Origin of the sequence: Streptomyces sp. B1I3, assembly GCF_030816615.1 — a bacterium.
GTDB lineage: Bacteria > Actinomycetota > Actinomycetes > Streptomycetales > Streptomycetaceae > Streptomyces.
On sequence record NZ_JAUSYD010000001.1, the window covers coordinates 7057619 to 7114385 of the forward strand.

Consider the following 56767-nt stretch of genomic DNA (forward strand, 5'->3'; position numbering starts at 1 on the left):
GGCGCGCTACCCGTCCTTCAAGGGCATCATGGCGGCCAAGAAGAAGCCGGTCGAGTCGCTGGACCTCGAGGACCTGGAGATCGAGGCGGACGAGGTCGGTCTCGGGGGCTCCTGGACCGCGGTCGACTCCGCGGCCGAGCGCCCGGCCCGCACGGCGGGCACGATCGTCAAGGACGAGGGCGAGGGCGGCAAGCAGCTGGCCGAGTTCCTTGCGGGCCAGAAGTTCATCTGAGCCCCGGCCGTTCCCTCCACCGCCCCGCACTCCCTCGCACGCAGGAGATTGAAGTCCCATGGCTGAAGTTCTCGTCTATGTCGACCACGTGGACGGTGCCGTCCGCAAGCCCACCCTGGAGCTGCTGACGCTCGCCCGCCGCATCGGCGAGCCCGTCGCCGTCGCCCTCGGCAACGGGGCCGCCGACACCGCCGCCGCGCTCGCCGAGCACGGCGCGGTCAAGGTACTCACCGCCGACGCCCCGGAGTTCGCCGACTACCTCGTCGTACCGAAGGTCGACGCGCTCCAGGCCGCCTACGACGCCGTGTCGCCGGCGGCTGTGCTGCTGCCCTCCTCCGCGGAGGCCAAGGAGATCGCGGCCCGCCTCGCGCTGCGCATCGGCTCCGGCATCATCACCGACGCCGTCGACCTGGAGGCCGGTGAGCAGGGACCGGTCGCCACGCAGTCCGCGTTCGCCGCCTCGTACACCACCAAGTCGCGCGTCTCCAAGGGCACCCCGGTCATCACGGTCAAGCCGAACTCGGTCGCCGTCGAGGCCGCCCCGGCCGCGGGAGCCGTCGAGACCCTCACGGTCTCCTTCTCCGAGCAGGCCACCGGCACGAAGGTCCTCTCCCGCACGCCGCGCGAGTCGACCGGCCGTCCGGAGCTGACCGAGGCCGCGATCGTCGTCTCCGGCGGCCGCGGCGTCAACGGCGCGGAGAACTTCGGACTCATCGAGGCGCTCGCCGACTCCCTCGGCGCGGCCGTCGGCGCCTCCCGCGCCGCGGTCGACGCCGGCTGGTACCCGCACACCAACCAGGTCGGCCAGACCGGCAAGTCGGTCTCCCCGCAGCTGTACATCGCCTCCGGTATCTCGGGCGCGATCCAGCACCGGGCCGGAATGCAGACCTCGAAGACGATCGTCGCGATCAACAAGGACGCCGAGGCGCCCATCTTCGACCTCGTCGACTACGGCGTCGTCGGCGACCTGTTCCAGGTCGTCCCGCAGCTCACCGACGAGGTCAAGACCCGCAAGGGCTGACCTCGAAGAGGCTGTGCCCGTACGACGGCCCGGGGCCGCGCGGTGTTCCCACCGCGCGGCCCCGGGCCGTTCGCGATCACCATTGACGCGTGAGCCGGAGACTTATAACTTCACCATGCGGATGAAAGCTTCCGGGAAGCGGAAATACTGAACACGTGGAGGGTGCGGTCATGGGTCAGCAGGAGAAGGTGGCGACGAGCCTCGCCGGCGCGGTCGGTGAGCAGATCAGCGCCTCCCTCACGGCGGTGGACGCCGAACTCGCCCGCCGTTACCCGGGAGACCCCGGGACCCGTCAGCCCGTCCACACCGTCTACGTCCCCGCCGACACCTTCGGCGCCACCACCGTCCGCTCCTGGGGCGACCGCGCGCTGGAGGCCCTCGACGAGCACGCCCCGGACGCCGCCGCGCTCGCCGGCATCCTCGGCATCCCCGAGGAGCTCGCGGAGCCCGTCCACGACCGGGTGCGCGCCAAGCTGGAGCGCGAGCCCGTGGAGGACCTGCGCATCGACTTCGAGGACGGCTACGGGCCGCGGCCGGACGCCGAGGAGGACGAGGCCGCCGCGCGAGCGGCCCGGCTCGTCTCCCAGGCGTACGCGAACGGCACCGCCGCGCCGTACATGGGCATCCGGACGAAGTGCATGGAAGCCGCCGTCCGGGACCGCGGCATCCGCACCACGGACATCTTCCTCACCGGCCTCATGCGGGCCGGCGGCCTCCCCGACGGGCTCGTACTGACACTGCCGAAGGTGACGTACCCCGAACAGGTCACCGCCTTCGTCCGGCTGCTGGAGGCATTCGAGGAGGCCCACGGCCTGCCGGCCGGGCGGCTCGGCTTCGAGATCCAGATCGAGACCAGTCAGTCCATCCTCGCCGCCGACGGGACAGCGGCGGTGGCCCGCATGATCGACGCCGCACAGGGCCGAGCGACGGGCCTGCACTACGGAACGTTCGACTACAGCGCCTGTGTCGGGGTCAGCCCCGCCTACCAGGCGAGCGACCACCCCGCCGCCGACCACGCCAAGGCCGTCATGCAGGTCGCCGCGGCGGGCACGGGCGTGCGCGTCTGCGACGGCTCCACCAACGTGCTGCCCGTCGGTCCCGCCCAGCAGGTCCACGACGCCTGGCGCCTGCACTACGGGCTCACCCGCCGCGCCCTGGCGCGCGCCTACTACCAGGGCTGGGACATGCACCCCGGCCACCTGCCCACCCGCTACGCGGCCGTCTACACCTTCTACCGCGAGGGCATGGGCGCGGCCGCCTCCCGTCTGGCCGCCTACGTGGCCAAGGCCGGCGGCGACGTGATGGACGAGCCCGCCACCGCGAAGGCGCTGAGCGGCTACCTCCTGCGCGGCATCGACTGCGGCGCCCTGGACACCGCGGAGGTCGTGGAGCTGACCGGCCTGTCCCGCGCGGACCTGGACGGCTTCGCCTCGCCCCGCCGGGGCGGACTGACCGTGACGGCCCCGTAGGCCCTCGGCCCGGCCAGGCGGCTGCCTCAGGCCCCGGCCGGTGGCAGTTCACCCGAGCCCCGCGGGATGAGCCGGGTCGGGAGCTCCACCCTGACCGGGGCGTGGTCGGCCCCGTCCAGGCGGCGGAAGAGGTGCTCCGCCGCCGTACGGCCGACTGCCGCGGCGTCCTGCGAGATGACGGTGATGCCGAGCAGGTCGGCCAGTTCGATGTCGTCGAAGCCGACCAGGGCGATCCTGCGGTCGCACTCCGCGAGGACGCGGACGGCGGTGACCGTCACGCGGTTGTTGCCGGCGAAGAGCGCGGTGACCGGCTCGGGTCCCCGCAGCATGGTCTCGGCGGCCTCCCGGACCCGTGCCGGGTCGGTGGAGCCGAGGGAGACCCAGGAGTCCTCGACCGTGATCCCGGCGTCGGTCAGGGCCGTGTGGTACCCGCGCAGTCGTTCCTTCGCCGTGTGGATGCGCGGCCGGTCGCCGATGAAGCCGATCCTGCGGTGGCCGTGCGCGACCAGGTGGGCGACGCCCTCGCGCGCGCCGCCGAAGCTGTCCGAGAGGACCATGTCGGCCTCGACCCGGCCTGCCGGACGGTCGACGAACACGGTGGCGATGCCCGCCTTTATCTCGGGCTCGAGGTACCGGTGGTCGTCGCCCGCCGGAATCACGATGAGGCCGTCCACACGGCGTGCGCAGAGGGCGAGTACGAGTTCCTGCTCGCGCTCGGGGTCCTCGGCGCTCGATCCGTTGATCAGCAGGGCGCCGTGTGCGCGGGCCACCTCCTCCACGGCCCGGCTCAGCGGCCCGTAGAAGGGATCCGCGAGATCCTCCAGCACCAGACCGATCGAAGCGGTACGCCCCTTGCGCAGCACACGGGCGCTGTCGTTGCGCCGGAAACCCATCGCCTCGATCGCCTCCTGGACGCGGCGCTCGGTGTCGGGTGTGACCCCGGGTTCGCCGTTCACCACCCGGGAGACCGTCTTGAGGCCGACTCCGGCACGGGCCGCCACATCCTTCATGGTCGGCCTGTTGCCGTAACGGGACTCGGAATGACGGGCGGTCATGGCCACGGTGTGCTGTCCTGTCGTCGGATGCGGGCGGTTTCGGCGGCGCTGTCAGGGGTCGGAGGCTGTGGCGTCGAGCATAGGCCCTGGACAACGTTGTCATCTCCAGGGACACTGTGCGGACCATTTGACGGAAGCCGCAGGTCTGGCGCCTCACCCCTCCGGAGAGACAACACCGATGCATACCGACCTCGTCGCCGCGCTCGACATCGGCGGCACCAAGATCGCCGGCGCGCTGGTGGACGGCGGCGGGGCCCTCCTCGTACGGGCGCGGCGGCCGACGCCCGCCCGCGAGGACGAGGAGGCGGTGATGGGGGCGGTGAGCGAGGTCCTGGCCGAACTCATGGCGTCCCCGCTGTGGCACAGGGCCGCCACGGTCGGCATCGGCAGCGCCGGGCCGGTGGACGCCTCGGCGGGCACGGTCAGCCCGGTGAACGTCCCGGGGTGGCGGGACTTCCCGCTGGTGGAGCGGGTCCGCAGGGCAACGGGCGGCCTTCCCGTCGTGCTGGTCGGCGACGGTGTCGCGATGACGGCGGCGGAGCACTGGCTCGGCGCCGCCCGCGGGTACGACAACGCGCTCTGCATGGTGGTCTCCACCGGTGTCGGCGGTGGGCTCGTCCTCGGCGGCAGGCTCCATCCGGGTCCCACGGGCAACGCCGGCCACATCGGCCACATCTGCGTCGACCTGGAGGGTGATCTCTGCCCCTGCGGCGCACGCGGCTGCGTCGAACGCCTCGCCAGCGGCCCGAACATCGCCCGGCGGGCGCTGGAGAACGGCTGGCTCCCCGGCCGGGACGGGGATGTCACCGCGGCGGCGGTGGCCGCCGCCGCCCGGGCCGGCGACCCGGTCGCCATCGCTTCGTACGAGCGGGCCGCCCAGGCGCTCGCGGCCGGTATCGCCGCCACGGCCACGCTGGTCGAGATCGACATCGTGGTGATCGGCGGCGGAGTGGCCGGCGCGGGTGACGTGCTGTTCGCGCCCCTGCGACGGTCGTTGCGCGACTACGCCACGCTGTCCTTCGTCCAGGGCCTCACGGTGGCGCCCGCCGTCATGGGTACCGACGCCGGCCTGGTGGGCGCCGCGGCCGCCGCGACGGCGGTCCCTTCCGGAGCCGGTGACGTGCGGGCCGTGGCCGCGCAGTAGCCGCGCCCCGGCCCGGCGGCCCCGGCCCGGCGGCCCTGGTCGGCCGGCTGCTGCGGCACGACCACCAGGAACGCGTCCCGGTCCAGGTCCATCACGACCTGGGCGGCCACGCCCTCGCCGCGGCGGGCCGCCGCGAACTCCTCCGCGGGCCTGCTGCCCCGCGGCCCTCCCGCGGGGAACTGCTCAAGTACCGTGCGGCGCACCGCACACCTCCTCGTCGCTCCTGTGACTGTCCGCTCCAACGACGTCACACCGGCGTCCGTCACGGCCGGACGGCCGCCGCCCGGACTCGCCGAGCCGGACGTCCCCTGCGGGCGCCGGGGACGGCCGGGTGCCCAAGGGCATCGCCCGGTGGGGTTTCCGCAGCGGGGTGTTGCGGGCAAGCCACAGGGGGCTACGGAAGAGGGGGACGCGTGATCGTCTGGATCAACGGTGCGTTCGGTGCGGGCAAGACCAGCGCCGCGTGCGAACTGATCGACCTGATCCCGAACAGCACCTTCTACGACCCCGAACTGATCGGCGGGGGACTGCGCCACCTGCTGCCCCAGAAGAAGCTCGCCGAGGTGACCGACTTCCAGGACCTGCCGATCTGGCGGCGTCTGGTCGTCGACACGGCCGCCGCCCTCCTCGCCGAGCTGCCGGGAGTCCTCGTGGTGCCCATGACACTGCTGAGGCAGGACTACCGCGACGAGATCTTCGGCGGGCTCGCCTCCCGGCGCATTCCGGTGCGCCACGTGCTGCTCTCACCTGAGGAAACGATCCTGCGCAGGCGGATAGCCCACCGCGAGAAGTCCGCGGACGACCCCGAGCAGGCCGGGCGGACCCGGCAGTGGGCGTACGAGCACATCGAGCACTACCGGGCGGCGCTCGACTGGATCACCGCGGACGCCCACACGGTCGACACCAGCACGCTCACACCGCGCGCGACGGCCGAACGTATCGCCGAGGCCCTGCGCACCGGTGAGGCCCGGGAGTGCGGGATAGTCCAGACGCCCGAGCCGCGTGCGGAGACCGTCGCCTCCGGGGTTCTCCTCTTCGACGAGCAGGACCGCGTCCTGCTCGTCGACCCGACCTACAAACCCGGCTGGGAGTTCCCCGGCGGCGTGGTGGAACCGGGGGAGGCCCCGGCGCGGGCCGGGATGAGGGAGGTCGCCGAGGAGCTCGGCCTCCACCTCGGGACGGCACCGAAGCTCCTGGTGGTCGACTGGGAGGCCCCGAAGCCGCCCGGCTACGGAGGCCTGCGCTTCCTGTTCGACGGCGGCCTCCTGCGGGGCGAGGACGCCGGCCGGATGCTGCTCCCCGGGGCGGAGCTGCGCGGCTGGCGTTTCGTCACCGAGGCCGAGGCGGCCTCGCTGCTGCCGCCCACCCGTTACGAGCGGCTGCGCTGGGCCCTGAGGGCCCGCGAACGGTCCGCCGTACTGAATCTCGAGGCCGGAGTGCCGGTGGGCGGGTAGCGAAGGCTTCGCACCCTGCTCGCCTCGGCCGACGGGCGAGCGTCCGGCTCGCTCGCCGACCGAAGGTGCCCTGGTGATTCAATCCCTCGAACTTCTTGAAGCGGGTCCGCAAGGCGCGCAGCTGTGGGGTCGCGTTGTGCCGGTCCAAGTCTTCTCGGGCGCGCCAGACCTCGGTGACGGTCCCGAACTCGACGCCTGCGTCCAGGAGCACCGGCGGAAGCGACTGCAGGAGCTGGACAGCCGCATGACCGACCTGCAACGTGCCCGCACCTCACTCAGCGACCTCCTCGGCACCTCGACGCGAGCTTCCCGGGCCGCGTCCTCGCCCGCCTGAGTCAACCTCAGGACGCCCCCCTCGCCGGGAGGTCTAAGCTCGGCAGATGACCTTGCAATGGGAACAGGTAGTCGTCCACTCGGTGGACCCGGCGGCTCTGGGACAGTGGTGGGCCGAGGCTCTCGGCTGGGTCGTGGTCCACTCCTCCGACGACGAGTTCGAGATCCGCCCGGAACCGGATCGCCTGCCGGGGCTGGACTTCGTCCGGATCGACGAGGGCAAGAAGGCCAAGAGCCGGCTGCACCTCGACTTCAGGCCTGACGACCAGGACGCCGAGGTGGCTCGTCTGGAGGCCCATGGCGCGCAGCGGGTCGACATCGGCCAGGGTGTTCAGTCGTGGGTCGTGTTGGCGGACCCCGAAGGCAACGAGTTCTGTGTCCTCGGCCGGCGGCGTCAGTGAGGCCCGCGTCCGGGTGGGTCCGCTGGTGTACCGATCGACCGGCGGTTCGGCCCTCGCGCCGAACGCCGGCGGATCGCCCCGGCAGAGCGTGGTTGCGCGAACGCGGAGCAACCGTCGATCCCCCTGAGCTCTCGCTCCCGCACGGGCGAGCCGTCCCTGCGGCCGGCCCGGCAGGGAACCGGCCGGAGTGCCGTGGTGTCAGCTGCCACGGCGCCGAGCCGTGGGAGCACGGCTCCATCAGCGGCTGAACCGGTTTCTCCGCGGTCGTGGGAGCGGGCCGGCCACGTCAGGGGCTCGCACGGACGCGCAGATACTCCGACACGGTAGCCGTGCGCAAGCCTCGCGCATCGATGACACGGATCGGTGCGGCAAACTGCCGCCGCACCACCTGGACACCCGCACGGGCCGCAGCCTTCGAGCCCGTCGGAGCCGTGCGCCGGCCGTCCTCCGCCCGCTCGGTGAGCAGCGTCGGACGGCGGCGACTTCCGCGTCCACTCCAGGGGGCAGCCCCCGGCCGGGCCTCACACCTTCTTGGACTCCGCGTAGTTCCGCAGGAACAGTGCCTCGGCGACCGAGAGCCGCTCGAGCTCCTCGGGCGACACGCTTTCGTTCACCGCGTGGATCTGCGCCTCGGGCTCACTGAGCCCTATCAGGAGGATCTCCGCCTCGGGATACAGCTCGGAGAGGGCGTTGCAGAGCGGGATCGAGCCGCCCATGCCGGAGGCCTGCATCTCCTCACCCGGGTAGGCGACCCGCATGGCGTCCGCCATCGCCGTGTACGCGGGGCTGCTGAGGTCGGCGCGGAACGGCTGCCCCTGACCGACCTGTTCGACCGAGACCCTGGCACCCCACGGTGCGTGCGACTCGAGATGGGAGGTCAGCAGCTTCGTCGCCCGGCCGGCGTCCTGGCCCGGCGGCACCCGGAGGCTGATCTGCGCCCGGGCGCTCGCCTGCAGCGACGGCGTGGCGCCCACCACCGGAGGGCAGTCGACACCGATGACGGTCACCGCGGGGCGCGCCCAGATCCGGTCGGCCACCGTGCCCGTGCCGATCAGCTCCACACCGTCCAGCACCTTGGCGTCCTTGCGGAACTCGTCCTCGGGGTACTGCAGCCCGTCCCACGTGGCGTCCGTCGTGAGTCCGTCGACCGTCGTCGTACCGTCCGCGGCCCGCAGCGTCGACAGCAACTGGATCATCGCGGCCAGCGCGTCCGGGGCGGCACCGCCGAACTGCCCGGAGTGCAGATTTCCCTCGAGGGTGTCCAGTCGCACGCGCAGCATGGTCATGCCCCGCAGCGTCGAGGTGACGGTGGGCAGACCGACGCGGAAGTTGCCGGTGTCCCCGATCACGACGGTGTCGGCGGCGAGCAGTTCCGGGTGCGCCTGCGCGTACTGTTCGAGACCGCCGGTCCCCTGCTCCTCGGAACCCTCCACGATCACCTTGACCGAGACGGGGACGCCGCCGTCCGCCTTGAGGGCGCGCAGCGCGAGCAGGTGCATGATGAAGCCGCCCTTGCAGTCCGCGGCGCCCCGGCCGAACCAGCGGCCGTCGCGCTCGGTCAGCTCGAACGGCGGGGAGATCCAGGCCGACTCGTCCAGCGGCGGCTGCACGTCGTAGTGCGCGTACAGCAGGACCGTCGGCGCGCCGGCCGGTCCGGGCAGGAAGCCGTAGACCGACCGGGTGCCGTCGGGCGTGTCGAGCAGGGCGACGTCCTGGAAGTCCTCGGCGCGCAGCGCGTCGGCGACCCAGTCGGCCGCTGCCTCGCACTCGCTCTTCGGGAACTGCGCGGGGTCCGCCACCGACCGGAAGGCCACCAGCTCGGTCAGCTCCGCCTTCGCGCGGGGCATCAGCGAGGCAACGGTCTCGGTCATCGGACGGGCGGTCATGGGCACGCTCCTCGTGGGTGCGACGTCAGGTCTGTGGGGCGCTGTGTGCGCGTCCGGGGGCGAGGCCGTCGGTGCGGCGTTGCCTGTACGACGAAATCATGGCTGATCCTCCCACAGCGATGCCGGGCCACCGCGCGCCGTAGGATGCCGGGAGCAGCTGGGGCCACTGGTCGGGATCGGGAGCAGAAGCACATCGTGAGCAGCGAGAACGCAGACGCCGGACGTGAGCCGGAAGAGTCGTCGGTACCGCAGGAGTTGTCGGTGTGGGACGTCGTGGTGGTCGGCGCCGGCCCGGCCGGCGCTTCCGCGGCGTACGCGGCGGCCGTTGCAGGCCGGCGGGTGCTGCTGCTGGAGAAGGCGGAGCTGCCGCGGTACAAGACGTGCGGCGGCGGAATCATCGGATTCTCCCGGGACTCCCTGCCCCCGGGGTTCGAACTCCCCCTGAAGGACCGGATCCACGCGGTCACGTTCTCGCTCAACGGGAAGCTGTCCCGTACCCGCAGGTCCAAGCGCATGCTCTTCGGGCTGATCAACCGGCCGGAGTTCGACGCCGGCCTGGTGGAGGAGGCGCAGAAGGCGGGTACCGAACTGCGCACCGGTGTGACGGTGACGCGTGTCGAGCAGCACGGGCCGGCCGTTCCGGACCGGCGCACGGTCGCCGTGGTGCTGGCCGGCGGTGAGACGGTGCTCGCCCGGGCGGTCGTCGGCGCCGACGGCAGTGCAGGCCGCATAGGAGCCCACGTCGGGGTGAAGCTCGACCAGGTGGACCTCGGTCTCGAGGCCGAGATCCCCGTGCCCGCGACGGTCGCGGAGGACTGGGCGGGGCGGGTTCTGATCGACTGGGGGCCGATGCCCGGGAGTTACGGCTGGGTCTTCCCCAAGGGCGACACGCTGACCGTCGGGGTGATCGCGGCGCGTGGTGACGGTGCGGGGACCAAGCGCTATCTGGAGGACTTCATCGGCCGGCTGGGCCTCGCCGGTTTCGAGCCGACGATCTCCTCGGGCCATCTGACGCGGTGCCGCAGCGAGGACTCGCCGCTCTCCCGTGGCCGGGTGGTGGTCTGCGGTGACGCGGCCGGACTCCTCGAGCCGTGGACGAGGGAAGGCATCTCCTTCGCCTTGAGGTCCGGACGGCTCGCGGGCGAGTGGGCGGTACGCATCGCGGAGGCGCACGATGCCGTCGACGCCCGGCGCCAGGCACTCAACTACGCCTTCGCGATCAAGGCGGGGCTGGGCGTCGAGATGGGTGTCGGCCGGCGCATGCTCAAGCTGTTCGAGCGGCGCCCCGGAATCCTGCACGCGGTGCTGACCGGTTTCCGTCCCGCCTGGAAGGCGTTCGCCGGGGTCACCCGGGGGACCACCTCGCTGGCCGAGCTGGTCCGTACGCACCCGCTGGCGCAGCGGGCCATGTCGGCGATGGACCGCTGAGGGCGGGCTGCCCCGGGCCTGCCCCGCGCCTCGCCGGGCGTGTCAGCCGTCGACGGTGATGCGGAAGACCGGGTGGTCGGGGCAGGCGGCGAGGAGCTCCGCGTCCGTGGACCGCGCGGTGACGCCCTGGAAGTACTGGTCGACCTCCCAGCCCCATCGCTGGAGGTAGGCGCGTACGACGCGCGCCTTCTGCTCGTCGTCCGCGATCTCCACGGCCGTGAAGCTGCGGATCTTCCGGCCCACCCGCAGCTCCCCGCCGCCAGCCACCCGCATGTTGCGCACCCACTGGGAGTGGCCGCGGGCGGAGACCAGGTACTGGGCGCCCTCGTAGGTGTGGGGGTTCACGGGGATGCGCTGCATCTGTCCGCTCCTGCGGCCGCGGACCGACATCTCTGCGGTGCCGAGGAGGCTGATGCCGCGGCGTGCGAGCCGGCCGATGATGCTGTTCATCCGGACGGTGAAGGGGCCGCCCTGAAGGTAGTACGGCTGCTGAGACATGGTGCTGACTCCCGTTTTGGCTGTAGTCCGGCGCTCTCATTCGAGAGCACTGCTCTCGCTCGAGATCAGTGTGCACGCGGGCCCGCCCTGAAGCAAGAGCAGTGCTCTCGTTTTAGGTCGCTGCTCCGTATCCGTGGCAGACTGACAGCATGAGCACCATCCGAGGAGCCAGGGAGCGCGCCCGCGTCGAAGTCACCGCGGCCATCAAGGACGAAGCCAGGAGGCAACTCGCGGCGGACGGCGCCGCGAAACTCTCCTTGCGCGCCGTGGCCCGTGAGCTGGGCATGGTCTCCTCCGCGCTCTACCGCTACTTCCCGAGCCGCGACGACCTCCTCACGGCCCTCATCGTCGACGCCTACGACGCGGTCGGCGAAGCCGCCGAGGCCGCCCGGGCGACGGCGGGCGGCTCCACCGGCCCGCATACCGCACGCTGGGCGGTGGTCGCCTGCGCGGTGAGGGACTGGGCGCTCCGCCACCCGCACGAGTACGCCCTGATCTACGGCTCGCCCGTCCCCGGCTACACCGCCCCGCAGGAGACCGTCGGCCCCGCGTCCCGGGTGGGCCTCGTCCTCGTCGGACTCGCGCGCGACGCCCACCGCACGGACGGCCTGGCCGTCCCCCGGCTGAGCGCGGAGCTGCGCCCCGAGGTCGAACGCATGGGGTCGGACCTGGCCCCCGACCTCCCGCCCGCCGCGGTGGCCGCCCTCGTCGCAGCGTGGGCGCAGCTCTTCGGGCTGATCTCCTTCGAGTTGTTCGGCCAGTTCACCCGGGTCGTCGAGGACCGGGAACCGTTCTTCCGCCACGCCGCCCTGGAGCTCGCCCGTTCGGCCGGACTCATGGACGGCCCGCACGGCGGCGCCGCCTGAGCCGGGAGCGGATGCGGTACGGGTCCCGCGTGCGGCCCTCTCCCGCCCCGTGACGCTCCCGGGGCTCCCCGTGTGAAGCTCAGGCTCCCCGCGCTCCCCGGGCTGCCGGGCGTAAGGCTTCCGGCCTCCAAGGCCGCAGGGTCCGAGGCCTGCCGCAGCCGCAGGGTCCCCGAGCCGCCGTGGGCCCCGGACGCCCCGCTCCACCCGGTTCCGGCGCCGGGCGCCGGGCGGAGGGGTACTACGCGGGGAGTACCCGGGACCACCACGCCCGGCTGACGCCCCGGGCGGTTGCGCACGTCTAGCGTTGCCGTATGGACGAGCAGCGAGCGCACGGAAGCACGGGCCCCCGCCGCGGCCCCGGCGGCTACGGGCCTCCGGGGCGGCTGCGCGGGCTGCGGCTGCGGGACGGCGACCGGCTGCCCTGGCTGTCGACGGTGGTGCTCGGTGTGGTCGTGATGGCCGGGACGACCGTCGCGGCGCACGGGCAGGGCCGTGAGCCGCTCGGTGCCGTCGCCCGGTTGCTGCTGACCGTCGCGGTCGCGGTCCTGCTGGTGCGTCACCGCCATCCGGTGGCGGCCGTCGCCGGGACGTCTGCCGCGACCCTGGCCTATCTGGCGCTGGGCTATCCGTACGGCCCCGTGCTCCTCGCCGTCGCCGTCGGATGCGTCAGCGCCATCGTGTCGGGGCACCGAAAGGCGGCCTGGTGGTCGCTGGGTGCGCTCTGGGCGGGGCACGTCCTGGTGTCCCACTGGCTGTACCGGTGGCTGCCGCCGGAGGGTGACGGTCCGGCGCCGTGGGGCCAGGAGGCGTTCATCACGGCCTGGGTCGTGGCGATCGTCGCCGCGGCGGAACTCCTGCGGGTACGCCGTGAGCAGTGGGCGGCGGCGCGGGCGGAGCGGGAGGCCGCGGAGCGGCGACGGGCCGACGAGGAGCGACTGCGCATGGCCCGTGAGCTCCATGACGTGCTGGCGCACAGCATCTCCGTCATCAACGTCCAGGCCGGGGTGGGGCTGGCCCTGCTAGACGCGGATCCGGAGCAGGCCCGCACCGCCCTCACCACCATCAAGTCGGCGAGCAAGGAGGCGCTCGGCGAGGTACGCCAGGTCCTCGAGAACCTCCGTACCCCGGGTGACGCCCCCCGGGCCCCGGCCCCGGGGCTGGACCGGCTCCCCGAACTGGTCGATCAGGCGGCGGACGCGGGTCTGACCGTGACCGTGGAGCCGGAGGACGGCACGCGGAGAGCGGTTCCGCCCGGCACCGACCTCGCGGCCTTCCGCATCGTGCAGGAGGCTCTGACGAACGTCGTGCGGCATTCGGGTTCGCGTACCGCGGAGGTCCGCATCGCCTACGGCGACGGGCGCATCCGGCTCCGCGTCGACGACGAGGGCCCTGCGACGGGCCGCGACGCCGGAGGCAGCGGAAACGGGCTCATCGGCATGCGGGAGCGGGCCGCCGCGCTGGGTGGCACGATCGACGCGGGCCCTCGCCCCGGCGGCGGTTTCCGGGTCACGGCGGAGCTCCCGCTGCGACCCGGTCCGGGCGGTCCGGACGCGCCCCCGGACGGAGCGGGACCTGAAGCGAAGGAGACACCGTGATCCGCGTCGTGCTCGCCGACGACCAACTGCTGGTCCGGGCGGGTTTCCGCGCCCTCCTGGACGCCCAGCCGGACATCGAGGTGGCGGGGGAGGCCGCCGACGGCGCGGAAGCCGTGCGTCTCGTGCGCCGGCTCCGGCCCGACACGGTGCTCATGGACATCCGGATGCCACGACTGGACGGGCTGGCCGCGACCCGCGCGATCACCTGTGACCCCGCGCTGCACGAGGTGAAGGTGGTCATGCTCACCACCTTCGAACTCGACGAGTACGTGTTCGAGGCCATCCGCTCCGGGGCTTCCGGCTTCCTGGTCAAGGACACCGAGCCGGAGGAACTGCTGCGGGCGGTACGGGCCGTGGTGGCAGGGGACGCCCTGCTGTCACCGGGGGTGACGCGCCGGTTGATCGCCGAGTTCGCCGCCCGGTCCAAGGAGCCGGCGACGGCCACGGTCCTGGACGCACTGACCGAACGCGAGCGCGAGGTGATGGCGCTCGCCGGCATGGGGCTCTCCAACGAGGAGATCGCCCGCAGACTGGTCGTCAGCCCGCTGACCGCCAAGACCCACGTGAGTCGTGCCATGGTGAAGCTCGGCGCCAGGGACCGGGCGCAACTCGTCGTACTCGCCTACGAGTCGGGGCTCGTACGGCCCGGCTGGCTGGGCTGAACGGCTGGTCCGGGCCGGCCTTCCCCGGCATGCGGGAAACGCCACAGCACATGGACCACGCGCACCGCGAACGCCAGCGTGCCCAGCACCGCTCCGGCCCGGAGCAGGAGGCGGTCACCGGCACCGGGCAGATCGAGGAGCAGGGCGGGCAGGAGGACGCCGAAGAACGTGGCCGCGGCCACCAGGGCGCCGCTCGCCACGGCGTAGCCGGTCTCGATGGTCATCGCGTCCCGTTCCGCCTGTGTGCGTCGTCCCATGTCCGAAGTGTCACAGGGGCGGTGTCAGGCGGCAAGGGCCGCGGCGCCTCCCGCGAGGCCCCCCGCCCGGTCACCAGGCCCCGGGCACCCTGCCCCGGCTCCGCGCCGTCACGACCAGGTGATCGCGGAGTTCTCGGTGAAGAGCCCGGCGACCTCCCGGTCGCCCGTGAGCGCGACCGACGTGAGGGGCAGGCGGTTCCACAGGACCAGGTACAGCTCTTCGGCGGTCCCGCTGACCTCGCAGTCGGCGGGGGCCTCCGGCACGGCTTCGTCGCGTACCGTCCGCGGCGGGTCGGCCGAAAGCCGCACGGTCCACGCCGCGTCCGCGTCCACGGCCCGCACCCGCAGGGTGCGCGGCCGGGCGGTCCGCACGCGGCTCTTGGGCCGGGCGTGGAATCCGGCCAGCAGTTCGTCGATGCCGTCCACGGCATGCGGAGCGTCGACCGGAGTGAGCGGTCCGCCGCGCGCCGTCTCCGCGTCCACCCGGTGGATCCTCGTCTCATGCGCCTGCCGTCGGGCCCAGAAGGCGAGGGGGGACGGCGCCGGGAGGAAGGCCCAGCACTCCAGCCCAGGCGGGGCGGTCCGGAGCGCGTCGACCAGCAGGCCGTGGCCCTCGGCGAACCAGCCGACCAACTCGTCACCGTCCAGGTCCGGTTCGCCGCCGGCGGGCCGGTGGGTCCTGTGGCCTTCGGCCACGAACGCGGTCGCCCAGCGGTGCACCGTGCCGGTGTGCCGGAGGAGGTCACGCACACGCCAGCCCGGACAGGTCGGTACCGGTGCGTCCGGTCCCGCCGCCCGGGCGGCCGCGACAAGTGCCCGGCCCTCCGTGGACAAGGCGGTCACATGCTCCGTTGTCTCCACGGACGCGATCTTGCCAGGCGCGTCAAGCCCCCTGCGGGCGGGCGGAGCGGCCCCGGCCGGTGCCGCGCAGCAGCTGCGAGAACCAGCCCAGCGCGCAGGCCTGGACGAGCACCGACACGACCAGGCCGAGGTACAGGAACCACGCGGGGCCGCCCGCGTCCGCACCGGCCACGGAGCCGCCGACGAGGAAGACGAAGACGGTCGGCGCCGCCAGGAAGAACAGCCATACACCGGCGAACGAGGCATCGTCGTGCGCCACGAACAGCGTGTCCACGGCGACGAACACCGCAGCCGCCGCCACCAGGGCGAGGTAGACGCGCGAGGCCGCGTTGCCGAAGGTCAGCCGCGCCGACTTCCTCAGCCGCGCGTTGTTCATCCGGAGCCGTGCGTTGTGTATCCGGTCGGTCATGTCCAGCTCCCCGTGATCGTCGATGCCTCCAGCGTGCCTCCGGGGAGCCGGAGACGCCTGAGTACGGCTACTCAATCGCTCATGTGTGCGGCGTTCCGGGCCCCGTGCCCCGGCGCGGCGTACAGGGTCGCCGTCGGGGCGACGGGGCAGAGGCGGTCCGAGGCGGTGTCTCCGTCAGGCCCCCGGCAGCGCCGTCCTCGTTTTGTTCAGCAGCGGCACAAAGTGGGCGTAGGATGGCGCCGACGACCCGCGCAGGGCCTTCGGCACCCGTGACCGGCCGGTGAACGGTGCGGGGCGCCGGAGCGTCGGCAGTGGCTCCGGATCATGGGAGACTCGCCCCCATGAACGGCAAGTCGACCACCACGCGGACGAAGTTGGAGAGGGGCCGCAGCGCGCTCGGGCCTGCCCTGGAGCTGGTGCACACCGGCCGGGCGCCCACTCGTGCCGTCCTGACCTCCGAACTCGGGGTCACCCGTGCCACCGCGGGCGCCGTGGCCGCCGAGCTGGAGGCGCTCGGCCTCATCAGGGTCGACTCGAGCCCCGGCTCCGCGGCAGGTTCGCAAGGTCGCCCCTCGCACCGGCTGTCCGTGAGGGACAGCGGCCCCGTCGCCCTTGCCGCCCAGGTGCACTCCGACGGCTTCCGCGCCGCGCTCGTGGGGCTCGGGGGCAGGATCATGGCCACCGCGCCGGGCTGCGTGACCGTCATGGCCGACCCCGCCCAGGTGCTGGGCGAGGTCGTCGAAGCGGGTGCCCGGCTGCTGCGCGAGAGCGGGCTGCGCTGCGTGGGCGCCGGGCTCGCCGTGCCCTCCGCGGTCGCCGAACCGGAGGGCACCGCCCTCAACCCCATGCACCTGGCCTGGCCGGCGGGCGCCCCCGTCCGGGAGATCTTCTCCGCCCGCGTGCGTGCGGCCGGGATCACCGGCCCGGCGTTCACCGGCAACGACGTCAATCTCGCCGCCCTCGCCGAGCACCGGCACGGCGCCGGCCGCGGCGCCCAGCACCTGCTCTGCGTGGCCACCGGCCACCGGGGCGTGGGTGGCGCCCTCGTCCTGGACGGCCGTCTGCACACAGGGAGTTCAGGGCTCGCCCTGGAAGTGGGACACCTCACGGTGAACCCCGAGGGGCGCCCCTGCCACTGCGGTGGACGCGGCTGCCTGGACGTGGAGACCGACCCGCTCGCCTTCCTCACCGCCGCGCGCAGGGACCCCGGCCCCGAGGAGTCGCTCCTCAAGCAGGCCGGCGACCTGCTGCGCACGGAGTACGGCGACCCCTGCGTGCGGGCCGCCGCGCAGGAGCTGATCGACCGGCTCGGCCTCGGCCTGGCCGGCCTGGTCAACATCCTGAACCCGGACCGCATCATCCTTGGCGGGCTGCACCGCGATCTCCTGGAGGCCGATCCCGAACGGCTGCGGGCGGTCGTGGCCGACCGCAGCCTGTGGGGCCGCAGCGGCAGCGTGCCGATCCTGTCCTGCACCCTGGCCCACAACAGCCTGGTGGGCGCCGCGGAACTCGCCTGGCAGCCCGTGCTCGACGACCCGCTGGCCGCCCTGGCCTGATCAGGCTCCGGCCACGGCGAACGCCAGGGCGCGCGCTGGGCCGGTCACGCGGACCTCACCACTGCCCGGTCCGGGCCAGCCGTGCACGCTCCGGGGCGGAGAGGTGCAGTACTTCGTAGCGGTCGCCGGGCACCGGCCCGGGGGGCTCGTGTTCCCACAGCGTGAAGTGGAGCAGTTCCCAGAGGCGCGGATCGAGGGCGAGCGCCGCGGCGACGGCCCCCGGCGAGGCGGCCGTCCCGCGGTGCTCCGCCAGCGCCGCCTCCACCGCCTCGGCCGGTCGCACCGAGTCCTCGATCCGCACACGGTGGCGGAGCGCCGTTCGGGGGACCGCGTCCGCCGAGGGGCCCTCGAGGTAGGAGAGCCCCGACCAGTGCTGCACCTGCGGGCGCCCGAAGTCGTCGACGATGCCCTGGAAACCGGGACAGCGCAGGAAGGCGTTCATGCCCTCGGGCGCCGACCACAGATACAGCGGGGCGTACTGATCGACCGGTGACGTCTCGCCGCGTTCCCGGATCAGGAACGCCTTGAGGCCGAGACCCGGGAAGTCGTCCAGGAGGTGGCCCCTCGTCGCGATGCGCCTGCGGATGATCTCCATGTCGTAGTCGGCGGGCAGGGTGATCTCGTACTGCATGGCGTGCAACGCGTGCTCCTCAGGCAGTCGGTGTGCGGGGGGCGAGCAGGGCCAGCAGGCCCGTGACCGCCGCGTCGAACGCGACGGGTGAGCCGGACGCGCGGGCCAGGACGTATCCGCCCTGGACGGTGGCGACGACGGCCGCCGCTGTCTCCGCGGGAACGAGGTCCGGCGAGAACTCGCCCGCGTCCAGGCCCTCCTGGACGATCTCGGTGAGCCGGCCCCGCAACCAGCCGATCGTCTCCTCCACCGGTGCGCGCAGTCCGTCGTCGGCCACGATCTCCGGATCCATCGTCAGACGCCCCACCGGGCATCCCCGCAGGACCTCGCGCTCCCGCAGCAGGTATGCGGAGATCCGCCCGTACGCCGTGCCCGGGGTGTCCAGCAGGCGCCCGGCAGCCTCCCGCACCTGCGCGCACGTGCGGAGGACGGCGGCGAGGGCCAGATCCGGCTTGCCCCCGAAGTGGTGGTACATGCTGCCCTGGCCGACGCCCGCCCGCCGCTGGATCGCCTTGGGGCTGGTGCCCACGTAACCGCGCTCCCACAGGAGCTCCCTGGTCGCCTCGACCAAGCGGTCCGGAGTGTTCATGCATCCACTGTACATACCAGTAGGTACAGATTCCTGGCGGCAGTGCGCGTCCGCCCGGAAGCAGTGCCCGGCGGGCGCGGTACTCCCTGCGGGGTAGGCGGAGTGCCGCCGGCGGTACGACGCCCCGGACCCCCCTGACGGGACAGGCTCGGACGTGACAGGAACACATGGACGACGTACCGACCGAGGAGCTGACCGAGATGAACACCCTGGCGTACGGCGGACCCGGGCCCTGGGTCCTTCTCTTCCCGATCATCTGGGCGGCCGTCGTCATCGGCGTCGTCACACTGCTGCGCCGCACCGTACGGTGCGGGCGCCACGCCTCGTGGCAGCAGTACGGTGGCCGCCGGGGCGAGCGCGCAGAGCACTCGCCGATCGACCTCCTGGGCAGGCGGTTCGCCGCCGGGGAGATCGACGAGGACGAGTACTGGCGCAGGCTCTCCGTCCTGGACGAGCCCTACGGGCGCTTCGGCAAGGACGGTCCGGCATGACCGTCCGGAACATGGGTCCGGGCGGGGGGAGCGCGTCGATCACACGTGATCGACGCGCTCCGTCGTGCTCCGCGTGGTGGCAGGCCGCAGGGCGGCCGTGACGGTCAGCCGACGACGGTCGACCGGGACCGTGTTCGGGCCGCCACCGGCTCCGTGAGGATCCCGGGGCCGGAGCCGAAAGGCCCGTCGGTCGTCGACCCGTACACCGGAAGGGGCGGTAGGGCGGTGGCGAAGGAAGGGGCGGGGAGGGTGAACCAGACGACCTTCCCCGCGTCGTCGCTCGGTCGTACGCCCCAGCTCTCGCTGACAGCGGCGACGAGTGCCAGCCCGCGCCCGGAGGTGGCGGAGGCGTCGGCATCGTTCACCGTCGGCAGCCGGGGGTCGTGGTCGTGGACGGAGACCGTCAGGCGGTCGAGCAGCAGCTCGATCTCGACGGTGCACGATTTGTCCGGCTGTGCATGCCGGTGAACGTTGGTCAGCAGTTCTGTGACGCCGAGCGCGGCATGGTCGATCAGGGGATCGAGATGCCAGTAGCGCAATTGCGCCGAGATGATTCTGCGGACCTGACCGATCCGCGACGGCAGGGCCTGGAGCTCCACCGCGCAGTGCCTGCTTGGCTCGCTGATCACGGCTGCGACTCCCCGAAATAGGTCCGGAAGAAGACGAAGGGACGGATCCAGCAGATGGCTTACTGCTGTTTCTGGTCTGGTCATGCGTGGTCCGCCCTGCGTGGGCCCCGGCGAAGTGGTGCTCGCTGTCACCGCCGGTACACCTTCAGTGACGTGGGACCAGCGTGACTCAGGGGGTTGAGCTCCGCAACTCGCGGTGTTCGTACGGCACCGCTGCGTCGGACCCGTTGCCGTGCCCGCCCCGCAGCACCGCCAGGAACCGGCGGACCGGGGCGGCGCCGCCCGGCCTGCGGTTGCGCTGGCCCATCGTCAGCCGGTAGCGCACCCCGTTGATCCTCGCCACCGCCGAGTCGGCCGCGAGGAACCACCGCTTTCTGGCCCTCACCGCGCTCACCGGTGCGCTGACGATCTCCCGGCCGTCGCTGGTCAGCAGCGCCACCCGGCCGTCCTTGACGATCACCTGACCCGCCCTGGTGAGGGAACGGGCCCACCGCTCGATCCGGACGTCGCTCGCGCGGAACTCTGCTTCGGCCATGACGGCTCAGCCCCCCTCGTACCGGTTTCTCCTGAGAAGTGTGCCCCTTGCCGGGCCCGTCCCACCAGGGGCCGTCAGACATGGCCGCCCCCGATGGTGCCGCCCGCCTCGCGCGCCCGGGGCTCAGGTGCCAAGGAAGAGGCCATGGGGTATCAAAGTGAAGGTTTGTGCAGGTGGGGGGAATATCGTGAGCGGTACCGGAGTACCGCCGTCACGACAAGGAGCCCCCTGATGGACGCCAGCGAGCACAGAGGTGACGGAGGGGTCGAGGCGACCGTGGACGTCGACCGCAGCGACCCCGAGTACCGGGCCTGGCTCAAGGAGGCGGTGCGCAAGGTCCAGGCGGACGCCAACCGTTCCGCGGACACCCACCTCCTGCGCTTCCCGCTGCCCGAGGGGTGGGGCATCGATCTCTACCTCAAGGACGAGTCCACGCACCCCACGGGCAGCCTCAAGCACCGGCTGGCGCGTTCGCTCTTCCTCTACGGGCTGTGCAACGGCTGGATCCGCCCCGGCAAGCCGGTCATCGAGGCGTCCAGCGGCTCGACCGCGGTGTCGGAGGCGTACTTCGCCAAACTGATCGGTGTTCCGTTCATCGCGGTCATGCCCCGCACCACCAGCCCCGAGAAGTGCCGGCTGATCGAATTCCACGGCGGACAGGGCCACTTCGTCGACGACGCCCGCAGGATCTACGAGGAGTCCGCACTCCTGGCGGCGGAGACCGGCGGACACTTCATGGACCAGTTCACCTACGCGGAGCGAGCCACGGACTGGCGGGGCAACAACAACATCGCGGAGTCCATCTACCAGCAACTCAGGATGGAGCGGTACCCCGAACCCGCCTGGATCGTCGCCACGGCCGGCACCGGCGGCACCTCCGCGACCATCGGGCGCTACGTCCGCTACATGCAGCACGACACGCGGATCTGCGTACCCGACCCGGAGAACTCCTGTTTCTTCGACGGCTGGACCCGCCAGGACCCGCTGGCCACCAGCGACTGCGGCTCACGCATCGAGGGCATCGGACGGCCCCGGATGGAGCCGAGCTTCGTGCCCGGCGCCATCGACCGGATGATGAAGGTACCGGACGCCGCCACCGTCGCCGCCGTTCGCGTACTCGAGCGCGCCATCGGCCGCAGGGCGGGCGGTTCGACCGGCACGGGCCTGTGGAGCGCCCTGAGACTCGTGGCCGAGATGGTGGAGCAGGGCAGCACCGGCAGCGTCGTCACGCTCTTCTGCGATCCGGGCGACCGGTACCTCGACAAGTACTACTCCGACGCCTGGCTGAGCGAGCAGAACCTGGACATCCGGCCGTACACGGAGACGATCGAGCGCTTCCTGGCCACCGGGGCCTGGAGCGGCTGAACCCGGCCCCCGGGACGGATCCCGGCCGCATCCGGATGCACGTCCGCGGGATGTGCGGGGCGGCGCTCAGTCCGCGAGGAGAGTGTCGAGCACACGGCCGAAAGCCCGTCGCCCCGCCGTCCTGAGAAGTGGGTCGCCCCACCGGGGCAGCAGCCGCACCCGCACCTCCTCGACCCAGATGACATGCGCTCCCGAGCCGGTCGGCCGGACGTCGATCGACGCCCGGCCCAGCACCACGGACCCGCGCTTCTCCAGTTCGCACAGGCCCGCCCGGCCGGCTGCGGGCGGCAACCACCGCACCACTTCCATCGGGTCGTCGAACCCCAGCGGCCCCAGTCCCGTGCGGGCCACGAAGACCGTGCCCGTCCTGGTGGGCGGACCCGTCGGGACGGTGACCGAGGTGAGCGGGACGGTCCCCGCGTGCCGTTCCCAGTCGGTCACCCGGCGCCACGCCTCGGCGGCGGGGAGGGGAGTGAAGCGCTCGATCCGGAAGACGGCCACCCTCCGATAGTAGGACGTCCGGCGCCTGTCGGCCGGGGAGCGGAACGCCCGGCCGGGCTATTCGTCCGCGGCGCCGCCCGCCACGACCAGGCCGGGCAGGTGCTCCTCGATCTCCTGGCGCGGACCGGCCGGCAGGCCCGCGTCCGTGACGAACGTGTCCACCTCGTCGAGCGAGGCGAACGAACTCAGCCCGACCGTGCCCCACTTGGTGTGGTCGGCGACCACCACGACCCGCCGTGCGGCGCGCACCAGGCGGCGGTTCGTCTCGGCCTCCGCGAGGTTCGGGGTCGAGAGTCCGGCCTCGACCGAGATCCCGTGCACCCCGATGAACAGCACGTCGAAATGGAGGGAACCGATCGCGCGGTCCGCGACCGGGCCGACGAGCGAGTCCGACGGCGTACGGACCCCGCCGGTCAGCACCACCGTCGCCGCCCCCGACCGCGTGCCACCGGCCGCCGTCGGACGCTGCGCGTCGTGGAAGACGTCGGCGACCCGGACCGAGTTCGTCACCACCGTCAGCCCCGGTACGTCCAGGAGGTGACGGGCCAGCGCGAACGTGGTCGTGCCGCCGGACAACGCGATCGCACTGCCGGGCACGGCCATCGCGGCCGCAGCCTGGGCGATCTCCTCCTTGGCGCTGAGCTCCAGCGTGGACTTCGCCTCGAAACCCGGCTCGTGCGTGCTCGCCTCGACGACCGGGACGGCGCCGCCGTGCACCTTCTCGATGACCCCCTGGCGGGCCAGCGCGTCCAGGTCCCGGCGGATGGTCATGTCGGAGACGTTCAGCTTGCGGGTCAACTCGTTGACCCGGACCCCGCCGCGCTTGCGCACGTCGTCGAGGATGAGGGCACGCCGCTGCTCAGCGAGCAGGTTCTGGTTCTCGCTCAACGCCGGCCCCGGCCCTTCCCTCTGTCCGCACGGTCCGGCAGCGGCCTGCAGGACGGTCTCATCCTCGCACGCACTTCCGCCGGCGGTGCCACTGGGGAGATTCGGTGAGAGCGGTGCGCCGGGGGCCCCGCGTCCGCGACAGTGGTGACTGAGCATCAGCCCGGAGCCCGGCCCGGCACCGACCGGTCCCGCCGTTCCCCCAGGCCGCGAAGCCGGACGGACCAGAGAGCGAGACACCTCAATTGCCTCCTGTCACCCAGCCCCCGCAGAGCACCGGGGCCGCACTGGAACTCCTCGTGCACGGTGTCGGCGGAACCACCCCGCAGGAGATGCTCGGCGACTGCCGTACGACCAGGGTCAGCGGTGACGCCACGGCCGCCATCCACCGGCGCACCGAGGACATCGAGGCCGAGCAGCAGCCGGACCGCCACCGGGACGGGCCCGTCGCCGAGGCCTACTGCTGGTCCAACCTCACCTCCGGCAACGGCTCCCGCGCCCTGTGGCTCCTGCTGCTCCCCTTCATGGTCGTCAACCTCGCCCACTGGATGCGGCCCACCGCCCAGGGGCACACCGCGGCGGTCCGGCTGTACGGGACGGTCGTACGGCTCGCCGCCCTCAGCCTCACCGTGCTGCTGACCGCCGCGGTCTGCGAGGTGGCCCTGGACCTGGTGGCCTGGCAGTGCGCGGGTGTGGCCCGGTGCTCCGGCCGGCGCTCCTGGCTGGGCTTCCTGTCCGCCCAGCAGGACGGCTGGTGGTCCCAGCCCGGACGCCGGCTCGCGCTCGCCTCACTCGTGCCCTCCGCGTTGGTGGGGCTGCTGTGGTACCTCTCCAACCGCACCTGGAGCGCCTACGAGTCGCAGCGCCCGCTGAGCTGGGACGAGTCCGAGGAGGACCCGGCGCCGCACCCCGCCCCGTCCGGCGCCCCCGTCGTCCGCCCCGCCCTCGGCCGGCCCGGATTCTGGTACGGCCGGCGGCTCGTGGCCCGACTGCGCGCCGCGCACACCGCTGCGGGGTTCCTGACGATCGCGGCCGCCGTCGGGGGCGCCGCCGCCCGGTACGACCGAGCCGCCGACGGGCCCGTACCCACGGTGGCCGGCGGACTGTTCCTGGCGGCCCTGGTCGTGTGCGGACTCGTCGTCGTCGCGGTGGTGTGCCGCCGTGGACGCAGCGAGCGGCGCCTGGACAACCGGCTCGACCGCACCGCCACCACGTTCCTGCCCGCCGCCGCGCTGGCCCTGCTGGTCGTCACCGCGGTGTACGCCGCCTGGTCGCGTCCCGGTTGGGTCTCCTCGGGCAGCCTGCCCGGAGAGGCGGCCTTCGGACTCCTCGCGCTGGGCCAGGGCGTCCTCGTCGTCGTACTCGCCGTGGTGGCGCTGACCCTGTACCGCAGCGCCCCCGAGCCGCGCACCATCCTCCACGGTCTCGGCGGCCCCGCCGTGGCGATGCTCGCCTGCGCCCTCGGCGGAGTGATGACCGGCGGGGTCGCCCAGCGCGTGGCGGACTGGCTCGACGGCCCCGGCACCCCCGGCATGGGCAGCGGTTCCGCCATACCGGGCCCGCCCGTACTCCTCAGCTGGCAGGCGTCCGTCATCCCCGTCCTGCTGCTGCTCCTGCTCGTCCCCGTCACCTGGCTCGCGGTCCGCACCGCGCGGCGCGCCCGCCGGATGGGGCCACGGATCGAGGCGGAGTACGAGGAATCACGCCCCGACCACGGCCGCACCCGCCACATCGCGCGCACCCGGGCCACGGCCGCACTCACCGACTCCGCGCCCCGGATCGTGGGTCTGCTCTCCGGCGCCACCCTGCTGCTCGGTGCCGGAGCCGCGGCCGGCGCATGGCTCAGCGACGAGGTCCCGGGCCTGGCGATGGACGGGGCGGGCCCTCTGGCCGAATCCCTCGCCGACGCGGCCCAGGCGACCGGATCGTGGATGATCGGCTTCGGCTTCGTACTGTTCGTCACCTGGGGGCGCAGGGCCTACCGCGACGTGTCCGCCCGGCGCACCATCGGCATCCTCTGGGACGTGGGGACGTTCTGGCCGCGCGCCGCACACCCCTTCGCGCCACCCTGCTACGCCGAGCGTGCCGTCCCCGACCTCTCGTCCCGGATGTGCGCCTGGACGGCCCGTACCCGCGGCAGGCTCGTCATCTCGGGCCACTCGCAGGGCAGTGTGCTCGCCGCCGCCGCCGTCTGGCAGTTGCCCGACGCGGCGCGCAGCCGGGTCGCGCTGCTCACCTACGGCTCGCCGATCGAGCGGCTGTACGGGCGCTGGTTCCCGGCCTACTTCGGCCCCGGCCCCCTGGACGGATTGCACCGCTCCGTGCACTGCTGGCGCAACCTGTGGCGTGCGACGGACCCGATAGGCGGCCCGGTCCGGATCGACGAGGGCCAGGGACCCGAGGTGGACCTGGGCCCGCTCAAGGACCCGCTGGTCTACGGCCGCACCGCGGAACACCCGCTTCCCGCGCCGGTCCTGGGACACTCGGACTACCAGGCCGACCCCGTCTTCGCCGTGGCGCGAGCGGCACTCCTGGAACGCCTCGGTCCGCCCGTACTGCCGCAGCAGGCGGGCGCCGGCTCCCTGCACCCCGGCCCGGGCACCGGCACCGAACGGGCCGGTGAGGGAGGCCAGGAGGCCGACGGGGGGCCTCAGGGGAGTACGGGGAGATCCTCCGGATAGAGCATGGTGAGGTCGTCCGTACTCGGCTCCGGGAGCTGGGCGACCCGGCCCGCGTGCCGCTCGACCATCGACTCGAAGGTCTGCCGGGCCGTTCGGCCGTTGCCGAAGGCGGGACCCTTGGGAAGCGCCGTGAAGTACGCGAGCAGCGCTTCCCCGGTCCCGTCCGCCAGGCTGTACTCGTGCTCCTCGGACTGCTGCTCGACGATCCGCAGCAGTTCCTCGGGCAGGTAGTCGCTGAACGTGATCGTGCGCGAGAAGCGGGAGGCCACCCCGGGGTTGACGGTGAGGAAACGCTCCATCTCGTGTGTGTACCCGGCCACGATCACCACGACCGCTTCGCGGTGGTCCTCCATGAGCTTGACCAGCGTGTCGATGGCCTCCCGGCCGAAGTCGCGGCCGGAGTCCTCCGGTGACAGCGCGTACGCCTCGTCGACGAACAGCACCCCGCCGCGGGCCCGTTCGAACGCCTCCTGGGTGCGGATGGCGGTGGAACCGATGTGCTCACCGACCAGGTCCACCCGGGACACCTCGACGAGATGGCCGCGCTCCAGCACACCGAGCGAGGCCAGGATCTCCCCGTACAGCCGGGCCACCGTCGTCTTTCCCGTGCCGGGGGAGCCGGTGAAGACCAGATGCCGGCGCACCGACGCCGCCTTCAGGCCTGCCAGCCGCCGGCGGCGGCCCACCTCGATCATGTCGGTGAGGGCCCGCACTTCGCGTTTCACGCTCTCCAGGCCGACCAGTGCGTCCAGCTCGCCGAGGACGGCGTTCGAGTCACGGACCGGCTCGGCCGGAGGCGCGGGCACGGGGGCAGGGGCCGGGGCGGCGGCCCGCTGCTCCGGCATCGCGCCGAGAAGGCCGGGTGTCGCCTGCGTCGCCGTCAGGACCGCCGGGGCCGGAGGGGCGGTGCGGAGCCCGCTCTCGTCGCTGGTGCACTCCTCCACCACGGGGCCACCGGGGCGTCCTTCGCCGTGCAGGGAGGTGCCGTCGGCGAACTCGTAACCACCGCGGGCACACCGCTCGGTACGGCAGCGGGTGAGGGTGGAACGGCATCCGTCCATCACATGGAAGCCGTAGCCCTCGCTCCCCGTGACACGGCAGCTGTGGAAGGTCCCACGCCCCTCGGCCGAGACGTAGAAGCCGGCCTCGGCGGGTGAGGTGACCGTGCACCGCTCGATCGTCGGGTCGGCGCCCTTGGTGACGATGACGCCTGTCTGTGCCGCGTCGATGGTGCAGTTGTTCAGCGTGCCGCCGCTTCCGTGGTCGCGGAACCACGCTCCGGTGGACGCCTCACGGATCCGGCAGTCGTCGAGCTGGGCGGTGGCCCCGTCGCTCACGGAGACCGCGGTGTTGCGGATCTGGAAGAGATCGCTGTCCACGACGTCGGCGCGCGAACCCCGGTCGAGGACGAAGAGGGCGTCGGGGACGTCGTGGACGCGGCAGGAATCGAGTATCACCGTGGCGCCGTCGCTGACCCAGACCGCCGGGTAGTCGCCCGTACTGTCGTGGATCTCGCACTGGTTGGCATCGACACGGGTGCCCGGGTCCCAGATCGAGAGCCCGTTGCGGCCGAACCTGCGGACCGTGGACCGGGTCAGGGTGAGGACGGAACGCGAGCGCAGATCGATCGCGTTCTCCGGGATGTCGTGGATGTCGCAGTCGGCGAGGGTGAGGACCGCGTCGGTGTCCAGCGTGACCCCGTCCGCGGACGTGCGGTGCACGGTGCACTCGGTGAGGTGCGCGGCACCGCGGGCGGTCACCTGCACCCCGCTGCCCTTGATCTCGTAGATCTCGCAGCCGACGGCCTCCAGGCCGCTGCCCTCGCCGGTCACGCTGAGGCCCGCCCCCGACGCATGGTGGACGCGGCAGCGATCCAGCCTCGGGTGTGCGCCGTCGCGCACCGAGACGCCCGACTGCCCGGCCGAGACGATCTCGCACTCCTCGAACACACCTCCGGCGCCGTCGAGTACGGCGATGCCCACCCCGGCCGGATTGTCGACGGTGCAGCGGCGCACGGTGGGCCTGGACGCGCCCCGCACCTCCAGGCCCACGGCCGACCGCGTCACGATGCGCAGATCCGACAGCTCGGGCGCGCCCCCCTCGACGAGGAGGGCGGGGGCGGCGGAGTCCTGACCCTCCACGTGGAGGTCCTGGATGACGGCGGAGGCCCGGACGGTGAGGGGGACGCCGTCGACCGGCGCGATCCGGACCGAACCGACGGAGCCCTCGGGGCCGCGCAGGGTCACCGCGCGATGGACGACGAGGTTCTCCCGGTAGGTGCCGGGGGCGACGGTGAGGACGTCACCGTCCGCTGCGGCCTCCAGAGCTGCGGCGAGGGAGGCGTATTCGCCCGTGCGGCGCCGCCATCGCGATGTGCCGGTGTGCGTCACCTGGACCGTGCCCTGTGCCATGGTGCTGCTGTGCCCCCGCCTCGTGCCGTGTGCGCTGCCTCGTGCCCGCCCGCATGCCGGCGCCGCCGTGTACCGGGCGGTTCCGGGTCCGCCTGCCGAGGAGTCGGGCGGGCCGGTCCACCGTAGCGCGCGTGACGGGCACGGGTTGACGGGGCGGCTGTGTCCCCGCCCCGGCCCCGGACGGCCCGTGAGGACGCCGGGGAACGGCCGGTGCGCACGGAGGTGTCAGTTGCCCGTGCCCGTCCTGCCCCAGTCGGGTCCCGCTGCGGCCCAGGCCCTGTCGAGTCGGACGTACCGCTGTTGCATCATGCGCCATACGGCCAGCCTGCGGGCGGTTTCCACCAGACCTGCTGCGAGCAGCGTCGCACCGATGCCCGCCAGCACCGCGTGGGTCCGGGCGGTGGAGGTGTCCATGGGGCGCAGCGCGGGGCTGCCCCGGTCGTCGGTCCAGACGCGTATCCGGTCGCCGGGAGCGGTGGCCGGGGAGGCCGTCGACACCCTGCCCTGGCGGGCGGAGCCGTCGGGAGCCTTCCAGGCCGCCACCACGGAGGTGCGCGTGGTGTCTCCCGCGACCGCGGACTCGGGGTCCTGGGCGAAGCGCGACGCCCCCGAGGGCTCCCGCACCACGACGGCCTCGGTGACGTGCCGATGCGCGCGCTGCGCGCGTGCCACCTTGTGGAGGGCGTCGTCGGTGAGTGATCCGCACAGCCACCCGAGCGCCGGGGCCGCCAGCAGCATCAGGAGGAGGGCGGCCAGCGCCGCCCCTGCCTCGTGACGGTCGGTGGGCCGGCACAGGGGATTGTGCCGCCAACGCCGGATTCCCAGAAGCGCTCGCACCGTCATGCACCCCCTTCCGTGTCCGTCATAGCCCGATACGGCACCGGTATACGCGCGGGAGCGGCAAAGAGAGAGCAACCTCACGCCGCCGATGCCCCCTACGCGTCCCAACGCGCGTCCACGGCCCATGAGTTCCCCGGCCCTCGGGACCCCGGGATCCGGGCATACGGGACCGGGGTCCTCGGGCAGCGGCGTCCAGAACCGGGGCGGTCAGGCCAGGACCCGCACCGGGTCCCCCACCCGGATCACGCCCGGGCCGTCAGGGATCAGGTTCTGCCCGAACAGCAGGTGCTTCCCGGACCGCCGGTGGCGGGCGAGCGTGTGCAACGGCTCCTTGCCCCGCTCCGCCGTCCGCTGGTCGGTCGTGGTGACGACGCAGCGGCCGGACGGCTTCACCACACGGAAGACGACCTCCCCGATCGCTATCCGCCGCCATGCGTCCTCGGCCCAGGGCGCCGTGCCGTCCACGACCACGTTCGGCCGGAAGCGGTTCATCGGCAGCGGGCCCTCGTCCGGGTGCCCGCCCTGCTCGATCAGCGAGTTGAGGGCGTCCAGCGAGGCGCACGTGGTGAGGAGCAGGGGGAAACCGTCGGCGAAGGAGACGGTCTCGCCGGGGCGGGCGAACACCGGGTCGATGTGCCTGCGGTGCGACGGCGCGTCGAGATGGACGAGCCGGACCTCCGCCCCGAGGCGGGCACCGAACCAGGCGTGGGCGGTCTCGGCGGCCTCCACGACCTCGACCTCGCGCCTGAAGAGATCCGCGACCAGGGTGCGGACCGGATCGGGCACCTCCACGGTCAGCGGTGTGCTTCCGGGCGCGGACAGGGTCACCCCGCCGCCCGGCAGGGGCTGGGCGGACAGCCGTGCCAGTCGCGGCTCCTGACGCTGTGTGACGGCCCTGGCCTCGCTGTCGATCAGCATCCAGCGACGGTCGCCGCCGAGTCCCCATGGCTCGACGGCGGCCTCCTCGACCGGGTACGCGGCCAGCGCTTTGACCGGATGGACGCGGACGTCCCTGAGTACGGGGGAGTTCATGCGTCCATACTGTCAGCCACCGCTCACGACGAGCTCTCGCGTCGGCTCAGTACCCCCGGCCCTGGTACGGGCGGTTGTACGGGTCCTCGTACGGCGACTGCGCGGGCGTGGGCCTCGGCGCGGCCGGACGCATCGCCTCGTACCCCGTGCCGGGCCGCTGCTGCTGCTGGGGCTGCGGCTGGTAGCCGCGGGGCGCGGCCGGCTGCTGGGGGATGTACGGCGCCGGCGCGTGCTGCAGCTGTGCGGGCTGCATCATCGGTGCCTGCTGCATTCCCGCGTTCTGGTACTGCGGCTGCTGCGCCATCTGCTGCGGGTAGCCGTAGGACCCGGTGGGCTGGGACGGGGCGGCGGGCAGCGCCGGGAGCGCCGACTGCAGGGCCGGCAGGTAGCTGTTGCCGGTGTCGTAGGCGGCCGGGACCCGGATCGGTGCGATCTGAGGGGTACCCCGCTCGGCGACCAGGGAGTCGTAGATCGGGGTGTCGGGGAACGACGGCGCGGCGTAGTAGCCGCTGCCGTAGGTGGAGCGGGGGGAGGTCATGACACATAAGTTAAGCCCACGATGTGCTGGTTGGGGAGCCCGATAAGAGGGTTGTTTCACGTGTTGTGTGCGAACCTCGTTCCCCAATGCGAGCGAACTTGGCAAAAAGGGGCACCGAACGCCCCTGTGATCGTGTAAAGACCGAGTTCACAGGGGGTTACCGGCGGATCGCCGACAGCTGTCCCGTCAGGACTGTGGGCTTCCCGGCGGAGCGGGGATTAGGTTGGCGGGAAACTCTCCGGCCGGCCGGACTCGAGATGGGGGCGAGCATGACCATGCAAAAGGGAACCAATGTCGCGGTGCCGGCTCCGGCCGTGCGGGTCGAATTGGGCTGGCGCACCACTCCGGGGGCGCCGGACGTGGATGCCTCCGCGCTCCTCCTCGTGTCGGGAAAGGTGCGCAGCGACGCGGACTTCGTCTTTTACAACCAGCCGGCCCACGCGTCCGGTGCTGTGCGCCACGAAGGGAAGCGGACCACGGCGGACAGCGTGACGGACGCCCTCGCGGTCGACTTCTCCCGCATGGAATCCGCCATCGACCGCATCGTCGTCGCGGCCTCGGCGGACGGCGGCACCTTCGGCCAGGTGGCCGGTCTGTACGTACGGGTCGTGGACGCGGCGGACGGATCGGAGCTCGCCCGCTTCGAGAGCGCGGACGCCACGGTCGAGACCGCGTTCATCCTCGGGGAGCTCTACCTGCGCCAGGGCGCCTGGAAGTTCCGGGCCGTGGGGCAGGGGTACGACACCGGGCTGGAAGGCCTCGCGACGGACTTCGGTATCTCCGTCGACGAACCGCAGCAGCAGGCACCGCAGCCGCCCGCCGGGCGGACGCGGCCGCCGCGGCCGGCACCGGCACCTCCCACCGGACCCCAGGCCGCTCCCGCCCAGCAGCCCGCACCCCCGGTGGCGCCCCTCGCCGCGCCGCCGGTAAGGCTCACCAAGATCACTCTCACGAAGGAAACCCCTTCCGTCTCGTTGACGAAACAGGGCGGTACGTCAGGAGCGCTGCGCGTCAATCTCAACTGGGAAGTGCGCAAACAGTTCAAGGGCTGGGGCGCGAAACTCGGGCGGGCGGCCGCCATGCACGCCGACCTCGATCTCGATCTCTGCGCGCTGTACGAACTCACGGACGGAAGCAAGGGAGTTGTGCAGGCTCTGGGAAACGCCTTCGGCTCTCTCGGCCGGCCGCCCTATATCCACCTCGACGGGGACGACCGCACCGGCGCCCTCTCCACGGGCGAGAACCTCACCGTCGACCTGGACCACAAGGACCGGCTGCGCCGTGTTCTGATCTTCGTGACCATCTACGAAGGCGCCCGGAGTTTCGCCGATCTGCACGCCACCGTGACGCTTCAGCCGCAGAACGGTGCGGCGATCGACTTCTCCCTCGACGAATGCACGGTGCCCTCCACCGTATGCGCGCTCGCACTGATCACCAACGACGGCCACGACCTCACCGTTCAGCGCGAGGCCCGCTATCTCGTCCCCCAGCGCGGAGTGAGCCCGCAGCGGACCATCGACGCCGCCTACGGCTGGGGCATGGACTGGACCCCCGGCCGCAAGTGAACCGCCCTCCGGCCGGGCAGAGGGTTCCGGCCGGTCTCAGGACTCCGGTGCGGCCTCCGGACGAGGGTACGTACGCCCCTTCCAGGCCGCGCCGCGGCCCCTGTGGTGCTGGACGGCGGAGTCCACCGTCATCAGCAGGTAGAGCACGGCGGTGAACGGCAGCAGCGGCGCCAGCCACAGCGACTGCCGGTAGTACCCGAGCATCGGCATGTACGTCCCCGCCATCACCGCCCACGCCGCGCCGCCCGCCCATGCCGCCGACGCGTCGCCCGCCAGCAGCCCGGTGACGAGGGTGACGGGCGGTGCGACGTAGACGAGCCCCAGCCCCAGGACGGTCCCCAGCAGCAGCGCCGGGCTGTGCCGCAGCTGCGCGTACGCACTGCGCGAAACCATCCGCCACAGGTCTCCCAGCCCGGGGTACGGCCGGACGCTGTCCACCCGATCCGCGAGTCCCAGCCAGATCCGCCCGCCGCTGCGCCGCACCGCGCGCGCCAGCGACACGTCGTCGATCACCGCCTGGCGGATGGAGTCGGGGATCCCGGCCCGCTCTGCGGCCCCGGCCCGCAGCAGTACGCAGCCGCCCGCCGCCGCCACCGTCCGGGACTTCTCGCGGTTCACCCGGCGGAAGGGGTAGAGCTGCCCGAAGAAGTAGACGAAGGCCGGCACGACCAGCCGCTCCCAGGTGCTCGTCACCCTGAGCCGGGCCATCTGCGACACCAGGTCGAAGCCCTTCTCGCCCGTGGGCCCGGCCGCGGCCACGAGCTCCCGCAGACTGTCCGGTTCGTGGGCGATGTCGGCGTCCGTCAGCAGGAGGAACTCGGGCTTCCGCCGCCGGGCCAGCGCGATCCCGTGCCGCAGGGCCCAGAGCTTGCCCGTCCAGCCCGGCTCCGGCTCACCCGGCGTCACCACCGTCAGCGGCAGTCCTCCGTGCCGTACGGACATCGCGCGGGCGAGGTCCCCGGTGCCGTCGGCGCTGCAGTCGTCGACCAGGATGATCTCCGCGTCCCCCGGATAGTCCTGGGCGAGCAGTGAAGGAAGGCTGGCCGGCAGCACCCCGGCCTCGTCCCGCGCGGGCACGATCACTGCCACCGAGGGCCAGCGCCCCGGGTCGGCGCGGTCCGGCAGCCGCTGGTCGGTCCGCCAGAAGAACCCCTGCCCCAGCAGCAGCCACACCCACACGACCAGCGAACCGACGGCGATCCAGGCAACGGCGCTCATTCGCCGAAGTCTGCCCCACTCCGGCGGGGCCGCGAGGGCAGTCGACTATGGTGACCGGGTGAAGATCGCACTCATGGATTCGGGAATCGGCCTCCTCGCGGCCGCGGCTGCGGTGCGCCGTCTGCGGCCCGACGCCGATCTGGTGCTGTCGTCCGATCCGGGATCGATGCCCTGGGGACCGCGTGCGCCCGAGGACGTGACCCGCCGCGCCCTCGCCGTCGCGCGTGCCGCCGCGGACCACGGCCCGGAAGCCCTGATCGTCGCGTGCAACACCGCGTCCGTCCACGCCCTGCCTGCCCTGCGGGCCGAGCTGGAGCCGGGTCTGCCGGTCATCGGCACGGTGCCGGCGATCAAGCCGGCCGCTGCCGGCGGCGGCCCCGTCGCCATCTGGGCCACCCCGGCCACCACCGGGAGCCCCTACCAGCGCGGACTGATCCGCGAATTCGCCGGCTCCGTGGGCGTGACCGAGGTGCCCTGCCCCGGGCTCGCCGACGCCGTGGAGCACGCCGACGGGGCGGCGATCGACCGTGCCGTCGCCGCCGCGGCCGCCCTCACCCCGCCCGAGGTGACGCACATCGTCCTCGGCTGCACCCACTACGAACTGGTTGCCGAGCGCATCCGTACCGCCGTACGCCGGCCCGGCCGCCCGCCGGCCGTCCTGTACGGCTCCGCCGAGGCGGTCGCCGCACAGGCGCTGCGCCGCATCGGTATCGCACCCGCTCCGTCGGCCCAACCGCTCGGCACCCTCGCGGTCCTCCACGGCGGACGGCCCACCGGCCTGCCGGAAGCCGCTCTGGCCTATGCCGAGGGCCTCCTCCTCAAGGCCGTCAGCCCGGCGCTCTGACCCGCCCGGCCGCTCCGGTGTGTCCCCGGCGCCCCTCCCGGAGACACGGAACGTGGGTACGCTGCTGGGCATGACGGACCACCCCGGCAACGCGCGGCACGGTTCGAGCCAGGCCCCGACCATGGTCTGGACGGGCCGGGCCACCAACCGTTTCCAGTGGCTGCTCGCGGCCGCGGGAGCGGGATGCCTGGCGCTCGGTATCGAACTCGCCGTCGATTCGGCGTGGACCAACGGGATCGCCCCGCTGCTCATGTCCGTCATCGGCTGTCTCGCCGCCGGTCTGCTGATCCTGTTCGGCACCCTCGCCTTCGTCCACGTGGCGGTCAAGGTCGACGGTGACGCCCTCGAGGTGCGCTGCGGCCACATCGGGCTGCCCCGGCGGCGGATCCTGCTCACCCATGTCGTGGGCGCGGACTTCGCTCCCCAGGTCACTCCGCGCCAATGGGGTGGCTGGGGCTACCGCTGGCGCCCCGAGCAGGGCACCGCGGTGGTCGTACGCCGGGGCGAAGCCCTTGTCCTGAGACTGGGGGACGGCCGGACCTTCACCGTCACGGTGGACGACGCCGAGGCGGCCGTGCGGTTCATCCGCGACCGGCTTCACCTGCCGGCCCCGACCAGGAAGTCCGCGGGCCCCTCGAGCACCTGAACGGCGGCCACCCGGCGGCGGCCACGCACGAGCGTTTTCGTACAGCCGCCCCGGGCACCGACCGCCCCGCCACCCGCGTGCCGGGGACGCCTGGCACGCCCCGGCCTCCCCCGGCCGGCCCGGCGACCGGAGTGGCTGCCACCCGCACAGCCGGCCACCGTAGACTCCGGCAGGTGAGCGCCACCATCACCACCGTCGAGCCGCCGTCCGCCCCCGCGCCCCGCGGCCGTAAGCCGTGGCAGCGGCTCGTCCGGCCGGCCGCAGCCGTGCTCTCCGGCGCACTGCTCTACGCGAGCTTCCCGCCCCGGCCTCTGTGGTGGCTGGTCCTGCCCGGCTTCGCACTCCTGGGCTGGGTCCTGTCCGCCCGCAGACTGCGGGCCGCGCTGGGCCTCGGCCTCCTGGCGGGCCTCGGTTTCATGCTCCCGCTGCTCCACTGGACGGGCGAGGAGGTCGGCCCGGTCCCGTGGCTCGCGCTCGCCTTCGCCGAGGCCCTGTTCATCGCCGTGGGCTGCGTGGGCATAGCCGCGGTCTCCCGCCTCGCGTACTGGCCCGTGTGGGCCGCTGCCGTCTGGACCCTGGACGAGGCGGTCCGCGCCCGCGTCCCGTTCGGCGGCTTCCCCTGGGGCAAGATCGCCTTCGGACAGGCCGACAGTGTGTTCCTGCCGATCGCCGCGCTCGGCGGCACGCCACTGCTGTCCTTCGCCGTGGTGCTGTGCGGCTTCGGGCTCCTGGCGGTCGTGCGCCAGGTCCGTGCGTACCGCGCGACCGGCACCGTCGCCCGCACCGCTGTGGTGGCGGCGGTCGTCACCGTCGCGGCCCCCGTCGTGGCGGCACTCGCCTCCCTCCCGCTCGTCGACGACTCGGCCGAGGAGGGCACCGCCACCGTGGCCGCGATCCAGGGCAACGTGCCGCGCCTGGGGCTCGACTTCAACTCCCAGCGCCGCGCGGTCCTGGACAACCACGCCGCCCGTACGGAGCAGCTCGCACGGGACGTCCGGGCGGGCAAGGCGCCCCAGCCCGACTTCGTCCTGTGGCCGGAGAACTCCTCCGACCTCGACCCGTACCGCAACCCCGACGCCCGGGAGGTGATCGACAAGGCCGTGCGGGCCATCGGCGTCCCCACCGTCATCGGCGCCGTCCTGACACCCGACACGGGGGATCTCCGTAACACCCTGATCCAGTGGGACCCGGAGAGCGGCCCCGTCGACACGTACGACAAGCGGCACATCCAGCCGTTCGGCGAGTACATGCCGATGCGGTCGTTCGTACGCCTCTTCAGCAAGGACGTCGACCGGGTGCAGCGGGACTTCGGGTCCGGGAGCAAGGTCGGCGTGTTCGACCTGGCGGGCACCGAGGTCGGGTTCGTCACCTGCTACGAGGCCGCGTTCGACGACGCCGTACGGGACACCGTCGAGCACGGTGGCCGGCTGATCGCCGTCCCGAGCAACAACGCGACCTTCGGGCGCAGCGAGATGACCTACCAGCAGCTGGCGATGTCCCAGGTACGGGCGGTCGAGCACGGCCGCTCCGTCGTCGTACCCGTCACCAGCGGGGTCAGCGCCGTCATCCGGCCGGACGGCACGATCGTGCGTAAGACCGCGATGTTCACCCCGGACGCCCTGGTCGACGAGGTGCCGCTGCGCTCCTCGCTCACGCCCGCCACCCGGCTGGGAGCCCTGCCCGAAGGCCTCCTCGCGCTGGTCGCCGTCGCCGGGCTCGGCTGGGTGACCATCCGGTCCGTACGCACCAGGAAGGACCGGAGGACGGGGCCGGGGGACGTCCCGGCGGCCACGTAGGCTCGTCGCATGTCTACTCCCGACTTCATCCGAGCCATCCGCGCGACCGCGGGTCACCAGTTGCTCCTGCTGCCGGGCGTCACCGCGATCGTGTTCGACGACGAGGGGCGCGTGCTGCTCGGCCGACGGTCCGACACCGGGAAGTGGTCGGTCATCGGAGGCATCTCCGAGCCGGGGGAGGAGCCGGCGGCGACGGCGGAGCGTGAGGTGTACGAGGAGACGGCCGTGCGCTGCGTCGCCGAGCGGGTCGTGCTCACCCAGGCCCTGAAGCCGGTGCAGTACGCCAACGGGGACCGGTGCCAGTACCTCGACGTCACCTTCCGCTGCCGGGCGACCGGCGGAGAGGCAAGGGTGAACGACGACGAGTCGCTGGAAGTGGCGTGGTTCTCCGTGGACGCCCTTCCGCCGCTCAGTGAGTTCTCGCTGTTCCGGATCAAGCAGTCCCTCAACGACGGGCCCACCTGGTTCGAGCCGACACCGCGCGCCTGAGCGGGGTCCGCTGAGCGTGGGGCGGGCCTGGCTCCGCCCGTGGGCGGAGTCAGGCCCGTGCGCGTGGACGGTCCCTCAGACCGTGCGGGCGTCCGAAGGCAGCGTGGCCCGGTCCCCGGCGCCCTCCGGCCCTTCGGTGCCGGCCTGGGGACCGGCGGCCGTCCCGAGATCCGAGAGGTCCCGGTGCCTGGTCTCCTTGGCGCAGACGATCGCCACGACGGTGATCAGGGCGGCGGCTATCACGTACAGCGAGATCGGTGTCGAACTGCCGAAGTCGGCGAGCAGTGCGGTGGCGATGAGCGGGGCGGGCGCCCCCGCCGCTACCGACGAGAACTGCGCGCCGATCGACGCCCCCGAGTAGCGCATCCGCGTCGCGAACATCTCCGCGAAGAACGCTGCCTGCGGGGCGTACATGGCGCCGTGGAAGATCAGCCCCACGGTGACGGCGAGCAGCAGGCTGCCGAAGCTCCGGCTGTCGATCAGCGCGAAGAACGGGAACATCCACAGACCCACGCCGACCGCCCCGACCAGATACACCGGCCTTCGCCCCACCCGGTCGGACAGCGCACCCCACAGCGGGATCACGGCGAAGTGCACGGCGGAGGCGATGAGTACGGCGTTGAGCGCCGTCTGCTTGCTCAGATCCGCCGATGTCGTCGCGTACACGAGGATGAACGCGGTGATCACGTAGTAGCTGATGTTCTCGGCCATCCGCGCGCCCATGGCGATGAGCACGTCCCGCCAGTGATGACGCAGGACGGCCACCAGCGGCATTTTCTCGTCGGGTTCGGAGGCGGCCTTGCGCTCCTGGGCCTGGGCCAGCGCCGCCTTGAACACAGGTGATTCGTCGACAGAGAGACGAATCCACAGACCGAGGACCACCAGTACACCGGAGAGGAGGAAGGGGATGCGCCAGCCCCACGCCTCGAAGGTGGACTCGGACATGAGCGCGGTGAGCGCGGACAGCACCCCGGTCGCCAGCAACTGCCCGGCAGGGGCCCCTGTCTGAGGCCACGACGCCCAGAACCCGCGCCGCCGGGCGTCCCCGTGCTCCGACACCAGCAGGACGGCTCCGCCCCATTCGCCCCCGAGGGCGAAACCCTGGATGAGCCGCAGGACGGTGAGCAGGACGGGGGCGGCGGCTCCGACGGTGGCGTGCGTCGGCAGGAGCCCGATGGCGAACGTGGCACCACCCATCATCAACAGGCTCAGCACCAGCAGCTTCTTGCGCCCGAGCCGGTCGCCGTAATGACCGAAGACCAGGGCCCCTAGGGGGCGCGCCGCGAAGCCGACCGCATAGGTGAGGAAGGAGAGAAGGGTTCCGACGAGCGGGTCGGAGTCGGGGAAGAACAGCTTGTTGAAGACCAGCGCTGCAGCCGATCCGTAGAGGAAGAAGTCGTACCACTCCACGGTGGTCCCGACGAGGCTCGCGGCGACGATGCGGCGGAGGTTGGACGGGGGTGGGGGAGCGGTTGCGGGGGCGGCCATGGATACCACTTCCGGACAGTTGGCGGGGACGTTGCTGTGTCGCCATACCGTAGGAAGGGGCAGGTCAGGGGCGTATGTGGTGGGACACCATAGTTCGGGTGACAGGTGTGCGGGCGGGCGCTACGAGGAGGTGGTCCGGGGGCGATCATGCCGCGCCTGGAGGGCCGGGAAGGGTCTGTCCGCCGAGTGGTGCGGGGCAGAGATGGCGTCGGGGAACGTTCAGTTCGTCATCCGGTACTTTCCGCTTGCCCGTTGCCCGTTGCCCGGTCCAGCGAACTGACGTGACGGCGCGAGGTGCCCTCTGAGTCCTCTCAGCGGCACGCCTCTGTGTTCCTTCAGCGGCACGTTCGCGCGACGCGGGCGCGCGCGGTCGGGGGAGCCCGCGAAGGCGACGGTGGTGTTGGTTTCCCCGCTGCAGAAGCCGGGCAGCCGGCGCCGCCTATGCGTTGTCGCTGGGGGAGGTGTCCTCGCCGTACGGCCTCCGCAAGGGGCTCAGGCCATGCGCCGTATCCAGATGATGAGCAGGCATGCGCCGGCCAGCACTGCGCCGAGCGCTGCGGCCTTTCGTGCCTGCGGCGCCCGTGTGTCGCCGGGCATGAGATCGCGGGCACGGTCGAAGGCGCTGAGAGGGACGCCGAGGACGGCGTTGCCGGGAGGCCGACGGGGCACGGCTGGGTGCGGGTGGGTGGGGGCTGTCCGGCGCACGCTTTCCCACGCCGCCCCCAGGCGGCGCAGACGCCGGATGGTCAGGGACTGCTGCAGGCGCGGCAGCAGCAGGTCCTCCTCGTCCCGGACGTCCTGGCGGATCAGAGAAAAGGCCCGCCTCACCGTCTCCTCGTGCTTCGGGTCCCCAGGCCCCATGCGCTCCATCTCTGCGATCAGATCGTTGATCTCCTGATGCTCCTTCTCCACACGGGAAGTGAGCTCATGGCCGTCAGGCGACAGGCGACGGAGCACAGGCCAGAGCACGACCTCTTCGGCGAAGGCATGGCTGAACGTGAGCCGAACGATGGCTTCGAGCCGCCTCTGCCGCTGGTCCGGCGCTCCCTCGCCGGACTCGTGGAGCTTCATCAGGCGATCGAGCTCGGCGTGGTCGCGCCGCTGCCGCACCAGGACACTGCCGCCGCCTCCTAGTTGCCGAACGCTTTGATCGGATATGGAGATCGTTCCGCTCTCTTCCGCAGCCATATGTCGATTTTCTACCTTTGCCGACGCTTCTGCCTGTTCGTCATCGGATTCCTCGGTCGGGATCGGATCCCCGGCCTGCTCGGAGGGGCGGCTGCCGGGCGTGGCTTCATCGGCGGGGCGGTTCTGCCTGCCGGCTCAGGGCGCCGGTGCGCTCACTGATCGTTGACGGACGGGTCGAGCCGCACGACGTGTGCCCGGCAATCCTGGTCGGCAGGGGTGCCTGGGGGCGTTCCGGAGCGCACCGGCCCGGTGAGGCGTGCCGGTCGCCCGGTGGAACGCACCGGCCCGGTGAGGCGTGCCGGTCAGGTGGAACGCACCGGTCCGGTGGTCACGGCCGGACACGCGGCGCGGCCCGGTACGACGTCCGCAAGGGACTTCGCACCGGGCCGCCGTACGTCCGAAGGCCGCTCAGATCCGCAGGAGCTGCTCCCCGGCGTCACGGTAGCGCTGCAGCGCCACCCGCAGTTCCTCGGTCCGGGTCTCACTGTCCTGGCCCTGCCAGCCCGCGCGCAGCTCACGCCTGCGCTCCTCGAGTGCCTGCGTCAGATCCGCCACGATCCGGTCGAAGGCGCTGTCGGCCTCCTCGACGGCATGGCGCGGGTTCTCCACGAAGTCGGTGACGGCCTGCTGCATGCGCAGTGACAGGGCGTCCCGCCCCTCGGGGGGCAGGAGGGACAGGCCGGTGTGCCTGCCCTCGGCCGCGTCCGCAGGCCGGCCACCCGCCGGGGCGGGGGCGGCGGCGGAGGCGGCATCCCGGCCGGTGGCCTCCGTGCCGGGCATCCGGACCCCGCTCCGCTCCGGCCCCGTGGAGTGCTGCGATCCGGGCGGGGCGGTGTGCGGCGTGCCCGGTTCCGGGGCCATGGTGTGCCGCTCCTGCTCCGGGGTCTTCGCCGGCGGCACGGCCTGCGGGAGTCCGCCGGTGGGGCGGGGCTGCGTGGCGTGCCGCGTTTCCGGCGCGGGCCGGGACTCCTCGTCGGCGGGCAGTCCGAAGCGTTCGGTGTTGTGCGTCATGCCGTCGTCCTTCCGTCGGTCCCGTGCCGGCCCGTCTTCCCGTGTCCCGGGTGGACGTGCTCGGCGGGCGTGTCTCCGAGCAGTACGTCGAACAGCGCTCGCGCCTCGACCAGCGCCTCGCGCAGTTCCTCCGTGCTGCTCCGGTCGCGCACCGCACTGTGCACCTTGCGGTATCCGTCGATCTGCTCGGCATGGTGCACGGAGAGTGCGGCCGTCTGCTCCTCGAAGCCGGCGCCGTCCGGGAAGCCGCGGTCACGGGCCAGCCGCGCCAGCAGCGCGTCGGCCTCGGCGACCGCCTCCACGGGCGAGTCGATGAAGGTCTCCTGGATGATCGCCCAGCGACCGGCGTAGGCCTCGCGCGCCTCGGGGCTCAGCGGCCGCTCGTGCAAGGAGCCGTGCAGCCTCACCCGCTCGGCGAGCTCGTGCTCGGCGGCCTTCGTGTCCCCGCCGTGCCGGGCGACCGTGCGCTCGTACTCGGGTCCGAAGCGGCGGCGCAGGCCCTGGCCCCCGCCTTTCCGGGCACGGATGAGGAAGTACGCGATTGCTGCCAGCAGGACGACGGCAACGATGATCACCACGGTCGTCGTCATGACAGGCGCTCCTGTCGGTCGGCGGTCGATGCGTCGTGCAGTGCCACGGTCGTCAACTCCTCTCGGATCAGGGCCCGGCCGAAGCTCTTGCCCGGCGGTGCGCAAGCTGCGTGTACCCCCTTTCGCTCGTTCATGCCAGGAGCTGCCCGGTTTGTGGGAGCCCGGAAAGAGCCGGACCACCTCGGACGTGGAGGTGCCCTCCCGCGTGCGGCTCGGGCGGGAGGGCACCTACTCGACGCCCGCCTGTACAGGACAGGACAGGACAGGACAGGTTGGTCAGGCGTCCGCTGCGCTGCCGCGGACCACGCAGGAGCGGCTGCTCTCCCATCCCCAGCCGTCGCCGTCAGGGTCGGAGGAACCGCTCGCGCAGTACGGGTATCCGTTCGGGGCGGTGCCGCCGTTGCCGGCCGCGTCCGCTGCGCTGCCGCGGACCACGCAGGAGCGGCTGCTCTCCCATCCCCAGCCGTCGCCGTCAGGGTCGGAGGAACCGCTCGCGCAGTACGGGTATCCGTTCGGGGCCGTGCCGTCGTTGCCGTTGACGCCGCCGTACACGGTCGCGCGCTCGGACGTGGTGGAGATGCCGTTGCTGCCGTTGAAGAGGCGGTTGCCCCACCTGGTGAACGAACCGGCGTCGAAGCCGTTGACCATGTCCAGGTACTCGACTCCGCCGCCGTTCCCGCTCCAGGACCAGCCGAGGTACCCCACCCGCAGGGACCGGGCGGTTGCCATGATGGCGTCCTCGTCCGGGTTGCCGTCGCTGTGCTGATCACCGAACTCGCCCACGACGATGGGCAGTCGGTTGCCGACGAAGTGGTTCAGGTAACCCTGCACCTCCGCGGCGGTGTCGTAGACCCCGTACATGTGGATCGAGAAGACCGTGTTGCGGTCGGGGTCGGAGTCGAACACGGACGCCGCGTTGTCCCTCATCGTGTTGGACCAGTCCTGCCCCCAGTTGGGGGCGTCCACCATCAGGGCGTGATGGAGGCCGGCGGTGCGCAGTTTGCTGATCGCGTTCTTGGTGGCGCCGGTCCATGCGCTGTGGCCGGTGTTGCCGAAGGGCTCGTTGCCGATGTTGACGACGACGTAGTTCTCCTGGCCCGTCAAGGCGCTCTTGATGCTGATCCAGTAGTCGGCGGCCTTGTCCAGCGAGGCGGCCGCGCTGTCCTCGCCGAAGCCGGTCGTGTCGTGCACTTCCAGTACACAGATCAGTCGGGCGGCCTTGCACCGGTCGATAAGGGAGGACACCTCCGAGGTGCTGGTCCGGGTCCAGCGGTCACCGCTGCTCAGGACGATGCGGACGGTGTTGGCGCCCTTGGCAGCGATATCGGCGATCGAGCCGGTCCTGTCCGGGTACCAGGCGTGGGCGTGGTTCACGCCACGCATCACGAATTCGTTCCCGTTGGCCTCGTACAGGCGTCCGTTGCTGACCCGCAGGCCCGTCGCGGCCTCCGCCTGGGTGGTCGGCCCGAAGACCGACAGCAGAACGCCGACCAGGCCGGCGATCGTCATGGCCACGACCGTGTATCGCGAGTTTCTCGGTGGCAGTTTCATGTCTCTCCTCGAGTGGGGTCGGGATAGCCCGGGGCGGAGCCCGGCTGAGGGGCGGCGGGCAACCGCTTCCCCGGGATGGCGGTGTCGGGGAGCGGCCTGGGCCGGGATGCCCGCACAGGTGGAAGGCGCCGCGTCGGGCGGGCGGCCCGCTGCCGGTGCGGCGGTGGCAGGGACCCTTCTGCAAGAAAACAGACAACGTTGTCACCACCATGCGTGCCAGGGGTAGGGGCTGCCCATGGTGGCGGGTCGGGGCTCGGTGCCGTCGCTGCCTGTCGTGCCTACGCGCCGAACGTGTCCAGGCTCCCGCCGGGGTGCAGCGGGACGTCTGCGTCGCGTCTTTGATGCGTAGGCCGGGTGGCCGCCCCCATATGAGGCACCGAATGTTATTGCCATGTCAATAGATGTGTCGCCGACGTTTCACATTCCGTGAAGGCGTGCCGTTCACCCGAATGCCGCCGGGTGATTCGTTCCCGGAGGTGAGGGCCCATTGAAGCCCTGGAGCGTTCCTGTCGTGACCCTGTTTTTCGATCGGGGCGCCGGTCCCGCGCCTGCTGTGCCGAGCGTGATGGTGAGGGCGTCCGGAGCAGCGGAAATCCGGCATCAGGAGAAGCGGAAACAGCTGCCCGGGGTACACGAGCCCCAACAGCGCTTTACTAAACCATTGCTTGAATGAACAGCAAGAGCTAGACAACGTTGTCAAATGGAGGCACAGTATCGGTCCGGGGCGATCGGGCGCTCCTACCAGGAAAGGGCAGTACGTGATGTACGGAGCACTGGACATCGGCGGCACCAAGATCGCGGGAGCGCTCGTCGACGAGGAAGGGCGCCTCGTCGCCCGGGCCCAGCGCGCGACACCGGCTTCGCGGCCCGCGGGTGATCTGGCGGCGGCGGTTACGGCGGTGCTGGACGAGCTGGCGGCGCACCCCGCCTGGGCGGAACTGTCCTGCATGGGGATCGCGAGCGCAGGGCCGGTCGACACCGCCGCGGGTACGGTCAGCCCGGTCAACATCCCGGGTTGGCGAAGCTTTCCGCTCGTCGAACTGGTGCGGACGCATCCACAGCTGCCGTTCGGGATTCTCCCGGTACTCGTCGGCGACGCCGTCGCCATGACGGCCGCCGAACACTGGCTCGGTGCCGCACGCGGGGTCGGCAACGCGCTCTGCATGGTGGTCTCCACGGGTGTGGGAGGAGGGTTGGTCCTGGACGGGAAGGTGCACGCCGGCCGGACCGGCAACGCCGGGCACATCGGGCACATCAGCGTCGACCTGAACGGCCCCCGCTGCGCCTGTGGGGCGCCGGGCTGCGTCGAGAGCCTCGCGAGCGGGACAGCGATCGCCGCCCATGCCCGGACACTCGGATGGACGCCTCCGCCAGGCACCGCGCCCAACGCGGCGGCGATCGCCGCCGCGGCCCGCTCCGGTGACGCCCGGGCGCTCGCGGCCTACGGGAGGGCGGCACGAGCACTGGCTGCGGCGATAGCCGCGACCGCCGCCCTGGTCGAGCTCGAGCGCGTGGTCATCGGGGGAGGTGTCGCGCAGGCAGGGGACGTCCTGTTCGCTCCGCTCGGCCGGTACATGCACGACTACGCCGTACTCGACTTCACCCGTGGGATCTCCATCGTGCCGGCCGCCCTCGCGCTGGACGCCGGGCTCATCGGAGCCGCTGCCACGGCTTCCGCCCAGGGCGGCGGTCGACCGGAACCGGCATCCGCCCTGTGCCGCTGACGCCGTCACGTGCCATCTCCGTACGGACAGCTCCTTGAAGGAGAAACACCTGTGGATCAGCTCGTCAACGCGATTCGCCCTTACGCCTGGGGCTCAGCCACCGCCCTGCCCGGCCTGATGGGAGTCGAGCCTGACGGCACTCCCCAGGCGGAGCTGTGGATGGGAGCGCATCCGTCGGCGCCGTCACTGGTCGGGCGCCCGGCCGGACCCGCACCCCTGGACGCACTGATCGCGTCCGGGCCGGCTGCCGAGCTGGGAGAGGCCACGCTCCGCAGGTTCGGTCCCCGGTTGCCCTTCCTCCTCAAGCTGCTGGCAGCCGGATCGCCGCTCTCCCTCCAGGCGCATCCGGATCTCGCCCAGGCGGCCGTCGGTTACGAAAGGGAGAACTCCCAGGGCATCCCGCTCGATGCACCGCACCGCAACTACCGGGATGCGAACCACAAGCCGGAGATGATCGTCCCCCTCAGCGGGTTCGAGGCGCTCTGCGGCTTCCGGCCACCTGCGCAGTGCGCCGACCTGCTCGACGCACTCGGTCTGCCCGAACTCGTCCCCCACACCACGGCCCTGCGGCAGGAACCGGAGAAGGCCGCGCTGCGCGCGGTCTTCTCCGCCTTCCTCGCCGCCTCGCGCGGCCTGGTCGGAGCCGTGGCCACGGCAGTGGCACGCGAGGCGCGAGGCGCGGGGCCGCACCGGTCCGCGTTCGCGGCCTACGACGCCATCGCACGATCCCATCCGGGCGACACCGGACTGCTGGCGGCCTTGATGCTGCAGCACGTCCGACTGGTTCCGGGGAGGGGCTGTTCCTCGCGGCGGGCGTCCCGCACGCCTACGTGCAGGGGCTCGGGGTGGAGATCATGGCCACCTCGGACAACGTCCTCAGGTGCGGACTGACCTCCAAGCATGTGGACACGGAGGAGTTGCTGCGCGTGGTGCGGTTCGCCTCTCTTCCCCTGCGCATCCTGCGACCCGCGGAGGGCGGAGGAGAGAAGGTCTATCCGGCTCCGGTGGACGACTTCCGCCTCTCCCGGATCCGTCCCACCGGAGGCCCGGCCGTGCTCCTGGACGGGTCGGCTCCGCAGATCCTCGTCTGTACACGGGGGCGGGCCCGCCTGGGTGGCCCGCAAGGGCCGCTCTCCCTCCGGCCGGGCTGCTCGGCCTTCGTCCCGGCAGGAGAAGAGGTCACTGTGGGCGGTGAGGGAGAGGTGTTCCGGGCCACCGTCGGTCAGGCGCGGGAGCAGCACGGCCGCGTCGCCACCGCTCCGTGAACCGTCACGAAACTTGACCGGTTTCGCACTCAGACTGCACTGCCGTCGTTTGCTTCGCCCTCCAGCCTCCGCCCCGGTCACCGAACACTACGCGGCCTCTTTCGTACAGCCACTCGGGCGACTGTTTCGGGTGAAATTCTTCGGCGGTCATGTTTTCCCTCGCCCGGTCGAATCGACCATGTTCGGCACACGCCGACGGAATTGCGTTCCCGTGCGGGTATCGCGCTTTGTCCGCGCTGCGGAGCCGAATACCCGGGGATCCCCCATCGGCGACAGTCGGCTGCCGGACGGGCAGGGGAGTGCGTCCGGCCTGCGCCCACGCCCGCACCCGGAAGAATCTCGGGTACGCACTCTGCCGGACCGGCCCCGCACTCGACGTCGACGGACCCCGTGGGTCCAGCCCCGGGGGCCGCGCCCAGGATGTTCATCGCCGCGGAGCTCGCCGTCGTGACCCGGAAGAAGGGCGCCGGCGGACGGCTCGCCCCCTGGACCGTCCGCAACACCTCGGACCATCACCGTGCTTCGGTGCTTCACCGACGACAACGGGCACCTCCACCGTCCCGGCCCACACGGGTGAATCCCTCTCATGCACGCGCAATACGACGATCGTCCTGACCGACTTCAGGGACAACGTCTTCGAGGCCCCGAACGCGTACAGGGTGGCGGGACCGACCAGTAGTTCCTGGCCATCCAGGCCATCGGCGCGAACGGCCGGTCCTTCCGGTCGTGGACGTCCACCCGCCCCACCGGCACCTGGACCCCGTCGGCCTCCACCTGGAGCGCTTCGTTCCCCGGCGGGTCCGACGTCTCGTTCCACGGACCGGCCTGGACGAACGGCATCGGTCACGGAGAGCTCCTGCGCTCCGGCAATTCCGTACGCTCACCCTCGTCCCGTTTCACCGCAGTGCGTCGCGGTCACAGGGACGTGAGCCGAACCGCGGCGGTGGGAACTCTCAACTCTCGTACGGAGGCGTGCTGTTGACGTAGGCGTTGCGCACTGCTGGAGGGTGCCGTGCTTCCGGAGGCCGGGACGCGACGCGCCCTCAGGGCCGGCCGCGAGCGTATCGGCCTCCGGCGGCGTTCGTGCGGGGCGGGACGCGCGGTGGGGCGGTGGCGTCCGCTACTTGGTCGCCCCTGAAGCGAATCCGTTGTAGATGTAGCGCTGGAGGAACAGGAACGCGATCAGGGTGGGCAGGATGACGAGAACGGCTCCCGCCGAGATGTTCTCCCAGTGCGCCCCGAAGGGTCCCTTGAAGCGGAACAGCGCGGTGGAGATCGTGCCCAGTTCCTGCGAGGGCATGTAGAGGAAGGGGATGTAGAAGTCGTTGTAGGTGGTGATCCCCTTGATGATGACCACGGTGGCGATCGCCGGCTTGAGCAGCGGGAAGATGATCTTTCGGTAGATCGTGAACGAGTTCGCCCCGTCCAGCCGCGCGGCTTCGTCGAGGGATACCGGGATGCCGCGGATGAACTGCAGGAAGATGTAGATCGAGACGATGTCCGTGCCCATGTAGAGCAGGATCGGGGCCCACCGGGTGTCGAACAGTCCGAAGCTGTTGATGACCTGGAAGGTGGCGACCTGTGTGGTGACACCCGGGACGAGGGTGGCGACCAGGAAGAGGCCCATGACGAGCTTCTTGGCCCGGAAGTGGAAGCGGTCGACGGCGTAGGCCGTCATCGACCCGATGATCACGGTGCCGGTGATCGAGAAGAGCAGGATGAACGCGGTGTTGCCGAAGGCCGTCAGCATATGGCCGTCGGAGAAGGCGGTGGCGTAGTTGTCGAGGTTCAGCCAATTGCCGGGCAGCGACAGTGCACCGCCTTCGGTGACCTCCTCGGACGTCTTCAACGAGGTGAGGAAGACGACGGCCAGGGGGAGGAGTACGACCAGCGAGGCGACGACGAGCGACAGGTGGACGAGCGTCTGCCCGAGTCGGCCGCGCCGGCCGGGCCCGGGACGGGAGGGGGCGGCGGTCTGAGGGGCCGTGGTCATACGAGGTCCACCTTTTCGTCGGGCACGAGCCGGCGCTGGATCCACGTGATCAGCAGAATGATCAGCAGCAGCACCACGGCGGCTGCCGAGGCCAGCCCCGTCTTGTTGAACTGGAACGCGAGCTTGACCGTCTGGATGACGAACGTGGAGGTGCCGGTCGCGCCGCCGGTCATGATGTACGGGATCTCGAAGACCGCGAGGGACCCCGAGATCGCCAGGATGATGCTGAGGCTCAGGACGGGCCTGATGCCCGGGGCGATGATGTGGTGGAACTGCTGCCATCGGGTCGCGCCGTCCAGTTGGGCGGCTTCGTAGAGCTCGCCGGGGATCGACTGGATGGCGCCGAGGAACAGGACGAAGTTCAGGCCTGTGAAGCGCCAGACCGAGACGCCGGCGAGCGAGGTGTTGGCCGAGGCCGGGTCACCCAGCCACGCGTGGTCTGTCCCCGACCCGAACCAGGACAGGATGGAGTCGAGTGTGCCGCCGTCCTGGAAGAAATACAGGAAGACGAACCCGATCGCCACGCCGTTGATGAGGTAGGGGAAGAACAGGAGCCCCTTGAACAGGTTGCGGAACCGCAGATCGAAGCTGAGCACCGTGGCGAAGTACAGCGCTATGGCGATCTGTGCCACGGATGCCGCCAGGTAGTAGAAGCTCACGAAGAACACCCGGAAGAGCTCGGGCCGGGTGAAGATCTGGACGTAGTTGTCCGCTCCCGTGAAGTTCCGGTCCGGGCTGATGCCGTCCCAGTCCGTGAAGCTGTAATAGATCATGTTGCCCACGGGCACGTAGGTGAACGTGACCAGCAGCACCAGGGGTGCTGCCAGGAACAGCCAGGGGGTCGCGCGGCGGAGCCGCTGACCCCGCACTCCGCCTCCCGGTGGCCTGATGCCGCTTTCTGCGGGCCTGTGGCCGGTGGTCCTGTGGCCTGAGGCGGTGGCGCGGCGCGTCTTCACGCTCGCCGCCTCGGTCGTCTCGGTCATGTCGGGCCTTTCGTCATCCGCGTCGTCATTCGGTGCGCGGGAGGGTGGGGGCCCGGCCGGTGTTCTCGGCCGGGCCCCGCCTCACCGGCTCAGGAACCTGCGGCCTTTGCCGCCTCGTTCCACCTCGCGTCGAGTTCGGCGAAGTAGTCCTCGAGGCTGCCCTTGTCCGCACCGCGGGCGATGTCGATGAGCTTCTGGCGGTAGTCGGGCTTGTTCAGCCCGATCTCGGCCGCGTTGTCGATGTCGTTGACCTCGCCCGTGTTCCGCTCCGACCGCTCCACGAACGTGACATCGTTGTCAACGAAGTCGTCGAGGGTGTCCGGCATCGGAGCCGACTTGAGGGTGGGCACGGCACCCTCCTCGGCGGAGTAGCCGGACTTCTCGGTGAACCAGTCGACCCAGGCCCGGGCCGCCTCCTTGTGCTCCGAGTGGGCGTTGACGGCCTGCTGGTAGTCCGAGACGAGGGTGGCGCAGTACTCCTTGTTGCCCTTGCGGACCGGGAAGGGCATGAAGCCGATGTCGTCCGGGTTCGCTCCCGCCTTCTCGGCGGCGTCCTTCATCTGTGTGATCGACCAGGAGCCCAGCATCATGGTGCCGATCTCACCCTTGGCGAGCTTGGTCTTGGACGCTTCCCAGTTCGTGGTGTTGGGGTCCTTCTCCGCGAGTCCCGCCTTGACGGTGTCGTGCAGCAGCGTGTCGATCACCCGGAGCTCGCTGCCCTCCTTCCAGGGGGAGGCGGCGCCGGCGAGGCCGTTGGTGGCGTAGCTGTCGCAGGTCACCGAGCCGATGTTCGCGGTCCACTGGACCAGCGGCCAGCCGTCCTTGAAGTTGGTGTAGTAGGGGACGGCACCGGTCTTCGACCTGATCGCCTCGAGTCCGGCGAGGAACTCCTGGGGCGTGCTCGGCCAGGCGGTGACGCCGGCCTTCTTCCAGACGGCCTTGTTGTAGACGAACCCGTTGGCGGTGCCGAACTGGGCGATGCCGTAGACCTTGCCGTCGACGTCCGTCTTGTCGCTGAAGCGGTACTTCTTCGACATCTGGCCGGAGGTGCCGAGGGGGGCGAAGAAGGTGGGGTAGTCGTTCTTGGAGACGGCGGCCGGGATCATGAGGACATCGCCGTAGTCCTCGGTGTTCATCCGGATCTTCACTTCGCCCTCGTAGTCGGTGAGTCCCTCGAACTTCACCTTGACCTTGGGGTAGGTCTTGTTGAACTCCGCCGCGTAGGCGTCCATGGCGCCGCTCTGCACCAGGTCCGTCCGCTGGGTCAGGACCGTGATGGTGCCCGATGCCTTGTCCGGATCCGTAGGGGCCTTCGCCATCTCGGTCGACGGCGCGCCTCCGCCACCGCATCCGGTCGCGGCCAGTGTCGCGACGGTCAGAAGTGCGCCTGCGAGCGTCTTCGTCTTCCCCATGTGCCCAACTCCTCTGTGTGGCGGCTCAGGTCTGCGGTGGGATGTTGGCACTATGTCAGGACGGATGTGAACCGGTAAAGCTTTGATTTCCGTGACGATGCCCAATCGTTACCGCTTGGTGCATCAGGGCAGGCCGTGACCACCCTGCATGTGCAATGCGTGACGAAAGCGCGACTAGACCGGTTTATGGACAGTGCTCAATCGTGAGGTTAAGTTGTGCGACGTCGTACATCTGCCAGCGCGCCTCAGGCGATTGGAGCCGCACCATGAAGGACGTCACCCCGCTCACCGACGGCTGGAGCCTGCGCCATGGTCAGGCGCAGCTTCCGGCCCAGGTCCCCGGTTGCGTCCACACCGACCTGCTCGCCGCCCAGGTCATCGAGGACCCCTTCCTCGGGCGCAACGAGACCGAGGTGGCCTGGGTCGGACGACGGGCGTGGACCTACCTCAACGACGTCGCGCACGACAGCCGGCACGAGCGCACCGACCTCGTCTTCGAGGGCCTGGACACCGCAGCCCGGATCACCTTCGCCGACCGCGAGATCGGCACGACCCGGAACATGCACCGCACGTATCGGTTCGACGTCACGGGTCTGGCCGGGCGCCTGGAAGTGCGGTTCTCCTCCGCCTACGACGAGGCCGAAGCCGTGCGCGCGGTCACCGGGGACCGGCCCAACGTGTATCCCGAGCCGTTCCAGTACGTGCGCAAGATGGCCTGCAGCTTCGGCTGGGACTGGGGGCCGACGCTCGTCACCGCCGGCATCTGGCGGCCGGTCCGGCTGGAGCACTGGTCGACCGCCCGCCTGTCGTCCGTCCGCCCCCTGGTGACCGTCGACGAAGGCACGGGGAGCGTGGAGGTCAGGCTCCGGGTGGAGCGCACGGCGTGGGGAGCGAACCGCAGCCTGCTGGCACGCGCCGCAGTGGCGGGTCAGGAGGCGGAGGTCCGCGTCGACGGCGACGAAGCCGTGCTGCACCTGACGGTCGATCGCCCCCGGCTCTGGTGGCCGCGTGGATACGGTGACCAGCCCCTGTACGACCTCGACGTCACCCTGCTCGACGAGACCACGGAGCTGGACACCTGGTCCCGGCGCATCGGGTTCCGCACCGTCGAACTGGACCGGACCGCCGATGCACAGGGCACGGGCTTCACCCTCGTGGTCAACGGGGAAAGGGTGTTCGCCCGCGGTGTCAACTGGATCCCCGACGACGTCTTCCCCTCACGCATCACCCCTGAGCGTTACCGCACCCGGCTCTCCCAGGCGGTGGACGCCAACATCGACCTGGTGCGCGTCTGGGGCGGCGGCATCTACGAGGACGAGGCGTTCTACGACGCCTGCGACGAGCTGGGACTGATGGTCTGGCAGGACTTCCTCTTCGCCTGCGCGGCCTACCCGGAGGAGCAGCCCCTGCGGGGGGAGGTGGAGGCCGAAGCGCGGGACAACGTTGTCCGGCTCATGCCGCACGCCAGTCTCGTGCTCTGGAACGGCAACAACGAGAACCTGTGGGGTTTCCGGGACTGGGGCTGGGAGCCCGAGCTCGAGGGCGGATCCTGGGGAGAGGGGTACTACCTCGGTCTGCTGCCCCGTCTGGTCGCCGAACTGGATCCCACCCGTCCCTACGCGGCGGGCAGCCCGTGGTCCGGATCATGGGACCACCACCCCAACGACCCCGATCACGGCACCTACCACTCGTGGGAGGTGTGGAACCGCCAGGACTACGCCGAGTACCGCGCGAACGTACCCCGCTTCGTCGCCGAGTTCGGCTGGCAGGCACCCCCCGCCATGGCGACCCTCCGGCGCGCCCTCCCGGATGAGGTCCTGGCCCCCGACTCGCCGGGCATGCTGCACCACCAGAAGGCGGAGGACGGCAACGGCAAGCTCGACCGCGGGGTCGCGCGCCATTTCGAGCTGCCCGACGGCGACTTCGACCGGTGGCACTACCTGACCCAGGTCGTCCAGGCCCGTGCCGTCGCGGCAGGGATCGAACACTGGCGCTCCCACTGGCCCAGGTGTGCCGGCACCGTCGTCTGGCAGCTCAACGACTGCTGGCCGGTGAGCTCCTGGGCCGCCGTCGACGGGGACGGCCGCCCCAAACCGCTCCACCACGAGCTGCGCCGCGTCTACGCGGACCGGCTGCTGACCCTGCAGCCCGGCGACGAGGGCCCGGTCCTCGCCGCCGTCAACCAGGGTGCGACCGAGTGGCGAACGTCGGTGACACTGCGGCGTCTCGACGCCGACGGCACGACGGTCGCCCTGAGCACGTGCGAGGTCACCGTTGCCCCGCGTTCCGTCGGACGCCTGCCGATTCCGGCCGGACTGGTGCCGGCAGGACCGGTGCCGGCCGGGCGATCGGCCAGGGAATTCCTCGTGGCCGACGCCGACGGCCTGCGCGCGCTGTACTTCCCGGTCCCCGACAAGGAATTCGCCTACGTGCGGCCGGCCTACGACGTCGAGCTGGAACCTGTTGAGGACGACGACGCTAAGATCGACGTCGTGGTGAACGCACGCACTCTCGTCAGGGACCTCCTGCTCCAGGCCGACAGGCTCGGCCCCGATGCCGTGGCGGACCGGGGCCTCACGACGCTGCTGGCCGGCGAGCAGGTGCGGATCCGGGTCGACGGCTGCGGCACGGTGACCGCGGCCGGCGTACGGGCGGCCCTGTTCTGCGCGGACACGAAGTGAACGCTCCGGCACGCATCACCATCAAGGACGTGGCCGCCCGGGCGGGTGTATCCAAGGGAGCGGTCTCCCTGGCTTTCAACCACAAGCCGGGTGTCTCGGACGCGACGCGCGAGCGCATCTTCGAGGTCGCCCGGGAGCTGGGATGGGCACCGAATCAGACAGCCCGGAGCCTCTCCAGCCAGCGGGTCGACATCATCGGACTGGCCTTGTGCCGGCCGGCGAGGCTGCTGGGCCTGGAACCGTTCTACATGGACTTCATCTCCGGTATCGAGAGCGTGCTGGCCGAGCGGTCGTGTTCGCTGCTCCTGCGCCTGGTGCGCGATGTCGACGAGGAGATCGACCTGTACAAGTCCTGGTGGCGCAGCCAGACGATCGCCGGCGCCGTCCTCGTCGACTTCCGGGAGACGGACCCGCGCGTTCCGGCACTCCAGGCCATCGGCCTGCCGGCGGTCGCCGTCGGGCACCCGTCGCTCACCGGCTCCTTCCCCGCGGTCTGGACGGACGACGCCACCGCGACGGCCGAAGCCGTCCGATACCTGGCTGCGCTGGGCCACCGCCGCCTGGCCCGGGTGGGTGGCCCGGCCGGTTTCGGGCACAGCGCCATCCGGGCCAAGGCCTTCGCGGCGACCGTGCGGGAGCTGGGGCTGGAGGAGGGACGGCAGATCGCGACCGGCTTCGACGAGAGGGAAGGGGCGCGCGCGACCCGGTCCCTGCTCCTGTCGGCGGACCGTCCCACCGCCATCGTCTACGACAACGACATCATGGCGGTGGCCGGCGCCGGCGTCGCGGCGGAGATGGGTTTCGTGGTGCCGGACGACCTTTCCCTGCTCGCCTGGGACGACTCCCAGCTGTGCCGGATCACCCATCCGACCCTGTCGGCCATGAGCCATGACGTGCACCACTTCGGCGCAGAGGTCGCCCGGGCCCTCTTCTCGCTCATCGAGGGCACGCACACCGGTGCTCTCCAGGTCCCGACCCCGTCACTCACGCCGCGAGGATCCACCGCGCCGGCGCCTCAGTGATCCGTGCCGCGGGTCCGAGGCCGCGCCGGGGGCCGTGAGCGGCACTTCGTCCCCGATGCCTGTGTGCAGGCCCGCCCCTTCGGCCCTGGCTCACGCCCGCCCCTTCGGCCCTGGCTCACGCCCGCCCCTTCGGCCCTGGCTCACGCCCGCCCCTTCGGCCCTGGCTCACGCCCGTCCCTTCGGCCCTGGCTCACGCCCGCCCCTTCGGCCTGGACCGCGCGGAGGCCCTGTTCGACGGTGACCCGCCGCGACTGCTCGCCACGGCGGCTGCGTTCGTCGCGGCCGTCTGTCCCGACCGGGCGGCGCGGACGCTGCAGTTGGCCGGGGGCGAGCACGCCGCCGCCGGCGCGGCCTTGTTCGCCGGCTTAGGTCTCGCGCCGGAGACCGTCCGGTAGCCGCACCTCCTCGCGCGATGCCACGGTCTCCGGAGGCAGGAGCTCGGGTGTCTTCCGGCCCGCCCCTCCACTTCCCGCCAACGGGGCCCCGTCGATTCCGAGTCGGGCCCCCCGGCGACAGCCTGGGCAGTCGCGGTGTCCGCTGTTGCCCAGGCTGTCGCCGGGCCACTGAGGCAGGCAGGGAACTTTGAACTCACAGATGACAAAGTATGGACTTCTTCAGCAGAAGCCCCCTAGCGTGGCGGCGCAACCGTAGGCGTCCTGCCCATTTCACGGATCCGTACAGCCCGACCGGAGTGCAACCCCGTTCTGGAGGACCGATGCATCCACGGCTGTTCCCACGTGCCCGTAGACACCTCACCACCCTGCTCGTAGGCGGCTTCCTCGCGGGAGGTGTCTGGGTCGCACCCCCGGTCGTCGCCGCACCGGACGACATCCCGCCCCAGGAACCGGGCGTCACCCTGCGCGTCTTCGACACCCAGGTGCCACTCAGCAAGCTGTGCACGCTCAAGCCCGGCCAGACCCCCAACCACGACAAGCTGATGACCGCCGTGGACTGGTCCACGGTCGACGACTTCGGCGGCTACGCCGACAACTTCGTCGCCGAGGCGTCCGGCTACCTGATCGTCCCGGCTGACGGCACGTACGCCTTCCGCCTCACCAGTGACGACGGCTCGCGGCTGACCATCGACGACCGGGAGGTCATCGACCACGACGGTCTGCACGGTGCCGAGCCCAAGGACGGTTCCGTCCAACTCGACGCGGGCACACACCCCTTCCGCGTCGACTACTTCGAGCGAGGTGGCGAGCAGCAGCTGACGCTGGCGTGGAAGCCACCGGGCGCGGACGGTTTCGGCGTCATTCCGCGCGAGTCCCTGAGCACCGACGCCGGGGTCGTCCGGGTCACCGCGCCGGGCCGCAAGGAGTGCGAGTCGGGCGCGGACACCCCCGGCGACGGGCTGCCGCTCGCCGATGTGCGCCCGGACCTCGACCTCACCGACCTGCGCCCGGACGGCTTCGAACCGCAGGTCACGGGCATGGACTGGCTGCCCGACGGACGTCTGGCCCTCTCCACGTGGGGCGGCTCCGAGACCCGGACCGGCGAGGTGTATCTCCTCGACCACGTCACCGGTGACACGAGTCGCGACAAGGTGACGGTGAAGAAGGTCGCCGAGGGCCTGCGCGAGCCGATGGGCATCAAGTACGTCGACGGTTCGCTGTACGTCTCGCAGAAACACGAGCTGACGCAACTCGTCGACACGGACAAGGACTTAGTCACCGACGAGTACCGCACAGTCGCCACCTGGCCGTACGGCGGGAACTTCCACGAGTTCGCCTTCGGACTGCTCTACCGCGACGGCTACTTCTACGTGAACCTGTCCGTCGCCATCGACTACGGCGGTGCGACCACCACCCCGCAGCCGGCGCAGGGCCGCGGAACGACGTACAAGGTCAACAAGAAGACGGGCAGGATCCATGCCGTCGCGGGCGGCCTGCGAACGCCGAACGGGATCGGCTGGGGCCCCGGAAACTCCCTCTTCACCACCGACAACCAGGGCGGCTGGCTGCCCGCGTCGAAGCTCGTGCAGATCAAGCAGGACCGCTTCTTCAACCACTACACCCAGCCGTCGGGCCAGTTCGACAGCCGGCCCGTCACCCAGCCGGTGCTCTGGCTGCCCCAGAACGAGATCGCCAACTCCCCGAGCACACCGCTTTACCTGACGGAGGGCCGGTTCGCCGGCCAGATGCTGTTCGGCGACGTCACCTACGGCGGACTCCAGCGCGGCTACCTGGAGAAGGTGAAGGGCCAGTACCAGGGAGCCGTGTTCCGCTACACGCAGGGGCTCGAAGCCGGTGTCAACCGCATCACCATGGGGCCCGACGGTGCCGTATACGCGGGCGGGCTCGGTGCCGACGGCAACTGGGGCCAGGAAGGGAAGCTGAAGTTCGGCCTGCAGAAACTCACGCCGAACGGTGGCAACACCTTCGACGTCAAGGAGATGCGCGCCGTCCCCGGCGGTTTCGACCTCGAGTACACCCAACCGCTGTCGGAGGCGACCGCGGAGCAGCTGGCGTCCCACTACCAGGCGGAGCAGTGGCGGTACACCCCCACCTCCGACTACGGCGGTCCGAAGATCGCCGAGGAGCGGCTCGCCGTGCTTTCGGCGGCCCTCTCCGAGGACAGCCGCACAGTGCGGCTGCGTCTGGACGGGCTCAAGCCCGACCGGGTCGTGCACCTGCGCTCACCCCGCCCCTTCGCCTCCGCGTCCGGCGAGGCACTGTGGAGCACGGAGGCCTGGTACACGCTCAACGCCCTGCCGGGCAAGCAGCCGCCGCCGGCCACGCTGTACGAGGCGGAGGAGGCGCGGCTCACCGGCACGGCCGGCATCCACACCGACCACACCGGTTACTCCGGCAGCGGCTTCGTAGACCGCTACGGCACGGAGGGCCAGGCCGCTACGACCTTCGAGGTGACGGTCCCCGAGGTCGGCGACTACGACGTGGGCCTGCGCTATTCCAACGGCCCCAACCCCTTCCAGGGCACCAAGTCCCTCTCCCTCCACGTCAACGGAAAGAAGCTGAGACAGACGAAACTCGCCTCGACCGGCACCTGGGACGCCTGGTCGACGCAGACCGAGCGGGTCCGCCTG

General features: G+C 71.6%; 50 protein-coding genes and 1 pseudogene (2 of these 51 cut by a window edge). 26 read left to right on the forward strand and 25 right to left on the reverse strand.

Going from position 1 to position 56767, the window contains the following annotated elements; translation table 11 throughout:
• From QFZ58_RS32095 to QFZ58_RS32105, 3 genes are all read left to right on the forward strand, one after another.
• Positions 1 to 232, forward strand: the final stretch of a protein-coding gene (locus QFZ58_RS32095; RefSeq protein WP_307128371.1) for an electron transfer flavoprotein subunit beta/FixA family protein. 554 nt of this gene lie to the left of the window's left edge; only the last 232 of its 786 coding nucleotides appear in the window; its start codon lies beyond the left edge, outside the window; its stop codon occupies positions 230 to 232.
• A gap of 58 nt (positions 233 to 290) precedes the next feature.
• The gene (locus tag QFZ58_RS32100) at positions 291 to 1253 is read left to right on the forward strand and encodes an electron transfer flavoprotein subunit alpha/FixB family protein (RefSeq protein WP_307128372.1); all 963 of its coding nucleotides are present in this window, start codon (positions 291 to 293) and stop codon (positions 1251 to 1253) included.
• Between the two features lie 170 nt (positions 1254 to 1423).
• Positions 1424 to 2722, forward strand: coding sequence for an aldolase (locus tag QFZ58_RS32105; protein WP_307128373.1), 1299 nt, complete (start codon positions 1424 to 1426; stop codon positions 2720 to 2722).
• Between the two features lie 26 nt (positions 2723 to 2748).
• Here the strand turns inward: QFZ58_RS32105 and QFZ58_RS32110 are convergent, their stop codons facing one another.
• Positions 2749 to 3783: a LacI family DNA-binding transcriptional regulator gene (locus QFZ58_RS32110; RefSeq protein ID WP_307128374.1), complete on the reverse strand. Its 1035-nt coding sequence runs from the start codon at positions 3781 to 3783 to the stop codon at positions 2749 to 2751.
• 172 nt (positions 3784 to 3955) lie between these two features.
• Between QFZ58_RS32110 and QFZ58_RS32115 the strand changes: the two genes are divergently transcribed.
• The 4 genes from QFZ58_RS32115 to QFZ58_RS32130 all read left to right on the forward strand — a co-directional run bounded on the left by QFZ58_RS32115 (position 3956) and on the right by QFZ58_RS32130 (position 7109).
• Positions 3956 to 4921 (forward strand): ROK family protein, encoded by a 966-nt coding sequence (locus tag QFZ58_RS32115; RefSeq protein ID WP_307128375.1) that lies wholly within the window; start codon positions 3956 to 3958, stop codon positions 4919 to 4921.
• A gap of 413 nt (positions 4922 to 5334) precedes the next feature.
• Entirely contained in the window at positions 5335 to 6375 is a 1041-nt protein-coding gene (locus tag QFZ58_RS32120; protein WP_307128376.1) for an NUDIX hydrolase, read from the forward strand.
• Between the two features lie 136 nt (positions 6376 to 6511).
• Positions 6512 to 6709: a hypothetical protein gene (locus QFZ58_RS32125; RefSeq protein WP_307128377.1), complete on the forward strand. Its 198-nt coding sequence runs from the start codon at positions 6512 to 6514 to the stop codon at positions 6707 to 6709.
• A 46-nt stretch (positions 6710 to 6755) separates the two neighbouring features.
• Positions 6756 to 7109, forward strand: a complete 354-nt coding sequence (locus tag QFZ58_RS32130; RefSeq protein WP_307128378.1) for a VOC family protein — start codon at positions 6756 to 6758, stop codon at positions 7107 to 7109.
• Between the two features lie 521 nt (positions 7110 to 7630).
• Here QFZ58_RS32130 and QFZ58_RS32135 read toward each other — a convergent pair.
• Positions 7631 to 8995, reverse strand: coding sequence for a dipeptidase (locus QFZ58_RS32135; protein ID WP_307128379.1), 1365 nt, complete (start codon positions 8993 to 8995; stop codon positions 7631 to 7633).
• Positions 8996 to 9190: 195 nt separating this feature from the next.
• On the opposite strand from QFZ58_RS32135, the gene QFZ58_RS32140 reads away from it, so the two are divergent.
• A complete protein-coding gene (locus QFZ58_RS32140; RefSeq protein WP_307128380.1) occupies positions 9191 to 10423 on the forward strand; it encodes a geranylgeranyl reductase family protein in 1233 nt (410 codons plus the stop codon).
• A gap of 42 nt (positions 10424 to 10465) precedes the next feature.
• Here QFZ58_RS32140 and QFZ58_RS32145 read toward each other — a convergent pair whose 3' ends face one another.
• Entirely contained in the window at positions 10466 to 10921 is a 456-nt protein-coding gene (locus tag QFZ58_RS32145) for a nitroreductase/quinone reductase family protein (RefSeq protein ID WP_307128381.1), read from the reverse strand.
• A 149-nt stretch (positions 10922 to 11070) separates the two neighbouring features.
• Between QFZ58_RS32145 and QFZ58_RS32150 the strand changes: the two genes are divergently transcribed.
• The 3 genes from QFZ58_RS32150 to QFZ58_RS32160 all read left to right on the forward strand — a co-directional run bounded on the left by QFZ58_RS32150 (position 11071) and on the right by QFZ58_RS32160 (position 14044).
• Complete coding sequence (locus tag QFZ58_RS32150) at positions 11071 to 11787, forward strand: TetR/AcrR family transcriptional regulator (protein WP_307128382.1); 717 nt, start codon at positions 11071 to 11073, stop codon at positions 11785 to 11787.
• Between the two features lie 311 nt (positions 11788 to 12098).
• Positions 12099 to 13382 (forward strand): sensor histidine kinase, encoded by a 1284-nt coding sequence (locus QFZ58_RS32155; RefSeq protein ID WP_307128383.1) that lies wholly within the window; start codon positions 12099 to 12101, stop codon positions 13380 to 13382.
• A complete protein-coding gene (locus QFZ58_RS32160) occupies positions 13379 to 14044 on the forward strand; it encodes a response regulator transcription factor (protein WP_307128384.1) in 666 nt (221 codons plus the stop codon). Before QFZ58_RS32155 ends, QFZ58_RS32160 begins: the two co-directional genes overlap by 4 nt.
• Here the strand turns inward: QFZ58_RS32160 and QFZ58_RS32165 are convergent.
• The 3 genes from QFZ58_RS32165 to QFZ58_RS32175 form a co-directional block, all read right to left on the reverse strand.
• Positions 14005 to 14301 carry a DUF6332 family protein gene (locus tag QFZ58_RS32165; protein WP_307128385.1) on the reverse strand — a complete coding sequence of 99 codons (297 nt, stop codon included), beginning with the start codon at positions 14299 to 14301 and terminating at the stop codon, positions 14005 to 14007. The genes QFZ58_RS32160 and QFZ58_RS32165 overlap by 40 nt on opposite strands.
• Positions 14302 to 14409: 108 nt before the next feature.
• Positions 14410 to 15162 (reverse strand): maleylpyruvate isomerase family mycothiol-dependent enzyme, encoded by a 753-nt coding sequence (locus QFZ58_RS32170; protein WP_307128386.1) that lies wholly within the window; start codon positions 15160 to 15162, stop codon positions 14410 to 14412.
• Positions 15163 to 15184: 22 nt separating this feature from the next.
• Positions 15185 to 15571 carry an SCO4225 family membrane protein gene (locus QFZ58_RS32175; RefSeq protein ID WP_373428622.1) on the reverse strand — a complete coding sequence of 129 codons (387 nt, stop codon included), beginning with the start codon at positions 15569 to 15571 and terminating at the stop codon, positions 15185 to 15187.
• Positions 15572 to 15912: 341 nt separating this feature from the next.
• On the opposite strand from QFZ58_RS32175, the gene QFZ58_RS32180 reads away from it, so the two are divergent.
• Entirely contained in the window at positions 15913 to 17127 is a 1215-nt protein-coding gene (locus QFZ58_RS32180; RefSeq protein WP_307128387.1) for an ROK family protein, read from the forward strand.
• A gap of 55 nt (positions 17128 to 17182) precedes the next feature.
• Here the strand turns inward: QFZ58_RS32180 and QFZ58_RS32185 are convergent, their stop codons facing one another.
• Both QFZ58_RS32185 and QFZ58_RS32190 read right to left on the reverse strand, forming a co-directional pair.
• On the reverse strand, positions 17183 to 17767 hold the full coding sequence (locus QFZ58_RS32185; RefSeq protein ID WP_307128388.1) for a DUF4865 family protein: 585 nt from the start codon (positions 17765 to 17767) through the stop codon (positions 17183 to 17185).
• A gap of 10 nt (positions 17768 to 17777) precedes the next feature.
• Complete coding sequence (locus QFZ58_RS32190) at positions 17778 to 18347, reverse strand: TetR/AcrR family transcriptional regulator (RefSeq protein ID WP_373428623.1); 570 nt, start codon at positions 18345 to 18347, stop codon at positions 17778 to 17780.
• Between the two features lie 200 nt (positions 18348 to 18547).
• Between QFZ58_RS32190 and QFZ58_RS32195 the strand changes: the two genes are divergently transcribed.
• Positions 18548 to 18838: an SHOCT domain-containing protein gene (locus tag QFZ58_RS32195; protein ID WP_307129067.1), complete on the forward strand. Its 291-nt coding sequence runs from the start codon at positions 18548 to 18550 to the stop codon at positions 18836 to 18838.
• 104 nt (positions 18839 to 18942) lie between these two features.
• Here the strand turns inward: QFZ58_RS32195 and QFZ58_RS32200 are convergent, their stop codons facing one another.
• The gene (locus QFZ58_RS32200; protein ID WP_307128390.1) at positions 18943 to 19467 is read right to left on the reverse strand and encodes an ATP-binding protein; all 525 of its coding nucleotides are present in this window, start codon (positions 19465 to 19467) and stop codon (positions 18943 to 18945) included.
• 169 nt (positions 19468 to 19636) lie between these two features.
• Complete coding sequence (locus QFZ58_RS32205; protein WP_307128391.1) at positions 19637 to 20002, reverse strand: hypothetical protein; 366 nt, start codon at positions 20000 to 20002, stop codon at positions 19637 to 19639.
• Between the two features lie 231 nt (positions 20003 to 20233).
• On the opposite strand from QFZ58_RS32205, the gene QFZ58_RS32210 reads away from it, so the two are divergent.
• Positions 20234 to 21367 (forward strand): PLP-dependent cysteine synthase family protein, encoded by a 1134-nt coding sequence (locus tag QFZ58_RS32210; protein ID WP_307128392.1) that lies wholly within the window; start codon positions 20234 to 20236, stop codon positions 21365 to 21367.
• A 66-nt stretch (positions 21368 to 21433) separates the two neighbouring features.
• Here QFZ58_RS32210 and QFZ58_RS32215 read toward each other — a convergent pair whose 3' ends face one another.
• Together QFZ58_RS32215 and QFZ58_RS32220 are read right to left on the reverse strand one after the other, a co-directional pair.
• Positions 21434 to 21868, reverse strand: a complete 435-nt coding sequence (locus QFZ58_RS32215; RefSeq protein WP_307128393.1) for an SRPBCC family protein — start codon at positions 21866 to 21868, stop codon at positions 21434 to 21436.
• 57 nt (positions 21869 to 21925) lie between these two features.
• The gene (locus QFZ58_RS32220; protein WP_307128394.1) at positions 21926 to 22756 is read right to left on the reverse strand and encodes a DeoR/GlpR family DNA-binding transcription regulator; all 831 of its coding nucleotides are present in this window, start codon (positions 22754 to 22756) and stop codon (positions 21926 to 21928) included.
• A gap of 329 nt (positions 22757 to 23085) precedes the next feature.
• On the opposite strand from QFZ58_RS32220, the gene QFZ58_RS32225 reads away from it, so the two are divergent.
• Entirely contained in the window at positions 23086 to 25434 is a 2349-nt protein-coding gene (locus QFZ58_RS32225; RefSeq protein ID WP_373428686.1) for a hypothetical protein, read from the forward strand.
• On the opposite strand, the gene QFZ58_RS32230 is transcribed toward QFZ58_RS32225, so the two are convergent.
• From QFZ58_RS32230 to QFZ58_RS32245, 4 genes are all read right to left on the reverse strand, one after another.
• Positions 25404 to 27845, reverse strand: a complete 2442-nt coding sequence (locus QFZ58_RS32230; protein WP_307128396.1) for a right-handed parallel beta-helix repeat-containing protein — start codon at positions 27843 to 27845, stop codon at positions 25404 to 25406. The two genes, QFZ58_RS32225 and QFZ58_RS32230, sit on opposite strands and share 31 nt — an antisense overlap.
• Positions 27846 to 28070: 225 nt before the next feature.
• On the reverse strand, positions 28071 to 28688 hold the full coding sequence (locus tag QFZ58_RS32235) for a hypothetical protein (protein ID WP_307128397.1): 618 nt from the start codon (positions 28686 to 28688) through the stop codon (positions 28071 to 28073).
• 204 nt (positions 28689 to 28892) lie between these two features.
• Complete coding sequence (locus QFZ58_RS32240) at positions 28893 to 29717, reverse strand: MOSC domain-containing protein (protein ID WP_307128398.1); 825 nt, start codon at positions 29715 to 29717, stop codon at positions 28893 to 28895.
• 46 nt (positions 29718 to 29763) lie between these two features.
• On the reverse strand, positions 29764 to 30255 hold the full coding sequence (locus tag QFZ58_RS32245; RefSeq protein ID WP_307128399.1) for a DUF6643 family protein: 492 nt from the start codon (positions 30253 to 30255) through the stop codon (positions 29764 to 29766).
• A gap of 257 nt (positions 30256 to 30512) precedes the next feature.
• Here QFZ58_RS32245 and QFZ58_RS32250 point away from each other — a divergent pair, with 257 nt between their 5' ends.
• Positions 30513 to 31820 (forward strand): TerD family protein, encoded by a 1308-nt coding sequence (locus QFZ58_RS32250; protein ID WP_307128400.1) that lies wholly within the window; start codon positions 30513 to 30515, stop codon positions 31818 to 31820.
• Between the two features lie 36 nt (positions 31821 to 31856).
• Here the strand turns inward: QFZ58_RS32250 and QFZ58_RS32255 are convergent, their stop codons facing one another.
• Positions 31857 to 33038, reverse strand: coding sequence for a glycosyltransferase (locus QFZ58_RS32255; protein ID WP_307128401.1), 1182 nt, complete (start codon positions 33036 to 33038; stop codon positions 31857 to 31859).
• 58 nt (positions 33039 to 33096) lie between these two features.
• Here QFZ58_RS32255 and QFZ58_RS32260 point away from each other — a divergent pair, with 58 nt between their 5' ends.
• The 4 genes from QFZ58_RS32260 (at position 33097) to QFZ58_RS32275 (ending at position 36813) form a co-directional block, all read left to right on the forward strand.
• The gene (locus QFZ58_RS32260; protein WP_307128402.1) at positions 33097 to 33882 is read left to right on the forward strand and encodes a glutamate racemase; all 786 of its coding nucleotides are present in this window, start codon (positions 33097 to 33099) and stop codon (positions 33880 to 33882) included.
• A gap of 70 nt (positions 33883 to 33952) precedes the next feature.
• Positions 33953 to 34528 carry a hypothetical protein gene (locus QFZ58_RS32265; RefSeq protein WP_307128403.1) on the forward strand — a complete coding sequence of 192 codons (576 nt, stop codon included), beginning with the start codon at positions 33953 to 33955 and terminating at the stop codon, positions 34526 to 34528.
• A 173-nt stretch (positions 34529 to 34701) separates the two neighbouring features.
• Positions 34702 to 36324 (forward strand): apolipoprotein N-acyltransferase, encoded by a 1623-nt coding sequence (gene lnt / locus QFZ58_RS32270; protein ID WP_307128404.1) that lies wholly within the window; start codon positions 34702 to 34704, stop codon positions 36322 to 36324.
• A gap of 9 nt (positions 36325 to 36333) precedes the next feature.
• Positions 36334 to 36813: an NUDIX domain-containing protein gene (locus QFZ58_RS32275; RefSeq protein ID WP_307128405.1), complete on the forward strand. Its 480-nt coding sequence runs from the start codon at positions 36334 to 36336 to the stop codon at positions 36811 to 36813.
• A gap of 75 nt (positions 36814 to 36888) precedes the next feature.
• Here QFZ58_RS32275 and QFZ58_RS32280 read toward each other — a convergent pair whose 3' ends face one another.
• The 5 genes from QFZ58_RS32280 to QFZ58_RS32300 form a co-directional block, all read right to left on the reverse strand.
• Positions 36889 to 38301 carry an MFS transporter gene (locus QFZ58_RS32280; RefSeq protein ID WP_307128406.1) on the reverse strand — a complete coding sequence of 471 codons (1413 nt, stop codon included), beginning with the start codon at positions 38299 to 38301 and terminating at the stop codon, positions 36889 to 36891.
• 492 nt (positions 38302 to 38793) lie between these two features.
• The gene (locus QFZ58_RS32285; RefSeq protein WP_307128407.1) at positions 38794 to 39489 is read right to left on the reverse strand and encodes a hemerythrin domain-containing protein; all 696 of its coding nucleotides are present in this window, start codon (positions 39487 to 39489) and stop codon (positions 38794 to 38796) included.
• 408 nt (positions 39490 to 39897) lie between these two features.
• Positions 39898 to 40500 carry a hypothetical protein gene (locus tag QFZ58_RS32290; protein WP_307128408.1) on the reverse strand — a complete coding sequence of 201 codons (603 nt, stop codon included), beginning with the start codon at positions 40498 to 40500 and terminating at the stop codon, positions 39898 to 39900.
• A complete protein-coding gene (locus tag QFZ58_RS32295; RefSeq protein ID WP_307128409.1) occupies positions 40497 to 41090 on the reverse strand; it encodes a hypothetical protein in 594 nt (197 codons plus the stop codon). The genes QFZ58_RS32290 and QFZ58_RS32295 overlap by 4 nt, the downstream gene beginning before the upstream one ends.
• A 276-nt stretch (positions 41091 to 41366) precedes the next feature.
• Positions 41367 to 42599 (reverse strand): cellulase family glycosylhydrolase, encoded by a 1233-nt coding sequence (locus QFZ58_RS32300; RefSeq protein ID WP_307128410.1) that lies wholly within the window; start codon positions 42597 to 42599, stop codon positions 41367 to 41369.
• 803 nt (positions 42600 to 43402) lie between these two features.
• Here QFZ58_RS32300 and QFZ58_RS32305 point away from each other — a divergent pair.
• The 3 genes and pseudogenes from QFZ58_RS32305 to QFZ58_RS34595 all read left to right on the forward strand — a co-directional run bounded on the left by QFZ58_RS32305 (position 43403) and on the right by QFZ58_RS34595 (position 46612).
• Positions 43403 to 44365: an ROK family protein gene (locus QFZ58_RS32305; RefSeq protein ID WP_307129068.1), complete on the forward strand. Its 963-nt coding sequence runs from the start codon at positions 43403 to 43405 to the stop codon at positions 44363 to 44365.
• Positions 44366 to 44416: 51 nt separating this feature from the next.
• Positions 44417 to 45630: pseudogene (gene manA, locus QFZ58_RS32310) on the forward strand (mannose-6-phosphate isomerase, class I).
• Positions 45631 to 46327: 697 nt separating this feature from the next.
• On the forward strand, positions 46328 to 46612 hold the full coding sequence (locus QFZ58_RS34595) for a non-reducing end alpha-L-arabinofuranosidase family hydrolase (protein ID WP_373428687.1): 285 nt from the start codon (positions 46328 to 46330) through the stop codon (positions 46610 to 46612).
• Positions 46613 to 46750: 138 nt separating this feature from the next.
• Here QFZ58_RS34595 and QFZ58_RS32315 read toward each other — a convergent pair whose 3' ends face one another.
• From QFZ58_RS32315 to QFZ58_RS32325, 3 genes are all read right to left on the reverse strand, one after another.
• Entirely contained in the window at positions 46751 to 47623 is an 873-nt protein-coding gene (locus QFZ58_RS32315; protein WP_307128411.1) for a carbohydrate ABC transporter permease, read from the reverse strand.
• Complete coding sequence (locus tag QFZ58_RS32320; protein WP_307128412.1) at positions 47620 to 48606, reverse strand: carbohydrate ABC transporter permease; 987 nt, start codon at positions 48604 to 48606, stop codon at positions 47620 to 47622. Before QFZ58_RS32320 ends, QFZ58_RS32315 begins: the two co-directional genes overlap by 4 nt.
• A gap of 89 nt (positions 48607 to 48695) precedes the next feature.
• Positions 48696 to 50018: an extracellular solute-binding protein gene (locus tag QFZ58_RS32325; RefSeq protein ID WP_307128413.1), complete on the reverse strand. Its 1323-nt coding sequence runs from the start codon at positions 50016 to 50018 to the stop codon at positions 48696 to 48698.
• 266 nt (positions 50019 to 50284) lie between these two features.
• Between QFZ58_RS32325 and QFZ58_RS32330 the strand changes: the two genes are divergently transcribed.
• The 3 genes from QFZ58_RS32330 to QFZ58_RS32340 all read left to right on the forward strand — a co-directional run.
• Positions 50285 to 52699 carry a glycoside hydrolase family 2 protein gene (locus QFZ58_RS32330; RefSeq protein ID WP_307128414.1) on the forward strand — a complete coding sequence of 805 codons (2415 nt, stop codon included), beginning with the start codon at positions 50285 to 50287 and terminating at the stop codon, positions 52697 to 52699.
• Complete coding sequence (locus tag QFZ58_RS32335) at positions 52696 to 53721, forward strand: LacI family DNA-binding transcriptional regulator (protein WP_307128415.1); 1026 nt, start codon at positions 52696 to 52698, stop codon at positions 53719 to 53721. The genes QFZ58_RS32330 and QFZ58_RS32335 overlap by 4 nt, the downstream gene beginning before the upstream one ends.
• A 715-nt stretch (positions 53722 to 54436) precedes the next feature.
• Positions 54437 to 56767 carry the 5' portion of a family 16 glycoside hydrolase gene (locus QFZ58_RS32340; RefSeq protein WP_307128416.1) on the forward strand. 678 nt of this gene lie beyond the right edge of the window, so only the first 2331 of its 3009 coding nucleotides appear in the window; its start codon is at positions 54437 to 54439; its stop codon lies off the right edge, out of view.

Bases quoted from the DNA above. Each gene is read 5' to 3' on its own strand.
- QFZ58_RS32100 (WP_307128372.1), top strand. From the start codon at position 291: ATGGCTGAAGTTCTCGTCTATGTCGACCACGTGGACGGTGCCGTCCGC.
- QFZ58_RS32105 (WP_307128373.1), top strand. From the start codon at position 1,424: ATGGGTCAGCAGGAGAAGGTGGCGACGAGCCTCGCCGGCGCGGTCGGT.
- QFZ58_RS32115 (WP_307128375.1), top strand. From the start codon at position 3,956: ATGCATACCGACCTCGTCGCCGCGCTCGACATCGGCGGCACCAAGATC.
- QFZ58_RS32130 (WP_307128378.1), top strand. From the start codon at position 6,756: ATGACCTTGCAATGGGAACAGGTAGTCGTCCACTCGGTGGACCCGGCG.
- QFZ58_RS32135 (WP_307128379.1), bottom strand. From the start codon at position 8,995: ATGACCGCCCGTCCGATGACCGAGACCGTTGCCTCGCTGATGCCCCGC.
- QFZ58_RS32145 (WP_307128381.1), bottom strand. From the start codon at position 10,921: ATGTCTCAGCAGCCGTACTACCTTCAGGGCGGCCCCTTCACCGTCCGG.
- QFZ58_RS32150 (WP_307128382.1), top strand. From the start codon at position 11,071: ATGAGCACCATCCGAGGAGCCAGGGAGCGCGCCCGCGTCGAAGTCACC.
- QFZ58_RS32155 (WP_307128383.1), top strand. From the start codon at position 12,099: ATGGACGAGCAGCGAGCGCACGGAAGCACGGGCCCCCGCCGCGGCCCC.
- QFZ58_RS32165 (WP_307128385.1), bottom strand. From the start codon at position 14,301: ATGGGACGACGCACACAGGCGGAACGGGACGCGATGACCATCGAGACC.
- QFZ58_RS32175 (WP_373428622.1), bottom strand. From the start codon at position 15,571: ATGACCGACCGGATACACAACGCACGGCTCCGGATGAACAACGCGCGG.
- QFZ58_RS32180 (WP_307128387.1), top strand. From the start codon at position 15,913: ATGAACGGCAAGTCGACCACCACGCGGACGAAGTTGGAGAGGGGCCGC.
- QFZ58_RS32190 (WP_373428623.1), bottom strand. From the start codon at position 18,347: ATGAACACTCCGGACCGCTTGGTCGAGGCGACCAGGGAGCTCCTGTGG.
- QFZ58_RS32195 (WP_307129067.1), top strand. From the start codon at position 18,548: ATGAACACCCTGGCGTACGGCGGACCCGGGCCCTGGGTCCTTCTCTTC.
- QFZ58_RS32205 (WP_307128391.1), bottom strand. From the start codon at position 20,002: ATGGCCGAAGCAGAGTTCCGCGCGAGCGACGTCCGGATCGAGCGGTGG.
- QFZ58_RS32210 (WP_307128392.1), top strand. From the start codon at position 20,234: ATGGACGCCAGCGAGCACAGAGGTGACGGAGGGGTCGAGGCGACCGTG.
- QFZ58_RS32225 (WP_373428686.1), top strand. From the start codon at position 23,086: ATGCTCGGCGACTGCCGTACGACCAGGGTCAGCGGTGACGCCACGGCC.
- QFZ58_RS32230 (WP_307128396.1), bottom strand. From the start codon at position 27,845: ATGGCACAGGGCACGGTCCAGGTGACGCACACCGGCACATCGCGATGG.
- QFZ58_RS32235 (WP_307128397.1), bottom strand. From the start codon at position 28,688: ATGACGGTGCGAGCGCTTCTGGGAATCCGGCGTTGGCGGCACAATCCC.
- QFZ58_RS32240 (WP_307128398.1), bottom strand. From the start codon at position 29,717: ATGAACTCCCCCGTACTCAGGGACGTCCGCGTCCATCCGGTCAAAGCG.
- QFZ58_RS32245 (WP_307128399.1), bottom strand. From the start codon at position 30,255: ATGACCTCCCCCCGCTCCACCTACGGCAGCGGCTACTACGCCGCGCCG.
- QFZ58_RS32250 (WP_307128400.1), top strand. From the start codon at position 30,513: ATGGGGGCGAGCATGACCATGCAAAAGGGAACCAATGTCGCGGTGCCG.
- QFZ58_RS32255 (WP_307128401.1), bottom strand. From the start codon at position 33,038: ATGAGCGCCGTTGCCTGGATCGCCGTCGGTTCGCTGGTCGTGTGGGTG.
- QFZ58_RS32265 (WP_307128403.1), top strand. From the start codon at position 33,953: ATGACGGACCACCCCGGCAACGCGCGGCACGGTTCGAGCCAGGCCCCG.
- QFZ58_RS32275 (WP_307128405.1), top strand. From the start codon at position 36,334: ATGTCTACTCCCGACTTCATCCGAGCCATCCGCGCGACCGCGGGTCAC.
- QFZ58_RS32280 (WP_307128406.1), bottom strand. From the start codon at position 38,301: ATGGCCGCCCCCGCAACCGCTCCCCCACCCCCGTCCAACCTCCGCCGC.
- QFZ58_RS32285 (WP_307128407.1), bottom strand. From the start codon at position 39,489: ATGGCTGCGGAAGAGAGCGGAACGATCTCCATATCCGATCAAAGCGTT.
- QFZ58_RS32290 (WP_307128408.1), bottom strand. From the start codon at position 40,500: ATGACGCACAACACCGAACGCTTCGGACTGCCCGCCGACGAGGAGTCC.
- QFZ58_RS32295 (WP_307128409.1), bottom strand. From the start codon at position 41,090: ATGACGACGACCGTGGTGATCATCGTTGCCGTCGTCCTGCTGGCAGCA.
- QFZ58_RS32300 (WP_307128410.1), bottom strand. From the start codon at position 42,599: ATGACGATCGCCGGCCTGGTCGGCGTTCTGCTGTCGGTCTTCGGGCCG.
- QFZ58_RS32305 (WP_307129068.1), top strand. From the start codon at position 43,403: ATGTACGGAGCACTGGACATCGGCGGCACCAAGATCGCGGGAGCGCTC.
- QFZ58_RS32315 (WP_307128411.1), bottom strand. From the start codon at position 47,623: ATGACCACGGCCCCTCAGACCGCCGCCCCCTCCCGTCCCGGGCCCGGC.
- QFZ58_RS32320 (WP_307128412.1), bottom strand. From the start codon at position 48,606: ATGACCGAGACGACCGAGGCGGCGAGCGTGAAGACGCGCCGCGCCACC.
- QFZ58_RS32325 (WP_307128413.1), bottom strand. From the start codon at position 50,018: ATGGGGAAGACGAAGACGCTCGCAGGCGCACTTCTGACCGTCGCGACA.
- QFZ58_RS32330 (WP_307128414.1), top strand. From the start codon at position 50,285: ATGAAGGACGTCACCCCGCTCACCGACGGCTGGAGCCTGCGCCATGGT.